We start from the raw sequence: 54,607 nt of genomic DNA, 5'->3' as shown, positions 1-54,607 counted from the left end.
CGGCAGCGACTGGATCCACACCTTGCCTGGTCCGGTCAGCGTGGCCATGAACACGCCTTCGCCGCCGAAGAGCATCGACTTCACCGAGCCCACCGACTTGATGTCGAAATTGACGCCGTCGGTGTAGGCGACCACGCAACCGGTGTCGACATCGAGGCGCTCGCCCGGAGCCAACTGACGCTCCATGATGGTGCCGCCGGCGTGCACGAAGACGAGGCCGTCGCCCTCGAGCTTCTGCATGATGAAGCCTTCGCCGCCGAACAGCGCCGTCATCACCTTGCGCTGGAAGTGCAGGCCGATCGAGACGCCGCGCGCCGCGGCGAGGAAACTGTCCTTCTGGCAGATGATGCGGCCGCCGTAGTTCGACAGCGTCATCGGCACGATGGTGCCGGGGTAGGGCGCGGCGAAGGCGACTTTGGCCTTGCCGCTGCCGCCAGCGTGCGAGAACACCGTGGTGAACAGCGACTCGCCCGTGACGAGGCGCTTGCCGGCGCCCATCAGCTTGTCCATGAAGCCGCCGCTGGCCTGCTTGCCGTCACCGAAGACGGTTTCCATCTGCACGACGGCGTCCTTGTACATCATGGCGCCGGCCTCGGCGACCGCCGACTCGCCCGGGTCAAGCTCGATCTCGACGAACTGCATGTCCTCGCCATAGATCTTGTAGTCGATGACGTCGGCGCGCTGGCCGCCGGAAAAGGCCGGAGGCGGCGGCGAAGTGACGTTGCCGGCCACCGACTCGCTGCGCAGCTCGGCGCAGGCGGCGATCGGCACCCACTCGGCGAAGCCGTTGCGCCAGCAGTGGCCGTTCGGGTTCTTCGCGGCCTGCGCGACGGCGGCGGCGGTATCGAGCGGGCCCATCTGCTGGCCGTTGTAGCTGAGGTACCACTGGTGCATGGCGAATCTCCGTGCGGGGGGGAATCAGAGGCCGAGTTCGGCGTGGAGTTGTTCGCGCGCGGCGGCGTCGAGTCCGAGGCGCTGCGCGAGGTCGTCGAGGTAGCGGACTTCGAGCTCGGTGTCGCGACCGATCGCGATGACGGAAGCGACGTACACCTGCTCCCGCTGCGTCGGGCGCGTCCGCGCGACCAGCTGGGCCACCGTCAGCGGCGCGGCGAGTTCGCCTTCCAGCGCCTCGAGGTCCTCGGCGTCGAGCCCGGCATCGCGGGCGCTGCCGAGGATGCGCTGGCGCTCGTCGGCGTCGATCAGGCCGTCGGCATTGGCGGCGCAGATCATCGCGCGCAGCAGGTGCATGGCTTCGACGGCGCGCTCGGCGTCCGACGGCGCGGCGACGCCCGGCGCCGGTGGCGGGGACGAAGCGGCCGGCGGCGGAGGAGGCGGTGTGCCTCCATGCATCGGCTGCGGGGGCGGCGCGCTGCCGGTGGCAGCGGGTTGGTTGCTCGACTTGTAGTGTTCATAGGCGGCAATCGCCAGGCCGAGCGCGCCCATGCCGATCTTGGCCTTCGTGGCGGTCGACAGGCCGCCGCTGCTGCGACGGCCGCTGCCGCTGCCCAGTATGCCGCCCAGCAGGCTGCCGAGGCCGCCCGATCCGCTGGACGATCCGCCCGACGAACCGCCGAGCAGGCCACCCAGCCCGCCAAGGCCGCTGCTGCCGTAGCTCGATTTGTGGCGGCGCTGCTTGCCGCCGAGGCTGCCGCTGAGGGCTTCATTCATCACCTGCTTGAGCAGGCGTTCGGGGTCGAACATGGGTCGTCCTTCTACACGCGGGAGGCCGCCGCATCATGCCAAAGCGGGGTTAATCCCCCGTCAGTGCCGGAGGTCCTGCCCGTCCGCGGGGCGGCCAGCCCCCCCCTCCCTGTGGCACACTGCCGCGCCTTCACTTCGCCTTGAATCCGGACCGCGCGCGACATGGCCGACAGCATCGACAGCCACGCCCCGCGCACCCCCTTCCAGGTGTGGCGGGCGATGACGTGGTCGCTGCAAGGTCTCCGTGCCGCCTGGACGCTGGAAAGCTCGTTCCGCCTCGAGGTTTATCTCTTCCTGGTGCTGGCCCCGCTGGGCTTCTGGCTGGGGGCGGACGGCGTGGAGCAGGCGATCCTGATCGGCTGCCTGATGCTGGTGCTCATCGTCGAGGTGCTGAATTCGGCGCTCGAAGCGGTGGTCGACCGCTTCGGCAGCGAGTGGCACGAGCTCGCCAAGCGCGCAAAGGACATGGGCTCCGCCGCGGTGTTCCTGTGCGACCTCAACGTGCTGCTGTGTTGGGGATTGATCCTGCTGCCTCGCTGGCTGTGATGCCGCAGCGCTTCTCCTTCTCCTGAACCGGTACCGATGATCGAATTCCTGACCAGCCCCGAACTGTGGATCGCGCTGCTGACCCTCGCGACCCTCGAGATCGTCCTGGGTGTCGACAACCTCGTTTTCATCTCCATCGCGGTCAGCAAGCTGCCGCCGCACCAGCGCCCGAAGGCGCGCAAGTTTGGCCTCGCCCTGGCCTGCATCACCCGCATCCTGCTGTTGCTCACGCTGGCGTGGATCGCCGGCATGAAGCAGTCGCTGTTCACCCTGTTCGGCCATGCGTTCTCCATCCGCGACCTCGTGCTGATCGGCGGCGGCCTGTTCCTGCTGGTCAAGGGCACGATGGAGATCCACGATTCCGTGGAGGGCGACAGTGACGCCGAGCAGATCGACACCAAGCCTTCGGCGGTCTTCGGCTGGGTGATCGCCCAGATCGCGGTGATCGACATCGTGTTCTCGCTCGATTCCGTCATCACGGCGGTGGGCATGGTGCCGGCCGACCAGACCGGCATCATGGTGGCGGCGATCATCATCGCCGTCGCCGTGATGATCCTCGCCTCGAACCCGATCGGCGACTTCATCGACCGGCATCCGACGGTGAAGATGCTGGCTCTGACCTTCCTGATCCTCGTCGGTGCCGCCCTCGTGGCCGACGGTTTCGGGTATCACATCCCGCGTGGTTTCCTTTACTTCGCCATGGCCTTCTCGGGCCTCGTCGAAGCCCTGAACATGGTTTCCCGCCACCGCCAGGCGAAGAAGGCCGAACGCAAGCGTCTGGCCGGCTGAGGAGTTGTCGATGAGCGATGTCGCACCGCTGGTGCTGAAGAAGGGCGAAGAGCGCCGCCTGCGTGCCGGGCACCTGTGGGTCTTCAGCAATGAAGTGGATGTCGCGCGCACCCCGCTGACGGCGCTGCAGCCCGGCCAGCCGGTGATGCTGATCGACGGTGCAGGCAAGACGCTGGGCAGCGGCTACGCCCATCCGAATACGCTGATCGCCGCGCGGCTCGTCGACCGCGGCGGCCACGCGCTCGACCGCTCGCTGTTCGTGCACCGGCTCAACGTGGCGCTGGCCCTGCGCGAGCGCCGCTACGCCGACCCGTTCTATCGCCTGGTGTTCGGCGAAAGCGACGGCCTGCCGGGCCTCACCGTCGACCGCTTCGGCGACGTGCTGGTGGCCCAGGCCACCACGGCCGGCATGGATCGCCTGCAGGACGAGATCACCGATGCGCTCGACAAAGTCTTGAAGCCGCGCAGCATCGTCTGGAAGAACGACAGCAGTGCCCGCGCCATCGAAGGCCTCGGCAATGAGGTGCGCGTGGTCGGCATGCCCGTCGAGGGGCCGGTGGAAGTGCGCGAGGGCGCCTTGCGTTTCGCCGCCGACGTCATCGAAGGCCAGAAGACCGGCTGGTTCTACGACCAGCGCAGCAACCGCGATCGCCTTGCGCCCTGGCTGAAAGGGGCGAGCGTGCTCGACCTCTTCAGCTTCGCCGGCGGCTGGGGCCTGCGCGCCGTCGCCGACGGTGCGGCCAGCGCGGATTGCGTCGACGTGTCGGGCCGTGCGGTGCAAGCCGTGCAGGCCAACGCCGAGCGCAACGGCTTGGGTGATCGCGTCACGGCCCAGGCCATGGACGCCTTCGATTTCCTCAAGGCTGCGCGCGCCGAGCGCCGCCGCTGGGACGTGGTGATCGTCGATCCGCCGGCCTTCGTGAAGCGCAAGAAGGATTTCAAGGAAGGGGCGCTGGCCTACCGGCGCATCTTCGAGGCCGCCATGCAGGTGCTCTCGAAGGATGGCCTGCTCGTGGCCTGCTCCTGCAGCCACCACTTCCCGCGCAGCGCGCTCGTCGAGGCGGTGCAGGCCGGGGCGAGGCATCTCGACCGGCAGGCGCAACTGCTGGAATTCCTCGCGCAGGGGCCGGACCACCCCGTCCATCCGGCCATCCCGGAAACCGAGTACCTGAAAGGCGCACTGTTCCGCATCCTCCCGGCCTGATGAACGCCCCCGACATGCTGACGCTCGACCAGCCACCGCCGGCCTTCGAAGCCGCTCTGAAGGCGCTGCACCGTCTGGCGCAGCGCGATGAGGAGGACGTGCCGGGCCGGCTGCTGGCCATCACGGCGGAGACGCTCGGTGTGGCGCGGGCCAGCCTGTGGGCGTTGACGCCCGGGCGCCGGTCGATCCGCTGCGGCGCGATGTTCGTGCAAGGGCAGGGCGTGCTCGCCCCCGAGACCGAACTGGCCTGCGATGCGGCACCGGCCTACTTCCAGGCCATCGAAGGCCTGCTGGTGCTGGCCGCCGAGGACGCGCAGCACGATCCGCGCACCATCGAGCTCGCCGAGGGCTACCTGAAGCCGCTCGGCATCGGGGCCATCCTCGACGTTCCGATTTGCGAATTCGGCGAGATCGTCGGCGTGCTCTGCTTGGAGCATCTGGGGCCGGCACGGCGTTGGAGCGGCGCCGAGCGCCTGTTCGTTACCTCGCTCTCCGGCATCCTGTCGCAGCGGCACGACCGCCTGCGCATGGCTGCGGCGGAAGACGAGCGCAAGCGGCAACTGCTGTTCGATGCCGCCACCGGCCTGGCCGGCCGAAGCCTCTTCATCGACCGCCTCGCTCATGCCGTCGCCGAGTTGCCCGCGGGCCACGACCTCGCCGTGCTCGCCCTCGACCTTGAGCGCTTGCGCAGTCTGGCGCACCGCTATGGCGGCAATTTCGCCGACAGCGTGATGGCCGAGGGCGCGGCGCGCATCGGCCAGATGGTGCCGGCCGCCCGCTGTGGCCGCATCGCCGATGACACCTTCGCGCTGTGGGTGTCCGGGGATCGCGCGCAGGGCCTGGCCACGCGCCTCGCGGGGCGCCTGCAGCGCGCGCTCGCGCTGCCGATGGCGGCGCCCGACGGCGACACGTTGGAATTCAGCACCGCGGTGGGCATCGTCCCCGGCGCGCGCGCCGAGCCCGACGCCGATCGCCTGCTGCGCGATGCGCTCACCGCGGCGTTCAGCGCAGCGCGCAAGGGCCGCGGGCGCGTCGAAGTGGTCTGGCCCGACGTGCGCAACGAACTGCAGAGCTCGCTCGAGCTCGAGCGGGATGTCCGGCGCGCTGCGGACGCCCGCGAGTTCACCTTCCGTCTGCAACCCATTGTCGACCTCGTGTCGGGACGCGCCGTCGGCGCCGAGGCGCTGATGCGCTGGCCGCGCGAGGGTCGCGACGTGCCGCCGTCCGACTTCGTGCCCCTGCTTGAGGACAGCGGATTGATCGCGCAGGTGCACATGGGCCTGCTGCGCGAGCTGTTCGCCTGGGCGCGTGAGACGTCGCTGCTCGAACGCCGCCCTGGCTTCCAGCTGCACGTGAATTTCTCGCCGGTGCAGCTGCAGTCGCCGGGCTTCGTGGAAGAGCTGCGCGACACCGCGCGGGCCTACGGCGTGGAGGGCCTGCTGGTCTGCGAGATCACCGAGAACACCCTGTTCTCCAGCGGCGAAGATGCGGCATCGACCTTGCGCTACCTCGCCGAGATGGGCATCCCGGTGTCGCTCGATGATTTCGGCACCGGCTTCGCTTCGCTCACCCACCTGATCGACCTTCCGCTCCATGGCCTGAAGATCGATCGCAGCTTCTGCCTGCGCTGCGCCGACGATGCGAGGGCGCAGGCCGTCGTGGGCGGCCTGCTCGGCCTCGCCACCCACCTAGGCCTCGACGTGGTGGCGGAAGGCGTGGAGACCGAAGCGCAGCGCGCCTTGCTGGTGTCGCTGGGCGCGACTGTGGCCCAGGGCTACCTGTTCGACCGGGCGCTGGACCTTGAACCCTTCGCCCAGCGTTGGCTGGGCGATTGATGGAACCTTGAATGAGCTCTCTGCACGACATCGATCCGATCGCGGTTTCCCTGCCGTTCTGGCCGCACGGCATCCACTGGTACGGCTTGATGTACGTGCTGGCCTTCGCCGCTGCTTGGTGGCTGGGCCAACGGCGCCTCCGCGCCGGACGCCTGCCCGGCATCGACGAGAACGCCTACGGCGACCTGCTGTTCTACGGGATGCTCGGCGTGCTGCTGGGCGGGCGCATTGGCTACGTGCTGTTCTACGACCTGCCGGCTTTCCTCGCCGACCCGTTGGTCTTGTTCAACGTGCGAGGTGGCGGCATGAGCTTCCATGGCGGGCTGCTGGGGGTAATGGCTGCCGGATGGTGGTGGTGCCGCAAGCATGCGATGCACTGGTTCGACGTGATGGATTTCGTCGCGCCACTGGTGCCACTGGGGCTCGGCTTCGGGCGTATCGGCAACTGGATCGGCGGCGAGCTGTGGGGGCGCGTCACCGACTCGCCGCTCGGTGTCGTCTTCCCGCGGGCGCTGCCGGCGGAATACGCGAACCTGCCGATCGAGCAGCTGCGCGTGCTGCATGCGCAAGGCGTGCTGGAGCCGTTCGCGCGCTATCCGTCGCAGCTGCTGCAGGCGCTGCTCGAGGGCCTGGCGATGTTCGCGGTGCTGTGGTGGTTCAGTGCGAAGCCGCGGCCGCGCTTCGCGGTGTCCGGCATGTTCGCCCTGCTCTATGGCGTGTTCCGCATCGTCGCCGAGTTCTTCCGGCAGCCCGACGCGCAATACGGCTACCTGGCCTTCGGCTGGCTGACGATGGGCATGGTCCTGAGCTTGCCGCTGGTGGCGATCGGATTGGTGTTCCTGTGGCGCTCGCATACGGCGCCGACGCTGGCGAAGGAGGGCGCGTGATGCAGGCCTACCACGATCTTCTCACCCACGTGATGGCGAACGGTGCCATCAAGACCGATCGCACCGGCACCGGCACGCGCAGCGTGTTCGGCGCCCAGATGCGTTTCGACCTCGCCGCCGGCTTTCCGCTGGTCACCACGAAGAAGGTGCATTGGAAGTCGGTGGTGCACGAGCTGCTGTGGTTCCTGAAAGGCGAAACCAACATCGCCTACCTGAAGGAACACAAGGTTGGCATCTGGGACGAATGGGCCGATGCAGACGGCGAACTCGGCCCGGTGTACGGCAAGCAGTGGCGCAGCTGGGCCGCGCCCGACGGCACGGTGATCGACCAGATCAGCGACGTGATCGCGCAGATCCGCAAGAACCCCGATTCGCGCCGCCTGATCGTCAGCGCGTGGAACGTGGCCGACCTGCCGCAAATGGCCCTGATGCCTTGCCACGCCTTGTTCCAGTTCTACGTGGCGGACGGAAAGCTGAGCTGCCAGCTCTACCAGCGCTCGGCCGACCTTTTCCTCGGCGTGCCTTTCAACATCGCCAGCTACGCGCTGCTGACGCAGATGATCGCCCACGCTTGCGACCTCGGCCTCGGCGATTTCGTCTGGACCGGCGGCGATTGCCACATCTACTCGAACCACGTCGACCAGGTGAACGAGCAGCTCTCGCGCGACCATCGCGCGCTGCCCACCGTGCGCCTCAACCCCGAGGTGCGCGACGTTCTCGCCTTCACGTACGACGACATCGAGCTGGTCGGCTACGACCCGCATCCGGCCATCAAGGCGCCGGTGGCGGTGTGAGCGGCGTCGATATCGCGCTCGTCGCGGCACTCGACCGCGACTTCGCCATCGGCCGCGGCAATGCCTTGCCGTGGTCGCTGCCGGACGACCTGAAGCGCTTCAAGGCCCTGACCTTGGGCCATCCGATCCTGATGGGGCGCAAGACGGCGGTGTCATTGGGGCGTGCGCTGCCCGGACGCCGGAACCTCGTGCTCACGCGGAGTGGCCGCGTGCCTTTCGAGGGCATGGACGCGGTCGGGTCGATCGACGCGGCGGTCGCGGCGGCGGCCGATGCCTCGGCGACGACCCTGATGGTCATCGGCGGCGGTGAGGTGTATGCGCAGGCCCTGCCGCTCGCCTCGCGGCTGCATCTCACCTGGGTCGAGACGCGCGTCGAGGGTGCCGATGCCTGGTTTCCGCGCTTCGATCCCGCCGAGTGGACGATGACCGACAGCGAGTCGCATGCCGCGGACGCGCGGCATGCCGTCGCGTTCCGTTTCGCGGATTACGTCCGGCGCTGATTGCGCCTCAGTCCTCGCCCCTCTGGCCACCCACGACAACGCGCCCCGGTACTTGGTGCACGCGCGGCTCCGGCCCGAGTTCGAGGGCGGTGAGCTTGCCGCCCCACACGGCGCCGGTGTCGAGGCCGTGCACGCCGAGGCCCTGGAACAGGCCGAGGGTGCTCCAGTGGCCGAACACCACCGGCATCTCCCGCTCGACGGTGCCTGGCACGGAGAACCACGGGTAGAGCCCGGGCTTCTGCGTGCCGGGGCGGCCCTTTTCCTCGAAGGCGATGCGGCCGGCAGTGGTGCAGTAACGCATGCGCGTAAAGATATTGATGATCGCCCGCCAGCGGTCGACGCCTTCGAGTTTCGGCGACCAGTTCGGCTTGTCGCCGTACATGTTCTTGAGCAGGCGGGCGCCGCCTTCACCCTGCAACCGTTCCTCGACTTCCTGCGCGCGTGCCTCGGCGATCCGGATCGTCCACTTCGGGCCGAGGCCGGCGTGGACCATCGCGAAGCCGAGCTCGCGGTCGACGTGCATCAGCTTCTGCGCGCGCAGCCACTCGATCAGCGTCGTCGCATCGTCGTCGAACAGCACGCGCTGCAGGTCGGGGTTCACCCGGCGCTGCTCGTCGGGCCGGCGTCCGGCGATGGCCAGCAGCGAGAGGTCGTGGTTGCCGAGCGTCACCACGATGTGTTCGCGCAGCGAATGCAGTAGCTTCAGCGTTTCCAGTGACTGCCCGCCACGATTGACGAGGTCGCCGCAGAACCACAGGCGGTCCTTCGCCGGGTCGAAGCGGATCGCCTCGAGCAGGCGCAGCAGGATGTCGTGGCAGCCCTGGAGGTCGCCGATGGCGTAAGTCGCCATCAGTGCAGCGTCCGCGGGATGCTGAGCGCGAAAGGCGCGATCTCGGCGTCGAACTCGGTGCCGTCGTCGGCGAGCATCTGGTAGCTGCCGCGCATCTGGCCGCAGAAGGTCTCGAGCACGGCGCCCGAGGTGTACTCGAATTCGCCACCGGGCTTGAGCCAGGGCTGCTGCCCCACCACGCCTTCGCCCGCCACCTCCTGCACCTTGCCGTTCGCGTCGGTGATCAGCCAGCGGCGCGACAGCAGGCGTGCCGGCACGTCGCCGGTGTTGGCGATGCGGATCGTGTACGCGAACACGTAGCGGCCTTCGTCGGGCGCGCTCTGTTCGTCGAGGAAGCGGGTGGCGACGGCCACCGCGATGGCATAACGGGGGTTGGGCATGCCGGGATTTTACTTAAAGCGCGTCGGCTTCCGGGGGCTGGATGCCGGCGTCGATCAGCTGGTTCGACAACGTCACGTAGGCCTCCACCGCGACCGCCTCGGCGCGCGCGCCCGGATCGATGCCGGCGGCACGGATGGCGTCGGCGTCGCAAACGGTCGACAGTGAGTTCCGCAGCGTCTTGCGCCGCTGCGAGAACGCGGCGGCGACCGTGCGCGCGAAATGCGCCGCGTCCTTCACGCCGGCCTCGCCCAGCGGACGCGGCACGAGGCGCACCACGGCCGAATCGACTTTCGGCGGCGGCGTGAAGGCGCCCGGCGGCACGTCGAACAGCGGCGTCACGCGGCACACCGCCTGCAGCATCACCGAGAGGCGGCCGTAGGTCTTGCTGCCAGGTTCGGCGGCCATCCGGTCGACGACCTCCTTCTGCAGCATGAAGTGCATGTCCTTCACGGCCTCCGCGTGTTCCATCACGTGGAACAGGATCGGCGTGGAGATGTTGTAGGGCAGGTTGCCGACGAGGCGCAGCGGGCCCTCGACGTCGTGGCCGTGGCCGAGCTTGCCGAAATCCACCTTCAGCACGTCGCGGTGGACGATGGTGAGCTTGCCGTGTTTCGCGCCTTCCTCCGCGAGGGGCACGATGAGGTCGCGGTCGAATTCGATGACGGTCAGTTCGCCGTGGGCGCGCAGCAGCGGGAAAGTGAGGGCGCCGCCACCGGGGCCGATCTCGACGATGAATTCGCCGGGCTTCGGGTTTACCGCGCGGATGATCTTCTCGACGATGCCGGGGCTCGACAGGAAATGCTGGCCGAGTTGCTTCTTGTGGCGGTGGGCGTCGAGGCTCATGGGTCGTATCGGCTCAGTGCGTGTTGCGCGCAGCGGCGCGATGGCGGGCGAGGTCGGTGCACAGCGCCACGGCGTGCTGCAGGCTGGAGGGGTCGGCGATGCCGCGGCCAGCGAGATCGAGTGCCGTGCCGTGGTCGACGGCGACGCGCGGGAAAGGCAAGCCGAGCGTGATGTTCACCGCGTCCTCGAAGCCGCTCGCCTTGAGCACCGGCAGGCCCTGGTCGTGGTACATCGCGACGACGGCGTCGAAGTGGCCGAGGTGCTGCGGCAGGAAGGCCGTGTCGGCCGGCAGTGGGCCTTCCAGCAAGCATCCCTCCGCGCGCAGCCGTTCGAGCACGGGGATGATCACGTCGATCTCCTCGCGGCCCATCTCGCCCGACTCGCCGGCATGCGGGTTCAAGCCGAGCACGCGCAGGCGCGGGTTGGCGATGCCGAACGAATCTCGAAGTGCACCGGCAGTGATGCGCAGCACGCGTTCGAGGCCGTCCGCGGTGATCGCGTCGGGCACCGCGCGCAGCGGCAGGTGCGTGGTGGCCAGAGCCACCCTCAGTCGCGGATTGGCCAGCATCATCACCACGTCGGTACCGGCGACTTCGGCGAGCAGTTCCGTCGTGCCGGTATAGGCGATGCCGCCGCGGTTGATGGTGGCCTTGTGCACGGGGCCGGTCACGAGGCCATCGACCGTGCCGGCCAGCGCGTCGCGAGCGGCGGCTTTCAGTGCGCCGATGACGGCGCCGGCATTCGCGGGATCGGCGTGGCCGAAGCGCACCAGTGCGGCATTGCGATGTTCGACCAGCGCGAGCTCGCCCGGTCCGGCCTCCGCTGAAGCGTCATGCAGACGCAGCGGCAATCCGAGCGAATGCGCGGCGGCGAGCAGGGTCTCGCCGTCGCCATAGGCGACCAGCGTGGCGTCACGTGGGGCTTGGGCGATCCGGACGCAGAGTTCCGGACCGATGCCGGCCGGCTCGCCGGGGATCAGCGCGAGCCGGGGCGCGGCGGGCATCGGCTCAGGCGCCGAGGCGCGACTCGACGTAGGCGTCGGCGCGGAGCTGGCGCAGGAAGCGCTCGAACTCGTCTTGCGCCTTGCGCTCGCCGATCTGCTGGCGGGCGCGCTGGCGGCGGTTCTCGTCGGTGACGTCCTGCTGGCGCTCGGCGATGCGACGGACCACGTGCCAGCCGGCTTCGGTGCGGAACACGGCCGAGAGCTGGCCGTCCTGCAGCGACTGCACCTGCTGGGTCACGGCGGGGCCGAAGGTTTCGCCGCTGAACCAGTCGAGGCGGCCGCCGCGGTTGCGGCTGAACGTGTCGTCGGAGTTCTCGCGGGCAATCTTGGCGAAATCGTCGCCGGACTCGATGCGCGCGCGCAGCTCGTCGATCTTGCGGCGTGCGGCCTCATCGCCGACGACGTCGTTCACGGCCACCAGCAAGTGGTCGGCCTGGTATTCGGTGATGGTCTGCGGGCCCGACTCGCGGACGCCGACCAGTTGCACCATCTGGAAGCCGCTCGGGCCGCGGATCGGCGCGGTGTACTGACCGGGCTGCAGGCCCTGGATCAGCTCGGCGAAGCGCGGCGGGATGCTGTTCGCCTCGCGCCAGCCCAGGTCGCCGCCCTCGAGGGCGTTGCGGTCGTCGGAGTAGCGGATGGCGGCGGCGCGGAAGTCGATCTCGCCGCGGTCCATCAGCGCCTTGATGCCGTTGATCTTCTGCTCGGCCGTGGCCACCTGTTCCGGCGTGGCGCCGTCCGGCAGGGCGACCAGCAGGTTGGCGAGCTGGAATTCGGTGCTGTCGACGTTGCGCAACGCCAGGAACTGGTCGATTTCCGATTCGCTGATCACCACGCGGCTCTGCACCACGCGCTGCTGCAAGCGGCGCATCTGCAGTTCCTCGCGCACGCTGCGGCGGTAGTCGTCGAAGCTGAGTCCGCCGCCCTCGATCTGCGCGCGCATCTGCTCGATGCTGACGCCCGATTGGCCGGCGATGCTCTGCAGGGTCTGGTTGAGCTCGGTATCGCCGATGCGGATGCCGGTGTTCTCGGCGCGCGCGACCTGCAGGCGCATGAGCACCAGGCGGTCCAGCACCTGCCGCTGCAGCACATTCTCCGGCGGGAGTTGCGCTTCACGGCCTTGGTACTGGTTACGCACGTTGGCGACGGCGCGGTCGAGCTCGGACTTCAGGATCACGTCCTCGTCGACGACGGCCACGATGCTGTCCACGCTGCCACTGCTGGCACCCGGGCCGGCGAGCAGCTGGGCGCGGGTGGGTGCGGCGAACGCGAGGGCGGCGGCCAGGAGGCCGGTGAACGCGGGCTGGAGGAGCGAGGTCTTCGACATGGGGCTGGAACGGGCTCTGGCGCGCGGAAAGCGCTGGGTCAAGGCGAATAGCCGAGGATAGCATCGGACAACAACCGCTCTGAATCGCGGCCGAAGCTGCCGATGCCGTTCAGCTCGATTTCGAGGTAGACGCCGAGGTTGCGGTCGCCATTCAGGTCGCGGACGTAATCGCGGGCCAGCACGCGCACCGCCACGCAGCAGCTCTGCCATTCGAGGCCGCCCAAGGCTTCCTGCGTGCGGCGGTCGCGCAGGGACCAGGCCCAGCGGGCGACCGCCCGCCAGTTCGCGTTGATGGGCGCGGCGAAACTCATGTCCGTCTGCTCGATCAGGTCCTTGCGGTAGCGGTAGCTTGCGTTCACCACGCCGCGCTCCGAGAAGCGCCACTGCGTGCGCACCGCCGACAGGTCGGTGCCGAATTCCCCCGGATTCCACTGCTGGGCGAGCGATACGCTCCACGCGTCGCTCACGCGCCAGTCGAGCTCGCCGACGTAGGCCGAACCGTCGCTCGCCGGCGGGCGCTCCCCGGGGATGGTCACCCGCGGCGGGTCGAAGTAGTGGATGCGCCCCAGGCTGGCGGAGAGGCGCTCGCGGCCGTCGTCGGCGTCGAGCAGCCGGGTGGTGACGGCCAGCGTGGCCTGGTTGGCGTCGGTCTGGCGATCGGCGCCGGTATAGCGGTTCTGGCGGAACAGGCCGGGCCAGCTGAAGGACAGGGGCTGGGTATCGAACAGCGGCAGGTCGTCCTGCACCCGGTAGGGCACGCGCAGGTAGTAGAGGCGCGGCTCCAGCGTCTGCACGTAGTCGTCGCCGAACAGCGTGGTTTCGCGCTCGAACAGCAAGCCGGCGTCGATGCTGCTGATGGTGGTGCTGCGGTCCGGGCTGAGGTCGGTGCGCTGCGCCAGCACCCGCGGATCGCGCTCGAGCGTGTAGCTGGTCTGGCGGACGGCGAATTCCGGGTTCACGAACCAGCTCGCGCCACCGAAGTTGAGGCGTACCGAAGGCTTCACGTCGAGGCGCTGGCCGCCGGGCAGTTCGTCGTGCTGGAAGCGTACGGCTTCGGCGCTCACGCCGAGATCCATCCACGGCAGCACCGGCTGCAGCCACTGGCCGCGAATTCGCGGCAGGCGCGCGTAGGGCTCGCTGCCGGGCAGCACGGCCGGATTGGCGGCCTCCCAGCGCTCGAACGACACGCCGGTGGACCAGTAGCGGCCGCGGCCGTTCAGCGCGAGGCTGCTGTCGAGCAGGCTGAGCGTGTTCTGGCCGAAGTTGTCGCCGAGGTCGCGGAAGTACTCGCGGTCGCTGACGTCCTGCAGGTTCGCGGTGGCGTACCAGTTCGGCGACAGCGCGCTGAAGTGCTGCCAGCGGAAGAAGCCGCGATCGTCGCCGGTGCGGTCGTCGTCGGCGAGGTAGGTGCCCTCGACCCGGCCGGCGCTGGCCGCACCGAGATAGCGGAACTCGCCGCCGAGCATCAGGCCGCGGCGCGACATCCAACGCGGCGTCAGCGTGGCATCCATGTTCGGCGCGAGGTTGAGGTAGATCGGCTGCTCGTAGTCGAAGCCGTTCTCGTCCTGCACGCCGATCTTCGGGGCCAGCAAGCCGGTGCGGCGTTCACTGGTGGTCGGGAAGCTGATCCACGGCAGCCAGAGCACCGGCACGTCGCCAAGGCGCAGGACCGCGCTCTGTGCGACGCCGCGCTGGGCCGCGTCGTCGATCTCGATGGTCGAGGCCTCGAAGGCCCATTGGCGCTGCCCGGGCGGGCAGGTGGAAAACAGCGCGTCAGCCAGCGTGCTGCGTTCGCCCTCGCGCACCACGCTCGCGGCGCTGCCGTTGCCCATCGTGCCGTCGAGCAGCTGGAACTGGACGTCGCGCAGGCGGACGCGCTCGGCGGCGTTGTCGCCGTCCGCCGAGGTCGCCGCGACGCGCAGGCGCTCGTCCTCGAAGCGAAGCGGGCCCGGGCTCTCCCAGGTCTCGTTCTCATGTCGGTAGACCAGCGCGTCGGTGCCCACCCACTGGTCGGCGCGTGTCAATTCGACGCGGCCGCGGAAGGTCGTCACCTTCTCGCCGGAGACGTCCAGCGCGTCGGACTGCACCTGCGTGGCGCTGGTGCCGCGTTCGGCCGCGCCGGCCGTCGGGGCGCTGGTGCGCGCGCCTTCCAGCGTCATCGGGGCGCGGCATAGCACCCAGTCCGGGCTGGCCAGCGGCTCGGCGGCGCGTGCGGGCAGGGCCAGGGCGAGGCCCAGGGCGAGGGCCAGCGGGTGCAGGTTCGGTCGCGACACGGACAAGCCTCTCACTTCGTGACCCGTAAGCTTGACTCAAAACCGCTCCCAGCCGGGAGCCCCGCGCCGCGATCCGCGGCCCCGACGATGCCGGAGGACCCCCGATGACCGCGCCCGTCCGCAAAACCGAGGCCGAATGGCAGGCCGAGCTGAGCCCCGAGCAGTACGCCATCTGCCGATGCTCTGCGACCGAGCCGCCCTTCACCGGCGCGTTCTGGGACCACCATGCCGACGGCGTCTACGGCTGCGTCGCCTGCGGGGCGGCCCTGTTCGATTCAACGGCGAAGTACGACTCCGGCAGCGGCTGGCCGAGTTACTGGCAGCCGATGGCTCGCGAAGCGGTGGCGCTAAAAGAGGATGGCTCCCACGGCATGCGTCGCACGGAGGTCTGCTGCGCTGCTTGCGATTCGCATCTGGGGCACGTGTTCCCGGATGGGCCGAAGCCGACGGGCTTGCGCTACTGCATCAACTCGGCGGCGCTGCGCTTCACGCCGCGGTGAGGCCGCGGAGGTGGGCCACGCTGCACTCACGCAGCGCGGTGAGGCTGTAGCCGCCCTCCAGCACGGACACAAGTCGTCCGCGGCATTGGCGGGCCGCCAGGTCGGCCAACTCCGCCGACAGCCAGCGGTAGTCCTCGGCCGTCAGTTCGAGATCGGCGAGCGGGTCGAGGTGGTGGCCGTCGAAGCCGGCTGAAACGAGCAGCAGTTGCGGTCGGAAGGCTTCGAGCGCCGGCAGCAGCTTGGCGCGCCATGCATCGCGGAACACCGCGCTGCCCGCGCGCAGCGGCAGCGGCGCGTTGACCACGTTGCCCACGCCGGTATCGCTTTCCATGCCGGTGCCCGGGTACAGCGGATGCTGGTGCGAGCTCAGGTAGGCGACGCGCGGCTCGGCGGCGAATATCGCCTCGGTGCCATTGCCGTGGTGCACATCGAAATCCACCACCGCGACACGCGAGAGGCCGTGCGCGTGCACGGCGTGCGCCGCGCCGATGGCGATGCCGTTCAGCAGGCAGAAGCCCATGGCCGTCTCGCGCGTGGCGTGGTGGCCCGGAGGGCGCACGGCGCAGAACGCCTGGGTGATCTCTCCGGCCATCACCGCGTCGACCGCCGCCACGACGGCGCCGGCGGCGCGCCGGGCGGCCTCGGGTGAATCCGGCGACATCGCGGTGTCGGCATCGAGGCGCACGAGCGCCTCGCCGTCGAAGCGGGCGTCGAAGATCGCGTCGACGAGGGCCTTGGTATGCACGCGCTCGGCTGCTTCGCGGCTGGCCAGTGGCGCCTCGATCCACTCCAGCGGCTGGATGGCGGCGCGCAGGGCTTCCGTCACGGCCTGCAGGCGTGCCGGGCACTCCGGATGCCCCGGGCCGGGCTGGTGGGCGAGGCAGGACGGGTGCGTATAGACGCGCATCAACGCCGGCGGTCGTGGCGCCAGAGCACTTCACCGTGGCCGCTCTCGCGCGCCAGCACGCGGCACAGCACGAAGAGCAGGTCGGAGAGGCGGTTGAGGTAGCGGATCGCTTCCGGGCGCACGGCGTCATGGTGCGAGAGCGTCACGACCTCGCGCTCGGCGCGACGGCAGATCGTGCGCGCGAGGTGCGCCTGCGCCGCCGCCATGCCGCCACCGGGCAGGATGAAATCCTTCAGCGGCGGCAGATCGGCGTTGAAGCGGTCGAGCGTGTCCTCGAGCGCCTGGATGTCGGCGTCGAAAATGGCCGCGTGGCCGGGAATGCAGAGTTCGCCGCCCAAATCGAACATCTGGTGCTGCACGGCGACCAGCACGTTGCGGATCGAATCGGGGATCTCGCAAGCCAGCACGATGCCAATGGCGCTGTTCGCTTCGTCGACGGTGCCGTAAGCGGTGACGCGGGCCGAATCCTTGGACACGCGGGCGCCGTCACCGAGGCCGGTGCTGCCGTCGTCGCCGGTGCGGGTGTAGATCTTGGAGAGGCGATTGCCCACGCGGAGTTCCTGTCGTCGGAGGGGTCGACAGTGTCGACCCCTGCGCGTGGCGATGGCGTCAGTCGGCCTTCACCGCCGCGCCCGGCAGGCGGGCGAAAAGCGGCTGAAGGGCGAGGTGCAAGGCGCCGATGACCGCCACCCACGCGAACGCGACCTGCGCGTAGGGGAGCAGCCAGTCGCTAAAGTTCTTTGCCCAGCCGGCGAGGGTGGGCTCGGCCACGCTGCCGCTGAACCAGTAAAAGCCGCCCTGGGCCAGCAGGTGGCAGGCGGCGGTGCCCACCGCGAGCGCGAGCACCAGACGTCCCAACAGCGCCCAGCGCGGGGCGAGGCCGTTCGCGGCGGCCCACTGCCCGGCGGCCATCATCGCGGCGTGCGCCGGCAGCAGGAACCAGTAGCCCGGCGAGACGCAGTAGTGCGACCAGAAACTCACGCCGGTCGCCGAGATGACGAGGTAGTCGACGAGCACGGCCAGCGCCATCAGGGCCGGGAAGGCCCAGCGCTGGTGGCCCGCGAGATAGAGGCCGGAGGCGAAGAACACCGCCCACGAGGCGTCCGGGATGGCGCCGAAGTGATGGGCGCGCGTGGCGGCCATGAGCAGGGCGAGGGCAGCGAACACCGCGAGAGCGGGGCGGACGGCAAGGCGCATGGAGGGTGATCGGCAGCGGAATCGAAGGTCGGGAGTCTAGCCGATGCCTCGGCCGCCGTGACCGGCCGACGACCTCCGGATCGAGGGAGACGCGTATCCTTGCGCGGCATGGAGATCCGAGATTTCGACGTGGTGGTGGTCGGCGGTGGCCTCGTCGGTTGCAGCTTCGCGTGTGCGCTGGCGCCACTCGGCCTGGCCGTGGGCCTCGTGGATGCCGGCACCGGCTCGACGCCGCTGGCGGCGGACCCGCGCAAGCTGGCCTTGGCGGCCGCCAGCCTCAATGCCTTGGGCCGGCTGGGCGTGCTCGCTCGCCTTGCCACGCCCCCGACGCCCATCGAGCGCCTCCATGTCAGCCGCGAGGGCGATTTCGGCGTGCTCTCGGTGGCGGCGCGCGATGTCGGGCGCGAGGCCTTCGGCGGTGTCGTGCTCGCCGGAGATCTCGGGTCGGCACTGCAGCAGGCGGTGGCCGCGCTGCCGGGCCTGGTGTCGGTGCGCGGCACGGCTACTGCGGCCGGTGTGGCCGACGACGGTTATCGCGCCCTCGACGTCCACGTGAGCCCGGGCGACCCCGGGACCGCGGCGTCCGTGCAGCGCTGGCGGGCCCGGCTTGTGGTCGCGGCCGATGGCACGCACTCGCCGCTGCGCGCTTCCGCGGGCATCGGTGTCGAGACCCACGACTACGGGCAGACCCTGATCGTCACCTCGGTGCGCATGGGTGCCGCGACCCCGGGCACGGCCTACGAACGCCTGACGGCGACAGGCCCTTGCGCCCTGCTGCCGATGGCCGGCGGGCGCCATGGCGCCTTGATGGGCGTGGCCACCGACGAGGCGGACGCCGTGATGGCCCTGGATGATCGCGCCTTCGCCGAGGCGTTCCAGCGCCGCGCCGGCTGGCGTGCCGGTGCCGTGCGCGAGGTCGGTGCGCGCAGCGCCTGGCCGCTGCGCCGGCTGGTGGCGACATCGCTGGTGGCCGAACGCCTGGTGCTGGTCGGCAATGCGGCGCAGACGATCCATCCGATCGGTGCGCAGGGCTTCAACCTTGGATTGCGCGATGCGCTGAGCCTCGTCGATGTGCTGGCCGAGACACGGACGAGCGGCGCTTCGGACCCCGGGGCCGCGCCCGTGCTTGCGGCCTACGAGGATCGCCGCGGCATCGACCGCGCCGAGACCCTTGCCTTCAGCGACGGCCTCGCGCGGGTGACCGCGAGCGAATCCCCATGGCATCGCCTCGGACGCAGCCTCGGTTTCGCCGCGATGAACCTCGATGCCGGGCTGCGCGCGGGCTTCGTCGCCGGCGCGATGGGCTTCCGCGGCCGCGTGCCGACGCTGGCGAGGGACGCCGCATGAGCGCCTCGATCGAACGTCGCCGCCTCGATGCCGTCGTGGTCGGCGCGGGCATCGTCGGCAGCGCACTGGCGCTCGGGCTGAAGCGCCGCGGCCTCGATGTCGCAGTGGTCGAATCCACGCCGCCGGCCGCGTGGCGCGCCGACGCGCCGGACCTGCGCGTTTACGCGATCGCGCCCGACAGCGAGGCCCTGCTTGGCGCGCTCGAGGTCTGGCCGGCCGTGCGTGCTGCGCGCGCCCAGCCCTACGCGGCGATGCAGGTCTGGGACGCCGGCGGTGGCGCGCCCTTGCGCTTCGACGCCGCCGCGCTTGGCGTGCCACGCCTGGGCCACATCGTCGAACACGGGCTGCTGGTTGATCGCCTGCAGGCGGCGCTCGGCGCCGCGGGCGTGCCGATCCTTGATGCCGCCGTCGAAGGCCTTGAGCCCGGCGACGACGACGTGGCGCTGCGATTGGCCGGCGAGCGTCGCATCCGCGCCTCGTGGGTGTTCGGCGCGGACGGCGCGGCCTCCGCGGTGCGCGGGCTGGCCGGCATCGACCTCGACGCCCGCGACTACGCGGCGAAGGGGCTGGTCGCCTACCTGCGCACCGAGCGTCCGCACGACGCCACCTGCTGGCAGCGCTTCCTGCCGTCCGGGCCGCTGGCCCTGCTGCCCTGCGCGGACGGCCGCGTGTCGATCGTCTGGTCGCTGCCGCAGGGCGAAGCCGATCGCCTCGCCACCGTGCCCGAAGCGCAATTCAACGCCGAGATCACCCGCGCGTCCGATCGCGTGCTCGGCGATCTCGCGCTTGATTCGCCGCGCATCGCCTTTCCGCTGAAGCGCCAGCTCGCCACCCGTACGCGCGAGGGGCGCATCGCCTTGCTCGGGGACGCCGCGCACGCCGTGCATCCGCTGGCCGGGCAGGGCGTGAACCTCGGTCTGCGCGACGTCGGCGAGTTGCTGACGGGCGTGGACGACGCCCTGTCGCGGCGGCGTGCGCCGATCTCGGAAACGATGCTGTCGCGCTGGGCGCGGCGCCGGCACAGCGACAACGTGGTGTCGGCGCGGGCCTTCGAAGCCATCCATGACGTCTACTCGAATGCGGCACCGCCGGCTGTCGCCTTGCGCGGCTGGGCGCTGGCAGCCGGCAACCTCCCGCCGCTCAACCGCCTGCTCTGGGGCCATGCCGCGGGAGGCGCGCGATGAGTGCCGAAGCCCATGAGCGCACCGGTGCGGGCTACCGGCGCGAAGCTTTGCTGCACGCGCAGGCCAAGACCTGGGAAGCCGTCAATGCGATTGGTCGCGGCGTTCGTCCCGGCATGCGCGAGAGCGAGGCCAAGGCCTTGGCCGGCGAGGTGCTGGCTTCACTGGGCTACCAGCGGCGCTGGCACCCGGACATCGTCCGCGTCGGCCCGAACACGCGGCTGATGTGGAAGGAGCGCTCGCCCGTTGACGCGGTACTCGGCGAGAACGACCTGTTCTTCGTCGACCTCGGCGCGGTGTGGGATGGCCACGAGGGTGATGCCGGCACCACCTTCGTGGTGGGCGAGGACGAGACGATGCAGGCCTGCGCCGCGGCCTGTCGTGAACTTTGGGACCGCGTCGCCGCCGCATGGCGTGAGCTGCGCCCGACCGGCCGTGAGCTCTACGCCTTCGCCAAGCGCGAGGCGACCGCGATGGGCTGGGAATTCAACCACGACGTGAAGGGCCATCGCGTTGGCGATTTCCCGCACGCGATCCACAAGGCGCCGGACTTGGGCGCGGTCAGCCATGAGCCGGGCGATGCGCTGTGGATCCTCGAGATCCAGATCCGCCATCCGGAGCGGCCGATCGGCGCCTTCCACGAGGACCTGCTGGCGCGCTGAAGGCCGGACGATGGTCTCCCTGGTCTGGAGAACGCGCTCCTGCCCGGGCATCCACAGACAGAAGCCTCCGCTGGAATATGTCGTCTGCCCGCACCGGATGGCGAGGCGCCGGGCTTGCCTTCACGTTCGCGGCGTCGGCCGCTCGCAGCGAGGGGTGCCGTCCTTCAGCCCCCGCGCCGCCTGGCTCAGGTAGCGCTCGCGCAGTTGGGCAAGGCTCAGTGGCCACGCCATTTCCTCCCCGGCGGCCTCCAGGCGTGCAATGACGTCGGGGCCGACGCTGGGGTCGACGTAAATGAAGGCGTGGGCGGTGGAAAGCACTTCCAGGCGAGGGGTCACATCGCTTGGCTTCACGCCCTGAAGGAACAGCGCATACAGCACCGGCTCCTTGGGGCCGATCACGGCGTCAATCTGGCCCAGAACCCAGAGCCGAGCCATCTCGTTGAAGTCCCGGACCACCACCGCTCGATCCGTGCTCCTGATCAGGGGGCGGATGGAATCGGAATAGATCGCTGTCGTCGTCGGCGCGACACGCGAGGTTTCGGAAAGCCTCTCGAGTCTGACCATATCCACACTTACGGAGAGGTTGAGTCTCTGCATGTGCTCATCGCGCCAAGTGCCTGGAAAATCCAGATCCATGGTGATGTTGCGCTGCTGCAAGGCGTCGCGGGAATGCGACCCCGGGACATCGACGAACGTGATCCGCAAGTCGGCATTTCTGGCGAGTCGCCGAACCTGGCTGGGCACGATGCCCCGGACTTCGCCGCATGCATCGCGCATCACCAAAGGCGCGATGCTGGTGAAGGGAAAACGGAGCTCAACCTTCGGCTCAGCGGCAGAGGCGCCGAGACCAAGAACCGATAAGGAGGAAACGACAATCCATCTCAGCCATGTCATGGCTGCAGGTCCTTGTGCTCCGATTTGCCTAAAACCCTAGCAGGCAAATCGTTATCCCGCTGCCGACGACCCCAAAAAGAAAAACCCGCCTTGCGGCGGGCTTTTGCATTGGTGCCCAGGAGAGGACTCGAACCTCCACGGTTTTACCCGCTAGTACCTGAAACTAGTGCGTCTACCAATTCCGCCACCTGGGCAGGTGCCTCGCAACGCCGGAGGCGCTGGAAGGCCGCGAAGATTACGGGCCGCGCGTCGGACTGTCAACGCCCGGTGTTCACGTCGCGGTATGCTCCCGCCCATGACCAAATCGAAAGGCAGCCGGGGCAAAGGCCCCGGCAACGGTCCGGGCGGTTCGTCCGGCGGCAGTGGCCGGGGCAAGCCGCCGGCAAAGGCACCCTGGATGCCGGAGGCGACGCGCGGCAGTGGTCGCGCAGGCCCCCGTCCCCGCAGCTACGACCCCTACGGCGTCGACGCCCCCGCCGGCACGCCAACGGCGACCCGAGGCGCGGCCGACCCCCATGCGGGCCGCGAGGCGCAGCGCTACGACAACCCGATCACCAGCCGCGAGGCCATCCTTGCGCACCTCGTCGCCGCGCCCGGCCCGGTGACCGCCGACGAGCTGGCCAAGGCCTTCGCCCTCGAGGCGCCCGACCGCTTCGAGGCGCTGTCGAAGCGGCTCGCTGCGATGGTGCGCGACGGCCAGCTGCTGCTGAACCGCCGCGGCGGCTTCGCGCCGGCCGAGCGACTCGACCTGATTCCCGGCCGCGTCATCGCCAACCCGGACGGCTTCGGCTTCCTGAAGCCCGAGGACGGCAGCGACGACTTGTTCCTGCCGCCGAACGAGATGCGCAAGGTGATGCACGGCGATCGCGTGCTCGGCTGCGTCACCGGCGTCGACCGTCGCGGCCGCCGCGAAGGCGCCGTCGTCGAAGTTCTCGAACGCCGGCTCACCCGCGTGATGGGTCGCTTCGAGGAGCGTGCCGGCATCGGGTACGTCGTGCCCGACGACCGCCGCATCCTCGCCGAGGTGCTGATCCCGCCGCTGGCCCGAAATGGCGCGAAGGAAGGCCAGCGCGTGGTCGCCGAGATTACCGCGCCGCCCGAGTCGGGCCGCCCGCCCTTCGGCCGGATCCTCGTCGTGCTGGGTGATCGACTCACCGCCTCGCGCGTGGTCGAAGCCGCCATCCACACCCACAACCTGCCGCACGATTTCCCGCAGGAGACGCTGCACGAGGCCGAAGCGGTGCCGCTCGAGGTGCCGGCCGACGTCGCTGCCAAGCGCGTGGACCTGCGCAGCGTGCCGCTGGTCACCATCGACGGCGAGGACGCGAAGGACTTCGACGACGCCGTGTGGTGCGAAGCGGACGGCAAGGGTTTCCGCCTGATCGTCGCCATCGCCGACGTCTCGGCCTACGTGCGGCCGGGCACGGCGCTCGACGCCGAAGCGGTGCAGCGTGGCACCTCGGTGTACTTCCCCGGCTTCGTCGTGCCGATGCTGCCGGAGACGCTCAGCAACGGCATCTGCTCGTTGAACCCGAAGGTCGACCGCCTGTGCTTCGTCTGCGACATGCGCGTCGACTTCGACGGCAACGTCAGCCGCTCGAAGTTCTACGAGGCGGTGATGCGTTCACACGCCCGCCTGACGTACACGACCGTCGGCAAGGCCATCGACGGCGACGAGGAGGCCCTGGTCCAGTTGGGCTCGCTGCGCCCGCAGATCGAGGCCCTGCACCAGTTGTACCGGGTGCTGTCGAAGGCGCGCGGCGAGCGCGGCGCGATCGAGTTCGAATCGGGCGAAGTGCGCTTCGTGCTCGATGCCAAGGGCGAGGTGATCCAGGCCGGCATGCTGGAGCGCAACGACGCCCACAAGCTGATCGAGGAATGCATGATCGCGGCGAACGTCGAGGCCGCGCGCTTCGTCATCCGCAAGAAGATCCCGGCACCCTTCCGCATCCACGATCGTCCGCCGGAGCGCAAGTACACCGAGCTGTTGGAATTCCTGATGGAGTTCGGCCTGCGCCTGCCGCCGTGGCAGAAGGTCGAGCCCAAGGACTTCACCACGCTGCTGCGCAAGGTGCGCAAGCGCCCGGACGCCGCCCTGCTGGAAACCGTGCTGCTGCGCTCGCAGAGCCTCGCGCAGTACTCCATCGAGAACATCGGCCACTTCGGCCTCGCGCTGGAAAGCTACGGCCACTTCACCTCGCCGATCCGCCGTTACCCGGACCTGCTGCTGCACCGTTCGATCAAGCACATCCTCAACGGCGGCAGCGCCAGCGACTTCAGCTACACCGAGAAGGAGATGGGCACGCTCTGCCTCGCCTGCTCGGAGAAGGAGCGCCGCGCCGACGAGGCCGAGCGCGAGGTCGACGAGCGCTACCGCAGCGCGTGGATGGAGCAGCACGTTGGCAGCGATTTCGACGGCGTCGTCAGCGGCGTCACCAGCTTCGGCCTGTTCGTGGAGCTGATCGAGTCGAAGGTCAACGGCCTCGTCCACGTGACCATGCTGCCGCACGACTACTACCACTTCGACGCCACGCGGAAGACGCTGGCTGGCGAGCGCCGGGGCCTCGCATGGTCGCTCGGCGACACCGTGCGGGTGAAGGTGCTGCGCGCTTCCGTCGAGGACCGCCGCATCGACTTCAAGCTGGTGCTGCCGGACGAGATCGACACGCCGCGCAAGGGCGGCACGCCGACCGCGCGCCCGCATCCCAACGCCAAGGCGCCGCGCGGTGCGGCAAAGGCTGGCCTCGGCAAGCCTGCCGGCAAAGGCGGCGCGCCCAAATCGAAGGCCGGCAAGTCCCGCCGCTGACGAAAACGATACGGAACCCCTCATGAGCAAGACCAGCTGGATTGTCGGCATCAATGCCGTCGCCTCCGCCCTCGAGCACGACGTCGCCAATGTTCGCGAAGTGCTGATGGAGAACAGTGGCAAGAACCCGCGCCTTTCCGAGATCGAGAAGGAAGCCGTCGATTGCGGCATCCCGGTGCGGAAGGTGAACACGCAGGCGCTGGAAGGCATCGCCGGCGGCACGCGCCACCAGGGTGTGGCCGCGCGCTACGAAGCCGCCAAGCTGCTCGACGAGAAGGACCTGAAGGGGCTGGTCGAAGGCGCGGAGGGCAAGGCCCTGGTGCTCGTGCTCGATGGCGTGCAGGACCCGCACAATCTCGGCGCCTGCCTGCGCAGCGCGGCCGCCGCGGGCGTCACCTGCGTGATCATCCCGAAGGACAAGGCCGTGGGCGTCACCGCCACCGTGCGCAAGACCGCGGCCGGTGCGGCCGACCGCATCGCGTTGGTGCAGGTGACCAACCTCGCCCGCGCGCTTCGCGAGCTGAAGGACCTTGGCGTGTGGCTCTACGGCTTCGCCGGCGAAGCCAAGGCCTCGTTCTACTCGCTCGACCTCAAGGGCAATGTGGGTCTCGTGCTCGGGGGCGAGGGCGACGGCCTGCGCCGCCTCACCGGCGAGACCTGCGACCAGCTTGTCCGCATCCCGATGCCCGGCGACATGGAGAGCCTCAACGTCTCCGTCGCGACCGGCGTCGCGCTGTTCGAGGCGGTGCGCCAGCGGGGCGCCGCGTGAGCCTGCAGTGGTTCGACTTCATCGGCATGGCCGGCATCGCCTTCGTGCTGCTGGCGTATGCGCTGCTTCAGGCGGGCAAGCTGCAGGGCAGTTCGATCGGCTACCAGGTCGCGAACCTGTTTGGTTCGATCTTCATCCTCGTCTCGATCTTCGGTTCGCCGGCCCCGATCACCGAGGTGCTCACGCCCTTCCTGATGCAGATCGCTTGGATCGCGATCAGCCTCTACGGGCTGTGGCGCGGCTTGGCAGCGCGTGCAGCGGCGTTCCGCGCGCCGAAATCCCCGGCAACCTGAGCCGCGTCGCCGCCGCCCTCCGGGCCGCGCTCAGTCCTGCGCGGCGCGCTGCAGATCGAGGTCGTTGAACTGCTTCCAGCGGTTCATCACCGCGCAGAACAGCTGCGCCGTGCGCTCGGTGTCGTAGACGGCCGAATGCGCCTCGTTGCCGTCCCAGGGCAGTCCTGCGGCCTGAACCGCCTTGGCGAGCACCGTCTGGCCGTAGGCCATGCCGGCCAGCGTCACCGTGTCCATCGTGCTGAAGGGATGGAAGGGGCTGCGCTTGTGGCCCACGCGCGCGATCGCCGCGTTGAGGAAGCCGAGGTCGAAGTGCGCGTTGTGGCCGACGAGGATGGCGCGCTGGCAGCCGTTGCGTTTCGCGGCCGCGCGCACCGGGGTGAAGATGCGGTCCAGCGCGAGCTTCTCCGGTTGCGCGTCGCGGAACGGATGGTCGAGCTGGATGCCGGTGATCTCCAGCGACTTCGGGTCGATCTCGAGGCCCGGCGCGGGCTCCACGTGCACGCTCACCGTCTCGCCAGGAAACAGGAAGCCTTCGTCGTCCATCTCGATCGGCACCGCGGCGATTTCCAGCAGGGCGTGCCGCGCGGATTCGAAGCCGCCGGTCTCGACATCGACGACGACGGGAAGGAAGCCGCGGAAGCGCGAGGCCATCGGCGGCGCGCCGGTGGCGGCGGGCGTGCCCTGCGGGCCCTGTTCGTCGAAATCACTCATGCGCGCAGGATACCAGCCGCCGCGCGCCGGCCCTCAGGTCCAGAAGTAGCGCACGAGGTGGAAGAAGATCGGCGCCGAGAAACACAGCGAATCCAGGCGATCGAGCATGCCGCCGTGGCCTTCGATCAGGTGCCCCCAGTCCTTGATGCCGCGGTCGCGCTTGATCGCCGACAGCACCAAGCCGCCGAAGAAGCCCATCACGCAACTCGCGAAGGCCAAGCCCGCGGCCTGCAGCGGCGTGAACGGCGTGATCCATGACATTGCCGCGCCGAGCGCCGTCGCGCTGAGGATGCCGCCGATGAGTCCTTCCCAGGTCTTCGACGGCGACAGCGTGGGCGAGAGCTTGTGGCGGCCGAGCAGCTTGCCCCAGACGTACTGCAGCACGTCGCTGCCCTGCACGACGAGGATCAGGAAGGCGATCAGCAGCATGCCTTCGCCTTCGTGGCCGGGGATGCGCAGGTCGAGCAGGGCGGGCAGGTGCGACAGGCTGTACACCGCCACCATCACGCCCCACTGGATCGTGGCCGCGCGCGTGAGGAAGCGCTTCGGGTCACCGCTCAGCGCGGCGAGGATAGGCAGCAGCAGGAAGCCGTACACCGGCACCAGGATCGACCACAGGCTGTACCAGTCGACCCAGATCAGCGCGTAGTGCACCGGCAGGCACAGGAAAAAGCTGGCCAGCAGGGCGTGGTGGTCGCCGCGCCGCGTGTCGGTGATGGTGAGGAACTCGCGTAGCGCGAGGAAGCTCAGCAGCGCGAAGAAGCCGATGACCGCACTGCGCCCCATCCAGAACACCAGGCCGAGCAAGCCCACCATCCACCACCACGCGTTGACGCGGGCGACGAGGTTGTCGATGACGGCGTTCGGCTGCCCCTTGGCCACGGCGTGTCGCAGCACTAGGCCAACGAGGCTGGCGAAAAGCAGCGTCCCGCCGAGGCCGGTGAACAGACGGACGAACGGATTGGTGAAGTCGGGCATCAGCGGTCGTCCTGTTCGGGGGCCAAGGCGAGCAGGGCCTCGCGGGCGCGGTGCAGGAAGACGTCCTTGGGCTCGCCTTCGTCGACGTGCAGCGGTTCACCGAAGCGCACCGTGCACAGAAGGGGCACCGGCAGTAGTTCGCCCTTCGGCATCACGCGATTGAGGTTGTCGATCCACACCGGCACGAGGTTCAGCGCCGGGCGGCGACGGCCGACGTGCCACAGGCCGGCCTTGAAGGGCAGCAGGCGCTCCTCCGTGAGGTTGCGCGTGCCCTCGGGGAAGAGGATCAGCGAGTCGTCGGCGTCGATCGCTTCGAGCATCTGTTCGATCGGATCGGCGGTCCGCGTCGCCGGGTTGCGGTCGACGAGCACCGCGCGGAACACGCGCTGGCCGATGAAGCGCCGCAGCGGGTCGCCGTTCCAGTAGTCGGCGCCGGCGACGGGGCGCGTGCGGACGCGTTCGTGCGGTTCGAGCGAGGACCACAGCAGCACGAAATCACCGTGGCTGCTGTGGTTGGCGAAGTAGACGCGCTGCAGACCGGGCGGCGGAGGAGCCATCCAGATCGTGCGGGCGCCGGTGAGCAGGCGCGTGGCCGTGGTGATCGCGGCGGCAGCGAGGCGGGCCAGCATCAGCGCAGCCCCGCGCGCACGCGGTTGACGATCGTCCAAGCCAGCAGCAGGCAGAGCACCGGCATCAGCCACGCGATCCATGCTGGCAGCGATCCGGCGAGGCCGAGCCAAAGGCCGAGCGCGCCGAACACGAAGGCGCGGTCGCTCTTGCCCAGCGGGCCGTCGTAGCGACGCGCGCCACCCATCATCGGGCCGAGCGCGCCCGCATACTCGCTGAGTACGGCCAGCAGTACGACGCCGAAGACCCAGCCTGGTGCGAACGGCGCGATCAGCGCGAAAGGCAGGAACAGCGCGCTGTCGGCGATGACGTCGGTGAGTTCGTTGAGGTAGCCGCCGAGGCGCGACTGCTGGCCGAACTCGCGGGCCAGCATGCCGTCGACGGCGTTCAAGGCCATGCGCAGCAGCATCCACGCGGGTAGCAGCAGGAACAGGCCGGGGCGCGGATCGAGGGCCAGCATCACGCCGAGGGCGACCGACACGAGGCACGTCGTGAGGGTGACCTGGTTGGCGGTGATGCCGGCCCGCGCCAGAGAGGCAACGCCCGGGCGAAGCAGGGCCTGGAAGCGGGGTTTGAGGGCGTAGAGCGTCAAGGGGGCGTGGGGGAGGGAGGGGCCAGCCACGCTAACGATCGGCCTCGCCGGCGGCAAGGTCCGCGTGGCGCGTGGTTCGTCCGCTGATCGCGAGTCGCGCATCCAGCGACGCACCGCCGTTCGAATCCGCTACTGCATCCCCCGCGCCTTCGGGAGACCCGCCGCGCTCAGCAGGCCGCAGCCAACTGCTGGCGAGCCCAGGCCTCGGCCGCGTCGAACCGGTCGAATTCGCGGAAGGGACTGAATCCGCTGAACACGTTGGCGAAGATCGGCATCATCAGGCTGCGGCCCTCGATATCGGCCGCCGCGACGTAGGCGTTCGCGATCGGTGCGAGCCCTGAGCGCCGCCACTCGCCGAGCAATTGGTCGAAGGCCTCCAGAGCATCGGGCGTGGCCAGCATGCTCCGGTGGAACGTGCTGACGTGGGCGAAGGGCCCGCCATCGGCCAGGCGCTGGAGCAGCGGACGATAGGCGCGGATCACCGCCTCCACGATCTCTCCATCGAAGGGCCCCGTCGACTCGAAGAACAGCACCCGATCCGCGATGTGGGCGGTGATGTGGCCGCGCGGCGCGTGGGGGATCACGACCTAAGGCCCCGCGGATTGCTCGGACAGGGCCGTCCGGTTCACGACGCTTCGGCCAGCATTCGGGCGATCCACGCCTCGGCCTCGTCCCGGCGTTCGAAGATCTCGAAACAGGCCCCTTCCCAGGCGCGCCGGTAGTGGGTTTCCACGATCGTCTTTCCTTCCACCTCGGGCCCGACCACGTAGGCGCTGGCCGTTGGAATGATGCCCATCGACATCCACTCGGCGAGCAGAGCGGCGAACGCGGTGAAGGCGTCCGGCGTCGCCAGCATGCTCGCGTGGAAGGTGGTGATGTGGCCGAACGGCCCTTGGGCCGCGGCGTCGCGGAAGGTCGTCGTGTGGATCTCGCGGATCTGGTCGACCATTTCGCGATTGAAGGGGCCGGTGGCGTCGATGTAGACGACCCGGCTGCCGGCCACTGGTGGCGATGCCTGGTCGACGGCGCCGTGCGGCGCGAACGCCGACGGGCCGATCGGAGGTCGCTGCCCGGTCGCCATCGCCCTTACTCGCTGGTCTTGTCGGCCTTTTCCCGGCTTCCCGCCATCGACTCGCCGTGCACCAGGAACCAGGTGTTCTCGGCGATGTTGGTGGCGTGGTCGCCGATGCGCTCGATGTTCTTGGCCATGAACAGCAGGTGCGTGCACGGCGTGATCTGCTTCGGATCCTCCGCCATGTAGGTCAGCAGCTCGCGGAACAGGCTGGTGTAGGCGGCATCGAGTTCGGCATCGCGGTCGCGCATCGCGGCGGCACGGTCGGCGTCGCGCAGGCGGTAGGCCTCGAGGGCTTCGGCCAGCAGCTCGCTGGCCAATCCGGCCAGCGCGGGCAGGCCGCGGGCCGGGGCGACGGGGGCGCTCTGGTTCAGCACCATCGAGCGCTTCGCCACGTTGGAAGCGTAGTCGCCGATGCGTTCGATGTCGGCGGCGATGCGCAGCGCGGCGTACACCTCGCGCAGGTCGCGGGCCATCGGCTGGCGCAGGGCCAGCACGCGCAGCACGTCGTTGGAGATGACCTGCTCCAGCTCGTCGATGGCGTCGTCGTTGATGGTGACGCGCTCCGCGGCCTTGCTGTCGCGGCGCTGCAGCACGTCGATGGCCGCCTCGATCTGGCCGAGGGCCATCTCGCCCATGCGGGTGATCTCGCCGTTGATCCGCTGGAGCTCGGCGTCGAAGCTCTTGACGATGTGTTCGGTGCCCATGATTCGCTCCTGGCTCAGCCGAACCGGCCGGTGATGTAGTCCTCGGTCTGCTGCTTCGAGGGCTTGGTGAAGATCTGCTGGGTGACGCCGTGCTCGACCAGCTCGCCCAGGTACATGAAGGCGGTGAAGTCGGAGCAGCGGGCGGCCTGCTGCATGTTGTGGGTGACGATCAGGATCGTGAACTGCTGCTTGAGCTCGGCGATCAACTGCTCGATCTTGCCAGTGGCGATCGGGTCGAGGGCCGAGGTCGGCTCGTCGAACAGGATCACCTCGGGCTTCAGCGCGACGGCGCGGGCGATGCACAGGCGCTGCTGCTGGCCGCCGGAGAGGCCGAGGGCGCTCTGCTTGAGCTTGTCCTTCACCTCGTCCCACAGGGCGCCCTGGCGCAGGGCTTGTTCGACGCGGTCGTCCATGTCGGACTTGTTGAGCTTCTCGTAGTGGCCGATGCCGTAGGCCACGTTGTCGTAGATCGACATCGGGAACGGCACCGGCTTCTGGAACACCATGCCGATCTTGCTGCGCAGGCGGTTGATCGGATACTTCGGGTCCAGCAGGTTCTGGCCGTCGAGCAGGATCTCGCCCTCGGCGCGCTGGCCCGGGTAGATCGAATAGATCTTGTTGTAGATGCGCAGCAGGGTGGACTTGCCGCAGCCCGACGGGCCGATCAGCGCGGTGACGCGCTTCTCGGGGACGGTGAGGTTGATGTCCTTCAGCGCGCGGTAGTCGCCGTAGAAGAAGTTGAGGTTCTTCGCGACCAGCTTGGCCGGCGAAGCCGTGGCGGGCTCGCCGCCGGCGACGGCGGTCTGCAGGGCGATCGGGGCGTTAGTCATTGGCGATCTTCTTGCGCAGCAGGAGGGTGCGGGCGGTGATGCTGACCAGCAGGACGAAGCAGGTGATGAGGAAGGCGCCGGCCCAGGCCAGCAGCTGCCAGTTCTCGAACGGGCTCATGGCGAACTGGTAGACCGTGACCGGCAGGTTGGCCATCGGCTCGCCCAAGTCGAGGTTCCAGAAACTGTTGTTGAAGGCCGTGAACAGCAGCGGTGCCGTCTCGCCGGAGATGCGGGCGAGGCCGAGCATGACGCCGGTGAGGATGCCGGACAGCGCCGCGCGGTAGAGCACGTGCACCGTGACCTTCCACTGCGGGATGCCGAGCGACAGCGCGGCTTCGCGCATCTGGGCGGGGACGAGGCGCAGCATCTCGTCGGTGGTGCGGACGACCACCGGCAACACGATGAAGCCCAGTGCGACGGCGCCGGCGATGGCCGAGAAGCCCGAAACGCCGATCAGCCAGTCGGCCACGCCCGCCAGCCAGCCCTGCTGCCCGGCCTCGGTGGACTGGATGGCCGTCGCCACCTGGCGCGGCGTGCCGATCAGCACCATGTAGACGAACAGGCCAAGCACGATCGACGGCGCCGACAGCAGGATGTCGTTGACGAAGCGGATGACGCTGCCGATCTTGCGGAAGTTGGCGTACTCCGCGAGGTAGGTGCCCGCCGCGATGCCGACCGGTGCGGCCATCAGCACCGCCAGCGTGCACATGACGATGCTGCCGACGATGGCGTTGAGCAGGCCGCCCACGCCGATCTCGGCGCCCGGGGGCGGGGTCATCTCGGTGAACATCGCGAGGCTGAGGCCGTCGATGCCCTTCGAGAGCGTGGTGAAGAGGATCCAGACGAGGAAGAACAGCCCGACCATCGCTGCCGTGCCCGAGAGCACGAGGGCGAGCACGTTGACGAGGCGGCGGCGCTGGAACAGGCGCTCGGAGACGGCGGCGTCCATCACTTGCCCTCCCGGCGCTTGAGGCTCATCAGCATCAGCTTGGCGATGCTGAGGACGATGAAGGTGACGATGAAGAGCACGAAGCCCAGGGCCAACAGCGAGCTGCGATGCAGGTCGGCGAAGGCTTCACCGAACTCGTTGGCGATGGTCGCGGCGATCGAGCTGGAGGGCTCGAGCAGATTGGCGAGGCGGTTGGCGTTGCCGAGCACGAAAGTGACGGCCATCGTCTCGCCCAGCGCGCGGCCGAGGCCGAGGAAGATGCCGCCGATCACCGCCGAGCGGGTGTAGGGCAGGACGATGTCCCAGACCACTTCGAAGGTCGTCGAGCCCAGCGCGTAGGCCGATTCCTTCAGACGCGTCGGGACGGTGAGGAACACCTCGCGCATCACCGAGGCGATGAACGGGATGATCATGATCGAGAGCACGAGGCCGGCGGTGAGCATGCCGATGCCGATCGGCGGGCCATCGAACCAGGAACCGATGAGCGGCAGCTGGCTGCCGTACTCGCTCAACGACGGGTAGACGTACTCGGCGAGGAAGGGCACCAGGATGAACAGGCCCCACATGCCGTAGATGATCGACGGGATGCCGGCCAGAAGCTCGATGGCCGTCGCCACGGGGCCGCGCAGCCACGGCGGCGCGACCTCGGTGAGGAACAGGGCGATGCCGAAACTGATCGGCACGGCGATCAGCAGCGCGATGCCCGCGGTGATGACGGTGCCGACGATCGGGGCGAGGCCGCCGAAGACGAGGTTGCCCGGGTCCCAGTTGTCGGAGCTCAGGAAGCTCCAGCCGAAGGTGCCGAAGGCTTCGCGGCCGCCCCAGGCCATCGTGAGGGCGGCGCCGATCAGGCTGATCAGGACGAAGAAGCCGGCGGCCGCCACGGTCCATCGGAACAGGCGGTCGGCACGCGCGTCGCCGCGGGCCAGGTGGTCGAGTTGGGACGTGGCGGACGCCATCAGGTTTCGTACCGGAGAGTTCAGATCAGGACGCCCGCGTCAGGCGACGCGGGCGTTGGATCACGCCCGAGGCAGGGCGGACGGTGGAGCGGGGATTGTACCCGGCCTTCAGAACGTGAAGTTCTGCGCCCAGTAGCCCTCGACCTGGGTGACCAGGGCGTCCGGCAGCGGCACGTAGCCCAGCTCTTCGGCGCGGGCATCGCCGTTGGCGTAGCCCCACTTGAAGAACTCGAGCGCGGCGCGCGCCTTGGCCGGGTTCGACGGCGCCTTGCTGACCAGGATGAAGTTGGTGGCGGCGATCGGCCACGCGTCCGCGCCCGGCGCATTGGTGATGACCAGATGGAAGTCCTGCGCGTTGGCCCAGTCGGCGCTGGCGGCGGCGGCCTGGAAGCTGGCGATGCTCGGGGCGACCCAGGTGCCGGCGGCGTTCTGCAGGCTGACCGTGGTCAGGTTGTTCTGCAGCGCGTAGCTGAGCTCGACATAGCCGATCGCGCCGCTGAGCTGCTTGGTGTAGGCGGCCACGCCCTCGTTGCCCTTGCCGCCCACGCCCGTCGGCCACTTCACCGCCGTCGCGGCCTGGCCCACGCCCTCCGCCCACGCCGGGCTGACCTGGCCGAGGTAGTTGACGAAGTTGAACGTGGTGCCCGAACCGTCCGAACGGTAGACGACCTTGATGTCGGCCTCCGGCAGGGTGACGCCCGGGTTGATCTCGACGATGGCGGGATCGTTCCACTGGGCGATCTTGCCCAGGTAGATGTCGGCCAGCAGCGGGCCGGTCAGCCGCAGCTGGTTGGCCGGCAGGCCTTCGATATTGACGACCGGCACCACGCCGCCAACGACCGACGGGAACTGGCCGAGGTTGGCCGCCGCGAGTTCTTCCGGCTTCAGCGGGGCGTCGGTCGAGCCGAAGTCGACCGTGCCGGCCTTGGCCTGGGCGATGCCGCCGCCCGAGCCGATCGACTGGTAGTTCACCCGGTTGCCCGTGCCGGTGGCGTACTCGCTCGACCACTTCGAGAGCAGCGGAAAGACGAACGAGGCGCCGGCGCCGGTGACATCGATCGCCGCCGGCTGCGCCGGGGCCGTCCCGGCCTCGCCGTTCGCCGCGGGGGCGTCGGACGATCCGCCGCAGGCGGCGAGCAGGCTTGCGGCGCCGAGGGCGAGAGTGGTGCGCAGCAGGGTCGAGGTCATGGCGGTGCTCCGTCGTTCGTTTTCGCGGTGGTCATGATGCCGCAGGCGCCGGGGACGCCGGCGCCTGGGGATGGATCGGGTTGGTGGGCGATCAGCGCTTCAGCTTGGCCGCCCAGTAGGCCTTGACGCGCTCGACCAGCGGGTCGGGCAGCGGCACGTAGCCGAGGGCCTCCGCCGAAGCGTCGCCGTTGGCGTAAGCCCACTCGAAGTACTTCAGGGTGGCGGCGGCCTTGGCTGGATCACGCGGCGCCGTCGACACCAGGATGAAATTGGTCGCGGCGATCGGCCAGCTGTTCTCGCCCGGGGCGTTGGTGATCACCAGGTTGAAGTCCTGGGCCGATGCCCAGTCGGCGCTGGCGGCGGCGGCACGGAAGCTGGCGATGCTCGGCTGCACCCAGGTGCCGGCGGCGTTCTGCATCGCGGCATAGGTGAGGTTGTTGGTGGTGGCGTAGCTCAGCTCGACGTAGCCGATGGAGCCCTGCAGCTGCTTCACGTAGGCCGAGACGCCCTCGTTGCCGCGGCCGCCGAAGCCGGTCGGCCAGCGAACGGCAGTACCGACACCGACCTTCTGCTTCCACTCGGCGCTGATCTGCGACAGGTAATTGACGAAGTTGAAGGTGGTGCCCGAGCCGTCCGAACGATAGACCACGCGGATGGTCTGGTCGGGCAGCGTCACGCCTGGGTTCAGGGCGGTGATCTTGGCGTCGTTCCACTTGGTGATCTTGCCGAGGTAGATCTCGGCGATGACCGGGCCGGTGAGGCGCAGCTGGCCGGCGGCGACGCCGCGCAGGTTCACCACCGGCACCACGCCGCCGATGACCGACGGGAACTGGGCGAGCTTGTTCTGGGCGAGGTCCGCCGGCGCCAACGGAGCGTCCGTCGAGCCGAAGTCGACCGTGCCGGCCTTGGCCTGGGCAATGCCGCCGCCCGAGCCGATCGACTGGTAGTTGACGCGGCCCTGGCCAGCGGCGGCGTACTCGCTCGACCACTTCGACATGACGGGGAACACGAACGAGGCGCCGGCGCCGGTGATGTTCTGGGCTTGGGCGGCGAACGCCGAGGCGGCGATCAGGCCGGCCGCGGCGATCCGGGAAAACGTCTTCAGGTTCACGGGAATCTCCATGAGGCCGGCGCCTCGGGGCGGCCGGCAGTATGTGTCAGCTCTGTGGCATTCGGTTGACATGCCGCCGGGGGAGTCCCGGCGGCCCGGGATGGCGGGGTCAGATGGTGATCTGGCCGCGGAGCTCGACGATGTTCGGGTCGTTGTTGATCAGCACGCCCGACTGCACGCGCTCGCTCTCGACCATCACGTAGTTCAGCGACAGGCGGAAGTTCGAACGGATGTACCAGTTGGCGCCGACCGTGAAGGCCGACTGGGCGCCGCCGAGCACCGCACCGTCGTTGGCATCGAGGCGGTCGTAGCGGGCGGCCAGCTGCCACAAGCCCTTGACCGGGTCGGTCGGGGTGGCCGTCGTGTAGAGGCCGCCGCGGTAGCCGAACAGGTCGTCGCTCAGGGTGTACAGGGTCGAAACGTACCAACCGTCGGTGCTGTAGTCCGGGGCTGCGCCACGGCGGTCGGTGTCGGCGCGGAAGTATTCGCCCATCACCTTGAACGGGCCGCGGTAGTACATGCCTTCGAGGCCGACGATGCGGGTCTTTTCCGCGTCGGTCAGGGTGGCCGTGACCGTGTTGACGTTGGTGATGTCGGCCTGCGGGCGGGAGCTGAGGCTGTAGCGATTGTTCTCGGCGTCGAACTGGACGGCCGAAATGCCGAAGTGCAGGGCCTCACCGGCCTGGGTGTCTTGGATCGGCGCCCAGGTGAGGCGCGTGCCCCAGCCATCGCCGACGCGCTGGGCGACGTTGATCTCGCGCGTGAACCAGGTGCCGGTGGCCGTGATGGACGGGGTGGCGTACTGGATCTCGGCGCCGACGCGGCGCGAGAGGCCATAGGCGTTGGTGACCATCGCCTTCGAAATGAACTCGTTGTTCTTGGTGCTCGTCAGCTCTTCGAGGCTGTTCGGCTGCTTGAACTGGCCGAGGCGGTACGACCAGTCAGCGTTGATGCGGCCCTTCCAGCTGACGTCCAGCCAGCGGCCGTTGCGGCCGGTACCGCGGCTGCCGACGGTGTCGTAGCCGATCTGCCACTCGGCCGTCGGCGTCTTGCCGCGCAGGATCATCTCGCCGCGGCGGAACTGACCGTTGTTGGTCAGCGTGTTGGCCGTCAGCTGGCCGGCCGTGAGGGCGAGGCCGTCGGCGCGGCTGATGTTCTGGTCGTACTGGTAGGCGTCGAAGTGCAGCAGGGCGTCGAAATAGATTTCGGTGTCGCCGATCACGTCGATGGGCACCTCGGCCAGGGCCGGGGTGGCGAGGGCGGCGGCGAGGGAAGCGGCGAGCAGGGAGCGGGCGAGGCGCATGGCGGCGGACACCGTTGGGAAGGTGGGCGCAGCCTATGGACGGGAGATGACACCAATATTTCAATTGACACGAAATCGCTACCTGCCGGTCATCCGGGGGACATCCCACCGTCACTGGCGCATGACGCCGGACCTCCGGCTAGACTCGGGCGACGCGTCGATGGGATCGACTCGGGAGGGTGCCGATGGCTGGGCAGGCAAGCACGACCACGATCCTTGTCGCGGAAGACGACGGCAGCATCCGCGCGGTGCTGAACGCCACCCTGCGTTCGGCCGGGTACCGGGTTCTGGAGGCTGACAACGGCCCGGACGCCTTCGTCCTCGCCCACGAGCACCTGCCGGACCTGATCCTGTCGGATGTCCTGATGCCCGGCGGCAACGGGCAGGACCTGCTGGCGGCCCTGCGCGCCGACCCGCGCACCGCCGACCTGCCCTTCGTGTTCCTGACCGGCCTCGACGAGCGCGAATCGATCCGTGCCGGCATGAACCTCGGCGCCGACGACTACCTCACCAAACCCTTCCGCCCGACCGAACTGCTGTCGCTCGTGCAGGCCCAGCTGCGGCGTTCTGCCAAGCGCACCGAGGCGCGCCGGCAACTCGAGGCCGAGGCGCAGAAGCTCCGCGAGTTCGATTCGATCACCGGCCTGCCGAATCGGAGCCACTTCCTCGGCCGCCTCGCCCGGACGAACGACGGCCAGCCCAGCGCCATCCTCGCCAGCATCGCACTGGGGCAACTGCCGGTGCTCCGGCAGTCGTTGGGGCAGGGGCCTGCGGACGAGGTGATGCGCGAGGGGGCCAACCGGCTGCTCGAAAGCGTCCGCGCCAGGCTGGGCAACCACGCCGTGCTGGCACGAGCCGGCGAGCACCGATTCGCCATCGCCCTGTCCGGCGTGGAGGACGAGACCCGCATCGAAGCCCTGCTGCGCGACGTGCTGGCGCCCTTGGCGCAGCCGATGGAGATTGGCGGCCGCCGTCTGTTCTTCGATGCCTCGGTGGGCGTGGCGGTGTATCCGCGCGACGGCGACACCCCCGAGCGCCTGCTCGACCACGCCGAGACCGCCGAACCCGCCACCGCGCCCGGCGGCACGGTGGCCTTCTATTCCGCCGAGAACAGCGCCGCCCGCGGCCGCAGCGTGCGACTGCTGCAGGACCTGCGCCTCGCCATGGAGCGCGGCGAACTCAGCCTCGCCTTCCAGCCGCAGATCGCGCTGGCCGGCGAGCGGCTGGTGGGTTTCGAGGCCCTGTTGCGCTGGTACCACGCCGAACTGGGCCAGGTCGCGCCTTCCGAGTTCATTCCCCTGGCCGAGGAGTCCGGCCTGATCCTCCCCATTGGCAGCTGGGCGCTGCGCGAGGCGGTGCGCCAGCTCAAGGGCTGGCGCGAGGAAGGATTGGAGGTCGAGCGCGTGGCCGTGAACCTCTCGCCGCGGCAGTTCGAGGATCCGGGACTGGTCGACGGCGTGCGCGCCGTGCTGGCGCAGGCCGGCCTGCCCCACGGTTCGCTCGAACTCGAGATCACCGAGAGCGCCGCGCTGCACGACCCGGAGCGCGCCATCGCGCTGATGTCGACCCTGAGCGAACTCGGCGTGGCCCTCGCGCTCGACGACTTCGGTACCGGCTATTCCAACCTGTCGCAGCTCAAGCGCCTGCCGATCGACGTCTTGAAGATCGACCAGATGTTCGTCCGACAGATCGTGCGCGATGCCGGCGACGCCGCCATCGTCCGCGCCGTGATCGCCTTGGCGCACGGTTTCGGCCTGAAAGTGGTGGCCGAGGGCGTCGAGGCCCAGTCGCAGGTGATCAAGCTGGCGCAGCTCGACTGCGACATCTGCCAGGGCTACCACTACGGCGCGCCGATGGCGGCCAATGCCGTCGCCGGCTGGATGATGGAGCGCGGTTACGCCTAGGTCGTGGCGTCGGTCTTGTCTTTGAATCGGCAGAGGTCGCGCACGGGGCAGGCGCCGCACAGCGGCTTGCGCGCCTTGCACACGTAGCGGCCGTGCAGGATCAGCCAGTGGTGGGCGTCCATCTTGAACTCCGCGGGCACGACCTTCAGCAGCTTATGTTCGACGTTATCGACGCTTTTTCCCGGCGCGAGGCCGGTGCGGTTCGAGACCCGGAAGATGTGGGTGTCCACGGCGATCGTCGGCTCGCCGAAGGCCGTGTTCAGCACGACGTTGGCCGTCTTGCGCCCGACGCCCGGCAGGGCTTCGAGCGACTCGCGGTCGCGCGGCACCTCGCCGTCGTGCCGTTCGACGAGGATGCGGCATGTCGCGATCAGGTTCGCGGCCTTCGCGTTGTAGAGGCCGATGGTGTTGATGTAGCCCTTCAGCCCCGCCTCGCCCAGTGCGAGCAGGCCCGCCGGTGTATTCGCCACCGGGAACAGCCGGCGCGTGGCCTTGTTGACGCCGACGTCGGTGGCCTGCGCCGAGAGCAATACGGCGGCCAGAAGCTCGAAGGGCGTGGTGTATTCGAGCTCGGTGGTCGGATGCGGATTCAATTCGCGCAGGCGGCGGAAGAACTCGATGCGGTCGGCGGGCTTCATCGGGCGCTCCAGCGCTGCCGCGCAGCGATCAGCAGGGCGAGCAGGAAAAAGGCGCCGACGGGCAGCGTGGCGAGAAGAAAGCCGCGGTAGCCGGGCAGCAGCGTCCACTCCAACTGCGGCAGGCCCAGCAGGGCACCGGCACCGGCGAACAAGGTGCCGCGGCCGAGCGCCTCGCGCAGTCCGCCGAGGAGCAGCAGCACCAGCAGGAAACCCACGCCCACCGCGAAGCCGTCCAGCGCCGCGCGCAGAGGATCGTGGCGTGATGCGAAGGCTTCGGCGCGGCCGAGCAGGGCGCAGTTGGTGACGATCAGTGGGATGAACAGGCCGAGCACGCCGTGGAGGGCGGGCAGCCACGCGCGCATCGCCAGTTCGATGGCGGTGACGACGCAGGCGATGACGGTGACGAACACCGGGATGCGCACGTCGCGGCCGGTTACGCGGCGCAGCGCGGCGATGCAGGCGTTGGTGGCTGTCAGCGCGAGGACGGTCGCCAGCCCGAGGCCGAGGGCCGAGACCAGCGAGCTGCTCACGGCGAGCAACGGGCACAGGCCGAGCAGCTGCACGAGCGCGACGTTGCCGCTCGACAGGCCGTACTCGAGGATGGTGCGCGGTGCAGTAGGGGCAGTCATCGCCCGGAATCCTCCGGTGGCGGCAGGTCGCGGAAGGCGAGTGTTTCGCCCACCGGCGCCATCGCCAGCGCTTCGCCGTGGGTTTCGACGAACTGAAGCGTGCGCCGCACCGCACCCACCACCGCGCGCGGTGTGATCGTGGCGCCGGCGAGCTGGTCGAAGGCGCCGCCGTCGCGTCGCACCCGCCAGGCGTCTGCGGCGGGGTCGCTCAAGGATCGACCGTCGAAGCCGGTGATCCACGGGCCGCGCGCGATCTCGATGGGATCGCCAAGGCCCGGCGTCTCGCGGTGTTCGACCACGCGCACCCCGATCACCCGGCCCCGCGCATCCACGCCGACGAGAAGGCGGATGTCGCCGTTGTAGCCGTCGGGCGCGACGGCTTCGAGCAGCAGGGCTTGGAGCACGCCGTCTCGGCGGGCGCGACGCACGGCGAGCGCATCGTCGCTGCCGAGCCACGCGGGGGCGACCACGTCGATACGATCGGCTTGCGGGTCGTTGTCGTACTCCTTCGGCAACAACAAGGCCAAGGCACGGAGGGTCGACGCGCGCTGCTGTTCGGCGATGCGCTCCGCGGTGAGCGCGCGCAGGGCCAGCAGGCCGCCGAGGCCCAGCGCTCCGACGACGGCCAGCGTGAGGGCCCCACGTCCTAGATTGCCGAGGCGCAGGCTCATGGTGCGCCCTTCGTCCGTTCGCCGAGCCAGCGCGGCCTCGCGAGCCGATCGATTAGCGGCGCGGCGGCATTCATCAGCAGCACGGCGAAGGCCACGCCATCGGGGAAGCCGCCCCAGCGCCGGATCGCCAGCGTCAGCAGGGCCACGCCGGTGCCGAAGATCAGACGACCGCGCGGCGTCGTGCAGCCCGATACCGGGTCGGTGGCGATGAAGACGGCGGCGAACACCAGCGCGCCCGAGAAGACGTGGCTCAGCGGACTCGGGTGCGTGTCGGCGTCCCATAGCCAGAACGGCAAGGTCACCAGCACCGTGGTGCCCAGCACCGCGACGGGCGTCTGCCAGGGGATCACCCGCTTCCAGAGCAGGAACAGCCCGCCCAGCGCCCAGCAGCCCGCCACCCACTCCCAGCCGCGGCCGCCGAACGCGCCGAACACCGGGTTCGCGCGGATCTCGGACAGCGCGTAGCCCTGCGTGGCCTGCTGGCGCAGTAGATCGAGCGGCGTGGCCTGCGCCAAGGTGTCCCACTGACCGGGCGCGATCCAGCGCGAGTACTCGAGCGGGAAGGCGAGCACCACCACCGCCACGCCGACCATCGCCGGGTTGAACGGGTTGTGGCCGAGGCCGCCATACAGATGCTTCGCCACCACGATCGCTGCGGAGACGCCGACGAGGTTCATCCACCACGGCGCGGTCGGCGGCAGGCACAGCGCGAACAGCACCGCCGTCAGCGGTGCGGAGAGATCCGTGAGCGCCGGCTTCAGCGCCGCGCCGCGCAGGGCCAGCATCGCCGCCTCCAACCCCATGGCGAACAGCACGGCGAGCGTGATCTGCCCCAGCACGCCCGGGCCGAAGAACAGCGTCATCGCCGCGATGCCGGGCAGCAGCGCCAGCAGCACGAGGCCCATGGTCATCGGCACGCTGCGGGCGAGGCGCAGCGAAGGCGTACCCGGATCGCGGAAGCGGCGCGGGCTCACGGCGGGCCACCGTCGGATGGCGCGTCCGCCGTGCTCGGGGCCGAACCACTCCCGGCGCGTTTGGATCGGGCCTTCGCCAAGGCCGCCGCCGCGGCGCCGGACACCCGCTTCACCCGCTGGGCCTGGTGCTGGGCGGCGTCTTCGGCCTCGCGCTGCAGGCGTTCGATGCGGCGTTCGAAGCGCTCCTTCGCCGCCTCCGCTTGCACGCGCTGGTGCTGGCCGAGCCGTGCCGACTGCCGGGCCGCGACGAAGCCGGCGGTGAGCGGGATCGCGCTCGGGCAGACGGCGTCGCAGGCCCCGCATTCGATGCAGGCACCGAGGCCGAGGGCCAGGGCGCCGCCCAGGTCGCCGCCGTCGGAGGCCTTGAGGCGCCCATGCAGCAACTGTGGTTGGAGCCGTGAAGGGCAGGCGTCCGCGCAGTCGCCGCAGCGGATGCAGGGCAGCGGCGACCTTGGCGCGGATGAACGCGCTCCTGCATCGGGTGACACAGGCCCGCACCAGGCGGTGAGGGCGATGGTGGTCTTGATCACCGCCACGTCGTCATGCGGCAGCGCCACGCCCATCATCGGGCCACCGGCGCGCAGCACCGTTGCGTCGTCGCGCCAGCCGCCCACGGCTTCCGCCACGCGCGACGCCGGGGTGCCGAGCAACACTTCGAAGGTGGCGGCATGGGAAACCCCATCGCCACCCACGGTCACCAGGCGCGAGACCTGCGGTTCGCCATGCACGACGGCCCGCCAAGCCGCCGCGGCGGTGCCGACGTTCTGCACGAGCACGCCGAGGTCGCGCGGCAGGCCGCCGTCGGGGACTTCCTCGCCGGTCAGCGCCTGGATGAGCTGGCGTTCACCACCGGCGGGGTAACGGTCCGGTAGCAGCGCCAGTTCAACCCTCAGCCGCTCGACGTCACCGTCCACGTTTGCGGCGATCGCTGCCTGCACCGCCGGCAGGGCCGAGCCCATGCGTTGTTCCATCGCCAGCACAAGGCGTGCGGCGCCGCACAGACGCGCCAGCAGCCGTCCGCCGGCCACCACCTCGTCGGCGCGCTCGCGCAGCAGAGCTTCGTCACAGGCCACCACGGGCTCGCACTCGGCCCCGTTGAGGATCAGGAGGTGGTGCGTGAGGGAGAGCTTCTCGGCGGTCGGAAAGCCCGCGCCCCCGAGGCCCACCAGACCGGCGTCGGCCAGCCGCTGGCGCAGGGCGTCGTGGGGCGTCGTGCGTGGATCGAGCGCCGGCATCCGGGCGTCGTCCTGCGATTCGCCGTCGCCCGAAACCCACGCTTGCGCAGCGTCGGCATCGACCGCGATCACCACATGCGTCGCCTCCGGCGTGCCCGGCATCGCGACCGGCCCGCGCTCGATCGCGACCACAACGCCGGCCGCCGGTGCATGCACGTCCGCGCCAAACGTGTCTGCCGCGCGGCGACCGATCCGCTGGAACCGCCGAACGCGATCGCCGACCGCCACGCAGGCCTCGGCCTCCGCACCGGCGTGTTGGAGCAGAGGCACGCGCAGTCGGCCCGGCAGCGGCAATCGCCGCACCGGTGCCGGCACGGGCTTCATCGCCGGCAGTACGAGGCCGCCGAAGAACCGATGCAGGCTCATCGTCGCCCGCCCATGACCGCCGGCCCGCGCGCGCTCAGCGGCCGGTGAAGCTGGGTTTGCGCTTGGCGAGGAAGGCGCCGGTGCCTTCCTTCATGTCCTCGGTCGAGAACGCGATGGCGAAGCCCTGCGTCTCGTAATCGAGGCCGACATCGATCGGCGATTCGCCGCCGATCAGCACGGCGTCGAGGATGCCGCGAAGGGCCTGCGGCGCCGCGCTCGCGAGCTGCTCGGCGATGGCGAAGGTGGCGGCTTCAAGCTCCGCCGCCGGAACCACGCGATTGACGATGCCGAGCTGCATCGCGCGCTCCGCGCCGATCGGCGCACCGAGCAGGCAGAGTTCGAGGGTGGCGGCGCGGCCGGCGAGGCGCAGCAGGCGCTGCGTGCCGCCGAAGCCGGGGATCAGGCCGAGGTTGATTTCCGGCTGGCCGATCTTCGCGGTGTCGGCGGCGATGCGCAGGTGGCAGGCCATCGCCAGCTCGAGGCCACCGCCGAGCGCGAAGCCGTTGAGCATGCCGACCACCGGCTTGCCGAGGCGTTCGATGCGGGTCATGAGCGCCTGGCCGTGGCGCGAGAAATCGCGAGACTGCACCGGGCTCAGGCCATTCATCTCGGCGATGTCCGCGCCCGCCACGAAAGCCTTTGGGCCGGCGCCGGTGAGCACGATGGCGCGGACGCTGTCGTCGGCCGCGGCGGCAGCGAAGGCCGCGTGCAGATCGGTCAGCGTCGCGTGGTTCAGCGCGTTGAGCTTGTCGGGGCGGTTGACCGTGATGACGCGAACCGCGCCCCGATCTTCGGTTAGGAGGGTGTTAAAGGTCATGCGCGCTCCGCGCGGGCTGTGGATAAGTGTGCTTCCGGGCCCGGAATGTCAGTGGCGATTCAGGCCCCCGGCCGCTATTCTACGTCGCCCTCGAGGCCGCCCCACGGCCTCGATTCTTTTTACGCTGGAGACTTGAATGATCGTGCGCGTCCTCGCTGTTGCCCTTGCTGCCGCCGTCGCCACCGCCGCGACCGCGCAGGCCCCGGCCCCCGCTCCGCAGGCCCGTCCGCAGGGCGCTCCGGCCCAGCAGGCGCCGCTGCCCCAGCCCGACAAGAACACCCTGAGCTACGCGCTCGGCTATGACGCCGGCCTGTCGATCGTCAACGCCAAGGCGGACGTCGACATGAACCAGGTCATCCGCGGCCTGCAGGACGCCTACAACAAGCGCCAGGCGGCCTACACCGAAGAGCAGATGGGCCGCGCCGTGGGCTGGCTGCAGCAGAAGCTGCAGACCGAAGCCCGCACCCAGTTCGAGACCGCCGCTCGCGAGAACAAGGCGAAGTCGGACGCCTTCCTGGCGGCCAATCGCGCCAAGCAGGGCGTCACCACGCTGCCCTCGGGCATCCAGTACCGCATCATCGACGCCGGCACCGGTGCGCGCCCGACCGCGACGAGCGAAGTGCAGATGCACTTCCGCTACTCGCTGCACACCGGCCAGGAGCTGGCCAACACCTACGCGTCGCCGAACGCGCAGCCGGCCACGTTCAAGATCGAACAGTTCCCGCTCGTCGGCATCCGCGAAGTGCTGCCGCTGATGCCGGTCGGCTCGCGTTGGGAAATCTACCTGCCGGCCGACAAGGCCTTCGGCAACGACCCGCGTTCGCCGGTCGGCCCGGGCCAGGCCCTCGTGTTCGACCTGAAGCTCGTCAGCGTCAAGTAATCCCGACGCTCGCGGCATCGACAGGGCGTCGCTCCGGCGGCGCCCTGTTTGTTTCCGGAACCTTGAATGTCCACGCCAATCCTCACCCCTTGCATCGGCATCTGCAGCCTCGACGCCACCGGCTTCTGTGAAGGCTGCTTCCGCACCGGCGACGAGATCGCGCGCTGGTCGCTGATGGGCGATGCCGAACGCCAGCGCCTGACGGACGAGGTGCTGCCGGAACGCGAGTCGCGGCTCGCCGGCTGAAGCGTTCGATGCTGTCCCGCCACCTGTTCGAACGCGCGCTGCTTGGGCTGCACCCGGCGCCCGTCGCGTCGCCGTGGAACCTCGAACAGTTGGCGGATCTGTTGCCCGCCGAACCCTTGCGCCCGGCCGCGGTGCTCGTCGGCCTGCGCGAACACGGCAGCGGCACCACGGTGCTCCTGACGCGGCGGCAGGACGCGCTGCGGCACCATGCCGGCCAGATCAGCTTCCCCGGTGGGCGCGTCGATCTCGCCGACGCGGGTCCGCTCGCGGCAGCGATCCGCGAAACCGAGGAGGAAGTCGGTCTGCCGGCGCGCAGCATCGAGCCGCTCGGCTGGCTCGACCCGTACGCGACGATCACCGGCTTTCATGTCTATCCGCTGGTGGCGCGCATTGACCACGAGCATCCCTTGCATCCGAACGCCGACGAAGTGGCCGAAGCCTTCGAAGTGCCGCTCGATTTCCTGCTCGACCCGGCCAGCGCCCGCGATGTGGCGATGGAGTGGCGCGGCCGCACGCGCCTGCTAGTGGAGTTCCAGTGGCGCGAACACCGCATCTGGGGCGCCACCGCGGCCATGCTGGTGAACTTGCGCGAGCGTTTGCAGGCCGCTTCACCGCGCTGAATACTCGGGCTCCCGAACACGGAGCGCCGCGATGACCGCATTGAACGAACCGTCGCCGCTGGTCGATGTCGAGGCCCTGTGCGCACGTCTCGGCGACCCGTCATTGCGCATCATCGATGCGCGCTTCGACCTCGCCGATGCCGATGCCGGCCGCCGTGCGTTCGCGGCATCGCGGATTCCTGGCGCGGTGTATGCGCATCTTGATGACGATCTCTCCGACCACGCGAAGCCCGCTTCGGAAGGCCGCCATCCGCTGCCCGAGGCGGACCGGTTCGCCACGACGCTCGCCCGCTGGCGCATCACGCCGGCGACGCCGGTGGTCGTCTATGACGGTGGGAGCGGCGCCATGGCGGCGGCGCGTGCGTGGTGGCTGCTGCGCTGGATGGGGCATGTCGACGTGCGCGTGCTCGATGGCGGGTTTGCCGCCTGGATCGCGGCGGAGGTCCCCGTCGATGACGCGCCCATCGAGGCCGCGGCTTTCGGTGGGCACGAAGCTGTCAGTCGGGAGGCGCAGGGCGACGGCTGGTGTCCCGGCAGCGCTCCGACCATCGACGCCGACGCGGTGGCGGCGCGCGATGCCTCCATCGCGCTGGTCGATGCCCGCGCCCGCGAACGCTTCCGCGGCGATGTCGAACCCCTCGACCCGAAAGCGGGGCACATCCCCGGGGCCATCAACCGCCCCTTCGCCGAGAACCTTGCCGCGGGGCGGTTCAAGCCACGGCCGCAGTTGCAGGCGGAGTGGCGAGCGCTGCTGCCGGAGGGCACCGCGTCATGGTTGTTCTGCGGCTCCGGCGTCACGGCTTGTCACAACGCGCTGGCGCTCGTGCACGCCGGTTGGCCAATGCCCACCCTGTTCGCGCCCTCCTGGTCGGGCTGGGTGAGCGATCCCTCGCGGCCCGTCGCCACCGGCGACTGAAACGGTCATCCGCGCGCAACGAACGCGTCACCGCGGATCGCCAACCTGTCGGGCTTTCGGCCAGCGGGGCAAGCGATGCGCGGATCGGCAGTGTGGCGCGGTGTGGCGGTGGGCCTGGTGCTCGCCATGGCGTGGGCCGTGCAGGCGCAGGCGCCGGCGGGCGCGGCGCGGGTCTGTCTTTCCGGTTCGAACACGGTCGGCCAGCGCTTGGCCCCGGAGCTGGCGAAGGCCTGGGCGGCCCAGCAGGGCTGGCGCTTCGACGGCCAGGACACCCCCGCCCTCGATGAGTCGCGGCTGCGCTTCACCACTCCGAAGGGCCCGCTCGTCGTCGACGTGCTGGCGCATGGCACCAGCACCGGCTTCGCTGCGCTTCGCGACGGCGACTGCGATCTGTGGATGGCGTCCCGCGCGGTGCGCGAGGAGGAGGTGCAGGGCGCACGGCTGATCGGCCCGCTTTACGAGAAGGGGCTGGAACACGTCATCGCCCTCGATGGCCTGTCGGTGATCGTGCATCCGGGCAACCGCGTGTCGACCCTGACGGTCGACCAGGTCCGCGCGCTCTTCTCCGGGCGCGTGCGCGACTGGTCGCAGGTCGGCGGTGCGCCCGGCCCCGTGGTGCTGCATGCCCGCGACGACCGCTCCGGCACGTTCGACACCTTCAAATCGCTGGTGATGGGCGAGGCGCCGCTCAGCGCGGCCGCTGCGCGCTACGAATCGACGGAGCAGCTCGCCGCGGCGGTCGCGGCGGACCCGCAGGCCATCGGTTTCGTCGGCCTCGCTGGCGTGGGGCGCGCGAAGCCTTTGGCTTTGTCGGAGCGCGGCACCGTGCCAATGGCGCCGACGGCGCTGAGCGTCGCCACCGAGGACTACGTGCTCGCGCGCCGTCTGTTCCTCTACAGCGCGGCGCGACCGCGCGCGGAAGTGCAGGCCCTGATCGATTTCGCGCTGGGCCCTTCGGGCCAGCAGGTCGTCGCCGACGTCGGCTTCGTGCCGCAGGACATCCGCGCCCTCGACCAGCGGGCGCCGGAGCACCAGGACTACCGCGCGCTCGTCGCCGGAGCGCGTCGCTTGAGCCTGAATTTCCGCTTCGGCGAGGGTGCGGCCGTGCTCGACAACAAGGCGGTCGAAGACATCGAGCGCCTGGCCCGCTTCATGGCCGCGCCGCGTCAGGGCGGCCACGAATTGCTGCTGATCGGGTTCGCCGATCGTTCCGAAGCGACGCCCTACCTCGCGCTCTCGCTGAGCAACGACCGCGTCGACCTCGTGGCCGCAGAGCTGAGGACGAAGGGGCTTCGCGTGGCGCGCCAGCGCGGGCTCGGGCAGATCGCGACGGTGGCCAGCAACGACACGCTGGCCGGGCGTTTGCGCAACCGTCGCGTGGAGGTGTGGATCCGCCCGGTCGGCGCCGCCACTGCGGTCGGCGGGCAGCGCTGAGGGAGCGAAGCTTACTTCTTGAGCTTCGCCACCAGGGCGTGGAGCGCGTCCTGGGTCGCCTTGGCGAACCAGCGGTCGACGAAGCCGTCCAGCTCGTCGTCGGTGAAGCCGTCGAGGGCCGCATGCAGGTCGGTGCGGGCGATCTTCCGCGTGGTCAGCATCGGTTCGCGGGGCAGGGCGGCCAGTTCGCCCAGCCAATGCAGGCCGCGCGTGGCGACGTGGTCGGCGTCGGTGAGTTCGTCGACGAGGCCGATGGCCAGCGCCTGCTCCGAGTCGATCATCGCGCCGGCCACCATCAGTCGCTCGGCGCGATGCGTGCCGACGACGCGGCGCATCAGCACCTGGATCGCATCCGGCACCACAAGCCCGACCTGCGTTTCGTTGAGGCCGATGCGGTAGGCGCCGCGTGCCATCACCCGGTAGTCGCAGCACAGCGCCAGCACGCAGCCGCCGGCCGGGCTGTGGCCGCCGATGGCGGCGACGACGGGCACCGGGCAGTGCGCGATGGCCCGTGCGGTGGCGAAGAAGCCCGACCACGCGGCGGTGAGGCCGGCACGGTCGAGGCCGAGCAGGTGCGGCACGTCGAGCCCGCCGGAGAACACCTTCGGCCCACCCGAGAGCACGACGCCTTCGACGCCGTGGAGCTGCGCGGGCGCGAAGGCCGTGGCGAGCGCCGCGAGCAGTTCCGGGTTCAGCGCGTTGACGGGCGGCCGCGCGAGGCGGATTTCGAGCACGTTGCCGTGGGCGATGCGTTCCAGCATGGGGGGAGTCTCAGTCGAGGGTGATGTCAGCGGCCCAACGATAGCGCACGGTGTAGCGCAGCACCGTCTCGCCGCCGGCCGGGACGCGCACGTCCGCTTCGATGCGCTGCGCGTCGGTCTTGCTGAAGCGCTCGCCGCCTTCGAGCAACTGCCACTCCGTCCAGCGCGGCAGGCGGTCGCCAAGGCGCACCGTGGCCTCGGCGGCCTTGGCGTTGCGCAGCGTCCACTCCACGGTCTCGGTCATCGTGCGGCCGCTTCGGTCCAGCTGGAAATCGACGGTCTTGCGTTGGGCCGTCACGTCGAAGGCGCCGCCGAGGTCGAGGTCGAGTTCGCGGCCCGCGGCGGTGTGGCCGATGTCGGCTTCGCCCATCAGCTCGCTGCCGTCGAAGGCGCGCAGGCGTCCCGCGGGCAGCGGTACGCCCAGCCCGGCCGCGCGATCGTTCTTGAACACGAGGCGCGAACGCACCGGGATCTCGCCGTCGCCGCCGAGTTCGCGATGGATCATCGGGCGATCCGGCATCCAGTCGCCGTCGTTGCGCACCGCCACCAGGCGGCGCTCGCAGGGCACGTTGGCCGCGGGCTTGAGCAGCGGCAGGCGCTGCAGCGAGCCGTCGGGCAGGTCGCCGGTGCCGGGCAGGGTGTAGCGATGGTTCTCGCCCGAGGCCGACACCGAGGGCGCGCCTTCGTCGGCCATCATCTTGGCCTCCGGCGGCGCAGCGGCGGCGCGCATCATCGTCCCGCTCACCTGGATCACGTCGACGCGGCGGTTGGGCTCGCCGGCCACCAGGTCCAGCGCGACGTCGTTGAAATCGACACCGGAGCGGTTCGCCACCATCGCATGGCCTTCGAGGGCCATCCGGCAGGAACTGCCGCTGCCGGCCAGCACGGCGCGGTACTCCGCACGCCACGCGAGGCCCGCGGTGGCGTAGTCGAGCCGGGCGTCGCGCGCGGCCGGCGCGTCGATCAGGAAACGCAGGGTCGGGCGCGCCACCAGCCCGCTCGGCGGCTCGGCCAGCGTGAAACCGCTGTAGCCGGAGAGCACGCGCAGCTGGCCGCTGGCCTCGCGCAAGGTCAGGCCGTTGCCTGCCGCAATGAGGACGCCGGTGTATTCGCGCACGCCGCTGGCGACGCTCTGTTCGACGGTGATCGTGCGCCCCACCGCGCGCTGCAGCAGCTGCGCATGGTCGGCGGTGGCGAAGTCGTAGCGCTGGCTGCGCACCGCCACGCCATCGCCGCTGAGCTGCACGGTGGACGGATCGAGCGCGAGCGGAAGGTCGTCGATGGACCATTCGCCAGGCATCACGCGCACAGGGCGCTGCACCAGGGCATAGCCGGCCTGCGCGTTGCCGCCGCGGGTCTGGCTGACGGATTCGAAACCACCGCTGTAGATGGCAAGGCGCTGGGGAACGGAGGCGGAGGCGGTCATCGAGGCAACTCCCAGCGAAAGAGCGACGGCGAGGGCGGCGGGTGCGGGGTGGACGCGCGGGAGGGGCATGGGGGACTCCGTCGTGGGTGGTGGGATCGTGAGCCCATCAACGGACGAGGCCAAGTCCCGGGGTTGGGACTTGGCCTCGTGTTCAGCCCGGGTTGTCGCCGGCCGGCGCGTGTCTACTCGCAGGCCGCTCGGATGCCCGCCGGGAGCGGAATCGACGTGCCGCTGTTGTCGACCCAGACCATCACCGTGGTGCCGTCGGCGTAGAGCACGCCGTCCTGCGTGGCGCTCTCGATGCGGTGGCCGAGCGTGAGGCTCTTGGTGCCCAGCTTTTCGGCATGCAATGTCACGCGTAGGCGCTCCGGCCAGCCGATCGGGCGGCGATAGTTCATCGTCGCCGCGGCAAGGATCGGCGCGCAGTCGACGGCGGCCCAGTCCGCGGTGAGGCTCTTGAACCAGGCCACGCGCGCCTCCTCGATGAAGCGGAGGTAGCTCGCATTGTTCACGTGGTTGAAGGCGTCCATGTCGCCCCAGCGCACGTCCATGGCGATTTCGAACACGGTCTTCATGCGTTTTCCTTCGTCTTGGTGGCGGCCTTCGCGGCCTTCTTCGCGGCTTTCTTGGCCGCGGCCTTTTCTTCTTCGGTCAATCGAACGGGCGGCGGCGGGGCGGCCTTCATGCGCCGGGGTGCCGGCGCCACCGGCGCTGTCGCCGGGGCGGCCGCCAGCAGCTTGGCGAGGAAGTGCCCGGTGTGCGATTCCGGATGCGCGGCGATCTGCTCCGGCGTGCCGGTCGCGACGATGGTGCCGCCGCGGTGGCCGCCCTCCGGGCCGAGGTCGATCACCCAGTCCGCGGTCTTCACCACGTCGAGGTTGTGTTCGATGACCACCACCGTGTTGCCGTCGTCGCGCAGCTTGTGCAGCACCGCCAGCAGGTGTTCGATGTCGGCGAAGTGCAGGCCCGTGGTGGGCTCGTCGAGGATGTAGAGCGTGCGGCCGGTATCGCGGCGGCTCAGTTCCTTCGAAAGCTTCACGCGCTGCGCCTCGCCGCCCGAGAGCGTCGTCGCGCTCTGGCCGAGCTTGATATAGCTCAGGCCCACGTCCATCAGGGTTTCGAGCTTGCGAGCGATGGACGGCACCGGCTCGAACAGCTTGAGCGCGTCCTCGACGGTCATTTCCAGCACGTCGTGGATGCTGTAGCCCTTGTAGAGGATCTCCAGCGTCTCGCGGTTGTAGCGCTTGCCGTGGCAGACGTCGCAGGGAACGTAGACGTCCGGCAGGAAATGCATCTCCACCTTGATCAGGCCGTCGCCCTGGCAAGCCTCGCAGCGGCCGCCGCGAACGTTGAAGCTGAAGCGGCCCGGCGCGTAGCCGCGGGCACGGGCTTCCGGCACCTGCGCGTACAGCTCGCGCAGCGGCGTGAACAGGCCGGTATAGGTCGCCGGGTTCGAGCGCGGCGTCCGGCCGATCGGCGTCTGGTCGATGTCGACCACCTTGTCGAACAGGTCCATGCCGTCCACTTCGCGGTGCGGTGCCGGCGTGGCGCCCGAGCCGTTGAGCTCGCGCGAGGCCAGTGCGAAGAGCGTGTCGTTGATCAGCGTCGACTTGCCCGAACCGGACACGCCCGTCACCGCCACGAACAGGCCGGCCGGGATCTCGAGGTCGACGTCCTTCAGGTTGTTGCCGGTCGCGCCGAGCAGCTTCAGCCACTCGTTCTTCCGCGGCGCGTGGCGCTTCTTCGGTACCTCGATGCGGCGCTCGCCGCTGAGGTACTGGCCGGTGATCGAGCGCGGCGAGGCCATGATGTCGGCCACCGAGCCCTGGCCGACGACTTCGCCGCCGTGCACGCCGGCGCCCGGGCCGATGTCGACCACGTGGTCCGCGAGGCGGATCGCGTCTTCGTCATGTTCGACGACGATCACCGTGTTGCCGAGGTCGCGCAGGCGCGTCAGCGTGCCGAGCAGGCGTTCGTTGTCGCGCTGGTGCAGGCCGATCGAAGGTTCGTCGAGCACGTACATCACGCCGACGAGGCCCGCGCCGATCTGCGAGGCCAAGCGGATGCGCTGCGCCTCGCCGCCCGACAGCGAATCGGCTTGGCGGTCGAGCGTGAGGTAGTCGAGGCCCACGTCCACGAGGAAACGCAGTCGTTCGCGGATCTCCTTGACGATCTTCACCGCGATCTCGCCGCGCCAGCCGGGCAGGGTGAGGTCGCTGAAGAAGGCCATGCAGGCGTCGACCGGCAGGTGCGCCACGGCCGGGAGATTGCGCCCGTCGATGAACACATGCCGCGCCATCCGGTTCAGGCGCGCGCCGCCGCAGTCGGGGCAGGGCTGGTCGCTGATGTACTTCGCCAGCTCCTCGCGCACCGTCTGCGACTCGGTTTCGCGGTAGCGGCGCTGCAGGTTCGGCAGGATGCCTTCGAACGGATGCTTGCGTTGGCTGCGCCCGCCGTTCTCGGTGATGTACGTGAAGGCGATCGCTTCGCCGCCCGAGCCGTTCAGTACGGCCTCGCGCGCCTTGGTGGGCAGGTCCTGCCAGGGCGTATCGACGCTGAAACCATAGTGCTTGGCCAACGCCGCGACGAGCTGGAAGTAGTAGATGTTGCGGCGGTCCCAGCCGCGCACCGCGCCGTTGGCGAGGCTCAGCTCGGGGTGGCCGACAACCTTCGCCGCGTCGAACACCTGGGTGATCCCAAGGCCGTCGCAGGTGGCGCAGGCGCCCATCGGCGAGTTGAAGGAGAACAGCCTCGGTTCGAGTTCCGGCAGCGAGTAGTCGCAGTGCGGGCAGCCGTACTTGCTGCTGAACATCTGTGCCGGTGCCTTGTCGTCGTCCATGTCGGCGATGAGCGCGACGCCATCGGACAGCTTCAGCGTCGTTTCGAAGCTTTCGGCCAGGCGCTGCTTCAGGTCGGGCCGCGGCTTGAAGCGGTCGACGACGGCTTCGATCGTGTGCTTCACGCGCAGCTCGAGCTTCGGCACGGCGTCGATCTCGTGCACCACGCCGTCCACGCGCACGCGCACGTAGCCCTGCGCGCGCAGCGCATCGAACACCTGCGCGTGCTCGCCCTTGCGGTCGCGGATGACCGGCGCCAACAGCATCAGGCGCTTGTCCTCCGGCATGGCCAGCACGGTGTCGACCATCTGGCCGATGGTCTGCGCCTCGAGCGGTGCATAGTGGTCGGGGCAGCGCGGCGTGCCCACGCGGGCGTAGAGCAGGCGCAGGTAGTCGTGGATCTCGGTGATCGTGCCGACCGTCGAGCGCGGGTTGTGCGAGGTCGACTTCTGTTCGATCGAGATGGCCGGGGAGAGGCCCTCGATATGGTCGAGGTCCGGCTTCTCCATCACCGACAGGAACTGCCGCGCGTAGGCCGAGAGCGACTCCACGTAGCGGCGCTGGCCTTCCGCGTAGATCGTGTCGAAGGCCAGCGAGCTCTTCCCAGAGCCGGACAGCCCGGTGATCACGATCAGCTGGTCTCGCGGCAGGTCGAGATCGACGTTCTTGAGGTTGTGCGTGCGGGCGCCGCGGATGCGGATCTGGTCCATGGAGGGTCTGGGCGCAGGGGCAATCGGCTAGTCTAGCCCTCCCGCGTCGCCGGGCCGTGACCCTGCCAGCGATGGCGCCCAAAGGCTGTGGGCGAGGGCCCGCGCGCCTTGGCGATCGTGGCGACCCGTGCCTGAACGAACCCCATCCGCGGCTTGCGCCGGGCGGGGGCGCTCCCCCATACTTCCCAACTCCCTGCGTCCAGCCCGGCCCGACCGGCGCAGCGCAGGGGTGGCCGACGGCTTTGCCGGCAGCCGAATCCCTAAGAAGAACTACATAGGAATCGCAACATGTACGCAGTCGTCGTCACCGGCGGTAAGCAGTACCGCGTGATGAAGGGCGAAACCCTCCGCGTCGAGCTGATCGACGCCGAGCCGGGCGCCAACATCGAAATCAATGACGTCCTCCTGGTCGGCGATGGTGAGAAGATCACCGTCGGCGCGCCGAAGGTGGCGGGCGCCAAGGTCACCGCGACCGTCAAGGGTCACGGCCGCCTGGAGAAGGTCCGCATCGTCAAGTTCCGCCGCCGCAAGCACCATCGCAAGCAGATGGGCCATCGGCAGCACTTCACCGAACTCGAGATCACCGGCATTTCGGCCTGATCCGTCCGTCCTAAGGAGAACACGTCATGGCAAGTAAAAAGGGCGTTGGCTCGACCCGTAACGGCCGCGATTCCAACCCGAAGTACCTCGGTGTGAAGATCTTCGGTGGCCAGGCCGTCGAAGCCGGCAACATCATCGTCCGCCAGCGCGGCACCGAGTTCCATCCGGGTGCCGGCGTCGGCATCGGTCGCGACCACACGCTGTACGCGCTGGTCGACGGCAAGGTCGATTTCTCGGTGAAGGGCGCCAACAAGCGCCGCACCGTGAGCGTGGTCGGCGCCGAGTAATCGGCCCGCGACGCGGTCCCGGCCTGCCGGAGTCGCCGCTCGCCACGCAAAGCAATACACGACGCTCCGCCACGGCGGGGCGTCGTCGTTTCTGGCGGCGCCGCCTCCCCGGGGCCGGCCGCCGTCCACTTGGAGTTCCC

The 54,607-nt window shown here is 69.6% G+C and carries 55 protein-coding genes, 1 tRNA gene and 1 pseudogene (1 of these 57 only partly in view); 21 read left to right on the top strand and 36 right to left on the bottom strand.

The annotated features are described in order from the left end of the window. Both O9255_RS01015 and O9255_RS01010 read right to left on the bottom strand, forming a co-directional pair. Positions 1–894, bottom strand: the 5' portion of a protein-coding gene (locus O9255_RS01015; protein ID WP_297864960.1) for a TIGR00266 family protein. It extends 111 nt beyond the left edge of the window; the window shows 894 of its 1,005 coding nt (coding positions 1–894); the start codon lies at positions 892–894; its stop codon lies beyond the left edge, outside the window. A 24-nt stretch (positions 895–918) separates the two neighbouring features. Beyond that, the gene (locus O9255_RS01010) at positions 919–1,701 is read right to left on the bottom strand and encodes a DUF533 domain-containing protein (protein WP_297864959.1); all 783 of its coding nucleotides are present in this window, start codon (positions 1,699–1,701) and stop codon (positions 919–921) included. A 162-nt stretch (positions 1,702–1,863) separates the two neighbouring features. Between O9255_RS01010 and O9255_RS01005 the strand changes: the two genes are divergently transcribed. From O9255_RS01005 to O9255_RS00975, 7 genes are read left to right on the top strand one after another with little or no spacing between them, the layout of a single operon-like run. Further along, entirely contained in the window at positions 1,864–2,247 is a 384-nt protein-coding gene (locus O9255_RS01005; RefSeq protein WP_297864958.1) for a diacylglycerol kinase, read from the top strand. Between the two features lie 36 nt (positions 2,248–2,283). Then, the gene (locus tag O9255_RS01000; RefSeq protein WP_297864957.1) at positions 2,284–3,036 is read left to right on the top strand and encodes a TerC family protein; all 753 of its coding nucleotides are present in this window, start codon (positions 2,284–2,286) and stop codon (positions 3,034–3,036) included. Between the two features lie 10 nt (positions 3,037–3,046). After that, positions 3,047–4,240, top strand: a complete 1,194-nt coding sequence (locus tag O9255_RS00995; protein WP_297864956.1) for a class I SAM-dependent rRNA methyltransferase — start codon at positions 3,047–3,049, stop codon at positions 4,238–4,240. Further along, complete coding sequence (locus tag O9255_RS00990; RefSeq protein ID WP_297864955.1) at positions 4,240–6,075, top strand: GGDEF and EAL domain-containing protein; 1,836 nt, start codon at positions 4,240–4,242, stop codon at positions 6,073–6,075. The genes O9255_RS00995 and O9255_RS00990 overlap by 1 nt, the downstream gene beginning before the upstream one ends. Before the next feature lie 11 nt (positions 6,076–6,086). Then, complete coding sequence (lgt, locus tag O9255_RS00985) at positions 6,087–6,962, top strand: prolipoprotein diacylglyceryl transferase (RefSeq protein WP_297864954.1); 876 nt, start codon at positions 6,087–6,089, stop codon at positions 6,960–6,962. Then, on the top strand, positions 6,962–7,756 hold the full coding sequence (locus O9255_RS00980; protein WP_297864953.1) for a thymidylate synthase: 795 nt from the start codon (positions 6,962–6,964) through the stop codon (positions 7,754–7,756). The genes lgt and O9255_RS00980 overlap by 1 nt, the downstream gene beginning before the upstream one ends. Continuing rightward, positions 7,753–8,256 carry a dihydrofolate reductase gene (locus O9255_RS00975; protein WP_297864952.1) on the top strand — a complete coding sequence of 168 codons (504 nt, stop codon included), beginning with the start codon at positions 7,753–7,755 and terminating at the stop codon, positions 8,254–8,256. Before O9255_RS00980 ends, O9255_RS00975 begins: the two co-directional genes overlap by 4 nt. Before the next feature lie 7 nt (positions 8,257–8,263). On the opposite strand, the gene O9255_RS00970 is transcribed toward O9255_RS00975, so the two are convergent. The 6 genes from O9255_RS00970 to lptD are packed head-to-tail and all read right to left on the bottom strand — an operon-like array spanning position 8,264 to position 14,933. Beyond that, positions 8,264–9,106, bottom strand: a complete 843-nt coding sequence (locus O9255_RS00970) for a symmetrical bis(5'-nucleosyl)-tetraphosphatase (protein WP_297864951.1) — start codon at positions 9,104–9,106, stop codon at positions 8,264–8,266. Then, positions 9,106–9,486 (bottom strand): Co2+/Mg2+ efflux protein ApaG, encoded by a 381-nt coding sequence (gene apaG / locus O9255_RS00965; RefSeq protein ID WP_297864950.1) that lies wholly within the window; start codon positions 9,484–9,486, stop codon positions 9,106–9,108. The genes O9255_RS00970 and apaG overlap by 1 nt, the downstream gene beginning before the upstream one ends. Before the next feature lie 13 nt (positions 9,487–9,499). Next, positions 9,500–10,330 (bottom strand): 16S rRNA (adenine(1518)-N(6)/adenine(1519)-N(6))-dimethyltransferase RsmA, encoded by an 831-nt coding sequence (gene rsmA / locus O9255_RS00960; protein WP_297864949.1) that lies wholly within the window; start codon positions 10,328–10,330, stop codon positions 9,500–9,502. A 13-nt stretch (positions 10,331–10,343) separates the two neighbouring features. Then, the gene (pdxA, locus tag O9255_RS00955) at positions 10,344–11,333 is read right to left on the bottom strand and encodes a 4-hydroxythreonine-4-phosphate dehydrogenase PdxA (RefSeq protein ID WP_297864948.1); all 990 of its coding nucleotides are present in this window, start codon (positions 11,331–11,333) and stop codon (positions 10,344–10,346) included. Between the two features lie 4 nt (positions 11,334–11,337). Further along, positions 11,338–12,660 carry a peptidylprolyl isomerase gene (locus tag O9255_RS00950; protein ID WP_297864947.1) on the bottom strand — a complete coding sequence of 441 codons (1,323 nt, stop codon included), beginning with the start codon at positions 12,658–12,660 and terminating at the stop codon, positions 11,338–11,340. Positions 12,661–12,698: 38 nt separating this feature from the next. Continuing rightward, on the bottom strand, positions 12,699–14,933 hold the full coding sequence (lptD, locus tag O9255_RS00945; protein WP_297864946.1) for an LPS assembly protein LptD: 2,235 nt from the start codon (positions 14,931–14,933) through the stop codon (positions 12,699–12,701). 104 nt (positions 14,934–15,037) lie between these two features. Here lptD and msrB point away from each other — a divergent pair, with 104 nt between their 5' ends. Then, a complete protein-coding gene (msrB, locus tag O9255_RS00940; RefSeq protein WP_297864945.1) occupies positions 15,038–15,433 on the top strand; it encodes a peptide-methionine (R)-S-oxide reductase MsrB in 396 nt (131 codons plus the stop codon). Here msrB and O9255_RS00935 read toward each other — a convergent pair. From O9255_RS00935 to O9255_RS00925, 3 genes are read right to left on the bottom strand one after another with little or no spacing between them, the layout of a single operon-like run. After that, positions 15,420–16,340: a histone deacetylase family protein gene (locus tag O9255_RS00935; RefSeq protein ID WP_297864944.1), complete on the bottom strand. Its 921-nt coding sequence runs from the start codon at positions 16,338–16,340 to the stop codon at positions 15,420–15,422. The genes msrB and O9255_RS00935 overlap by 14 nt on opposite strands. Next, a complete protein-coding gene (locus tag O9255_RS00930; RefSeq protein ID WP_297864943.1) occupies positions 16,340–16,891 on the bottom strand; it encodes a cob(I)yrinic acid a,c-diamide adenosyltransferase in 552 nt (183 codons plus the stop codon). The genes O9255_RS00935 and O9255_RS00930 overlap by 1 nt, the downstream gene beginning before the upstream one ends. Positions 16,892–16,949: 58 nt before the next feature. Further along, positions 16,950–17,537 carry a hypothetical protein gene (locus O9255_RS00925; protein WP_297864942.1) on the bottom strand — a complete coding sequence of 196 codons (588 nt, stop codon included), beginning with the start codon at positions 17,535–17,537 and terminating at the stop codon, positions 16,950–16,952. 108 nt (positions 17,538–17,645) lie between these two features. On the opposite strand from O9255_RS00925, the gene O9255_RS00920 reads away from it, so the two are divergent. Genes O9255_RS00920 through O9255_RS00910 form a run of 3 tightly spaced genes read left to right on the top strand, consistent with a single transcriptional unit; the run spans position 17,646 to position 20,727 of the window. Further along, complete coding sequence (locus O9255_RS00920) at positions 17,646–18,884, top strand: FAD-dependent monooxygenase (RefSeq protein WP_297864941.1); 1,239 nt, start codon at positions 17,646–17,648, stop codon at positions 18,882–18,884. Continuing rightward, the gene (locus tag O9255_RS00915) at positions 18,881–20,068 is read left to right on the top strand and encodes an FAD-dependent oxidoreductase (RefSeq protein ID WP_297864940.1); all 1,188 of its coding nucleotides are present in this window, start codon (positions 18,881–18,883) and stop codon (positions 20,066–20,068) included. The genes O9255_RS00920 and O9255_RS00915 overlap by 4 nt, the downstream gene beginning before the upstream one ends. Continuing rightward, a complete protein-coding gene (locus tag O9255_RS00910; RefSeq protein WP_297864939.1) occupies positions 20,065–20,727 on the top strand; it encodes a M24 family metallopeptidase in 663 nt (220 codons plus the stop codon). The genes O9255_RS00915 and O9255_RS00910 overlap by 4 nt, the downstream gene beginning before the upstream one ends. A gap of 120 nt (positions 20,728–20,847) precedes the next feature. On the opposite strand, the gene O9255_RS00905 is transcribed toward O9255_RS00910, so the two are convergent. Continuing rightward, a complete protein-coding gene (locus O9255_RS00905; protein WP_297864938.1) occupies positions 20,848–21,621 on the bottom strand; it encodes a hypothetical protein in 774 nt (257 codons plus the stop codon). Positions 21,622–21,730: 109 nt separating this feature from the next. Beyond that, positions 21,731–21,815: transfer RNA gene (locus tag O9255_RS00900), tRNA-Leu, on the bottom strand. Between the two features lie 101 nt (positions 21,816–21,916). On the opposite strand from O9255_RS00900, the gene rnr reads away from it, so the two are divergent. From rnr to O9255_RS00885, 3 genes are read left to right on the top strand one after another with little or no spacing between them, the layout of a single operon-like run. Continuing rightward, positions 21,917–24,427: a ribonuclease R gene (rnr, locus tag O9255_RS00895; protein ID WP_297864937.1), complete on the top strand. Its 2,511-nt coding sequence runs from the start codon at positions 21,917–21,919 to the stop codon at positions 24,425–24,427. Between the two features lie 22 nt (positions 24,428–24,449). Continuing rightward, on the top strand, positions 24,450–25,196 hold the full coding sequence (gene rlmB / locus O9255_RS00890; RefSeq protein WP_297864936.1) for a 23S rRNA (guanosine(2251)-2'-O)-methyltransferase RlmB: 747 nt from the start codon (positions 24,450–24,452) through the stop codon (positions 25,194–25,196). Continuing rightward, entirely contained in the window at positions 25,193–25,489 is a 297-nt protein-coding gene (locus tag O9255_RS00885; protein WP_297864935.1) for a hypothetical protein, read from the top strand. The genes rlmB and O9255_RS00885 overlap by 4 nt, the downstream gene beginning before the upstream one ends. Positions 25,490–25,519: 30 nt before the next feature. On the opposite strand, the gene rnt is transcribed toward O9255_RS00885, so the two are convergent. From rnt to O9255_RS00820, 13 genes are all read right to left on the bottom strand, one after another. Continuing rightward, positions 25,520–26,200: a ribonuclease T gene (rnt, locus tag O9255_RS00880; protein ID WP_297864934.1), complete on the bottom strand. Its 681-nt coding sequence runs from the start codon at positions 26,198–26,200 to the stop codon at positions 25,520–25,522. A 33-nt stretch (positions 26,201–26,233) separates the two neighbouring features. Then, positions 26,234–27,178: a phosphatidate cytidylyltransferase gene (locus tag O9255_RS00875; protein ID WP_297864933.1), complete on the bottom strand. Its 945-nt coding sequence runs from the start codon at positions 27,176–27,178 to the stop codon at positions 26,234–26,236. Then, positions 27,178–27,807: a lysophospholipid acyltransferase family protein gene (locus O9255_RS00870; protein ID WP_297864932.1), complete on the bottom strand. Its 630-nt coding sequence runs from the start codon at positions 27,805–27,807 to the stop codon at positions 27,178–27,180. Before O9255_RS00870 ends, O9255_RS00875 begins: the two co-directional genes overlap by 1 nt. Further along, positions 27,807–28,397, bottom strand: a complete 591-nt coding sequence (locus tag O9255_RS00865; protein WP_297864931.1) for a CDP-alcohol phosphatidyltransferase family protein — start codon at positions 28,395–28,397, stop codon at positions 27,807–27,809. The genes O9255_RS00870 and O9255_RS00865 overlap by 1 nt, the downstream gene beginning before the upstream one ends. 167 nt (positions 28,398–28,564) lie before the next feature. After that, complete coding sequence (locus O9255_RS00860) at positions 28,565–28,981, bottom strand: hypothetical protein (protein WP_297864930.1); 417 nt, start codon at positions 28,979–28,981, stop codon at positions 28,565–28,567. Positions 28,982–29,022: 41 nt separating this feature from the next. After that, positions 29,023–29,478 (bottom strand): hypothetical protein, encoded by a 456-nt coding sequence (locus O9255_RS00855; RefSeq protein ID WP_297864929.1) that lies wholly within the window; start codon positions 29,476–29,478, stop codon positions 29,023–29,025. Positions 29,479–29,483: 5 nt separating this feature from the next. Further along, the gene (phoU, locus tag O9255_RS00850; RefSeq protein ID WP_297864928.1) at positions 29,484–30,176 is read right to left on the bottom strand and encodes a phosphate signaling complex protein PhoU; all 693 of its coding nucleotides are present in this window, start codon (positions 30,174–30,176) and stop codon (positions 29,484–29,486) included. Positions 30,177–30,190: 14 nt separating this feature from the next. After that, the gene (gene pstB / locus O9255_RS00845) at positions 30,191–31,006 is read right to left on the bottom strand and encodes a phosphate ABC transporter ATP-binding protein PstB (RefSeq protein WP_297864927.1); all 816 of its coding nucleotides are present in this window, start codon (positions 31,004–31,006) and stop codon (positions 30,191–30,193) included. Further along, complete coding sequence (gene pstA / locus O9255_RS00840; RefSeq protein WP_297864926.1) at positions 30,999–31,958, bottom strand: phosphate ABC transporter permease PstA; 960 nt, start codon at positions 31,956–31,958, stop codon at positions 30,999–31,001. The genes pstB and pstA overlap by 8 nt, the downstream gene beginning before the upstream one ends. Continuing rightward, the gene (pstC, locus tag O9255_RS00835; RefSeq protein WP_297864925.1) at positions 31,955–32,914 is read right to left on the bottom strand and encodes a phosphate ABC transporter permease subunit PstC; all 960 of its coding nucleotides are present in this window, start codon (positions 32,912–32,914) and stop codon (positions 31,955–31,957) included. The genes pstA and pstC overlap by 4 nt, the downstream gene beginning before the upstream one ends. 108 nt (positions 32,915–33,022) lie before the next feature. Then, on the bottom strand, positions 33,023–34,102 hold the full coding sequence (pstS, locus tag O9255_RS00830; RefSeq protein ID WP_297864924.1) for a phosphate ABC transporter substrate-binding protein PstS: 1,080 nt from the start codon (positions 34,100–34,102) through the stop codon (positions 33,023–33,025). Between the two features lie 91 nt (positions 34,103–34,193). Next, positions 34,194–35,225 carry a phosphate ABC transporter substrate-binding protein PstS gene (gene pstS / locus O9255_RS00825; protein WP_297864923.1) on the bottom strand — a complete coding sequence of 344 codons (1,032 nt, stop codon included), beginning with the start codon at positions 35,223–35,225 and terminating at the stop codon, positions 34,194–34,196. A 97-nt stretch (positions 35,226–35,322) separates the two neighbouring features. Next, positions 35,323–36,516, bottom strand: a complete 1,194-nt coding sequence (locus O9255_RS00820; protein ID WP_297864922.1) for a porin — start codon at positions 36,514–36,516, stop codon at positions 35,323–35,325. A 185-nt stretch (positions 36,517–36,701) separates the two neighbouring features. On the opposite strand from O9255_RS00820, the gene O9255_RS00815 reads away from it, so the two are divergent. Continuing rightward, positions 36,702–38,420, top strand: coding sequence for an EAL domain-containing response regulator (locus tag O9255_RS00815; protein ID WP_297864921.1), 1,719 nt, complete (start codon positions 36,702–36,704; stop codon positions 38,418–38,420). Here the strand turns inward: O9255_RS00815 and nth are convergent. Genes nth through O9255_RS00785 form a run of 6 tightly spaced genes read right to left on the bottom strand, consistent with a single transcriptional unit; the run spans position 38,417 to position 43,750 of the window. Then, positions 38,417–39,058: an endonuclease III gene (nth, locus tag O9255_RS00810; protein WP_297864920.1), complete on the bottom strand. Its 642-nt coding sequence runs from the start codon at positions 39,056–39,058 to the stop codon at positions 38,417–38,419. The two genes, O9255_RS00815 and nth, sit on opposite strands and share 4 nt — an antisense overlap. Then, positions 39,055–39,687 carry an electron transport complex subunit RsxE gene (gene rsxE / locus O9255_RS00805; protein ID WP_297864919.1) on the bottom strand — a complete coding sequence of 211 codons (633 nt, stop codon included), beginning with the start codon at positions 39,685–39,687 and terminating at the stop codon, positions 39,055–39,057. The genes nth and rsxE overlap by 4 nt, the downstream gene beginning before the upstream one ends. Then, a complete protein-coding gene (gene rsxG, locus O9255_RS00800; RefSeq protein WP_297864918.1) occupies positions 39,684–40,358 on the bottom strand; it encodes an electron transport complex subunit RsxG in 675 nt (224 codons plus the stop codon). Before rsxG ends, rsxE begins: the two co-directional genes overlap by 4 nt. Beyond that, positions 40,355–41,332, bottom strand: a complete 978-nt coding sequence (locus O9255_RS00795; protein ID WP_297864917.1) for an RnfABCDGE type electron transport complex subunit D — start codon at positions 41,330–41,332, stop codon at positions 40,355–40,357. Before O9255_RS00795 ends, rsxG begins: the two co-directional genes overlap by 4 nt. Further along, positions 41,329–42,933 carry an electron transport complex subunit RsxC gene (gene rsxC / locus O9255_RS00790; protein ID WP_297864916.1) on the bottom strand — a complete coding sequence of 535 codons (1,605 nt, stop codon included), beginning with the start codon at positions 42,931–42,933 and terminating at the stop codon, positions 41,329–41,331. The genes O9255_RS00795 and rsxC overlap by 4 nt, the downstream gene beginning before the upstream one ends. A 34-nt stretch (positions 42,934–42,967) precedes the next feature. After that, positions 42,968–43,750 carry an enoyl-CoA hydratase-related protein gene (locus O9255_RS00785; RefSeq protein WP_297864915.1) on the bottom strand — a complete coding sequence of 261 codons (783 nt, stop codon included), beginning with the start codon at positions 43,748–43,750 and terminating at the stop codon, positions 42,968–42,970. Between the two features lie 136 nt (positions 43,751–43,886). On the opposite strand from O9255_RS00785, the gene O9255_RS00780 reads away from it, so the two are divergent. The 4 genes and pseudogenes from O9255_RS00780 (at position 43,887) to O9255_RS00765 (ending at position 47,846) form a co-directional block, all read left to right on the top strand. Beyond that, complete coding sequence (locus O9255_RS00780; RefSeq protein WP_297864914.1) at positions 43,887–44,630, top strand: FKBP-type peptidyl-prolyl cis-trans isomerase N-terminal domain-containing protein; 744 nt, start codon at positions 43,887–43,889, stop codon at positions 44,628–44,630. Between the two features lie 66 nt (positions 44,631–44,696). Continuing rightward, a pseudogene (locus O9255_RS00775) lies at positions 44,697–45,496 on the top strand (DUF1289 domain-containing protein). Between the two features lie 31 nt (positions 45,497–45,527). Next, the gene (locus O9255_RS00770) at positions 45,528–46,412 is read left to right on the top strand and encodes a sulfurtransferase (RefSeq protein ID WP_297864913.1); all 885 of its coding nucleotides are present in this window, start codon (positions 45,528–45,530) and stop codon (positions 46,410–46,412) included. Positions 46,413–46,487: 75 nt separating this feature from the next. Further along, positions 46,488–47,846 carry a phosphate ABC transporter substrate-binding/OmpA family protein gene (locus O9255_RS00765; protein ID WP_297864912.1) on the top strand — a complete coding sequence of 453 codons (1,359 nt, stop codon included), beginning with the start codon at positions 46,488–46,490 and terminating at the stop codon, positions 47,844–47,846. 11 nt (positions 47,847–47,857) lie between these two features. On the opposite strand, the gene O9255_RS00760 is transcribed toward O9255_RS00765, so the two are convergent. The 4 genes from O9255_RS00760 to uvrA all read right to left on the bottom strand — a co-directional run bounded on the left by O9255_RS00760 (position 47,858) and on the right by uvrA (position 53,580). Further along, positions 47,858–48,607 (bottom strand): enoyl-CoA hydratase/isomerase family protein, encoded by a 750-nt coding sequence (locus tag O9255_RS00760; protein WP_297864911.1) that lies wholly within the window; start codon positions 48,605–48,607, stop codon positions 47,858–47,860. A gap of 10 nt (positions 48,608–48,617) precedes the next feature. Next, entirely contained in the window at positions 48,618–50,102 is a 1,485-nt protein-coding gene (locus O9255_RS00755) for a DUF4139 domain-containing protein (protein ID WP_297864910.1), read from the bottom strand. 113 nt (positions 50,103–50,215) lie between these two features. After that, positions 50,216–50,608: a thioesterase family protein gene (locus tag O9255_RS00750; protein ID WP_297864909.1), complete on the bottom strand. Its 393-nt coding sequence runs from the start codon at positions 50,606–50,608 to the stop codon at positions 50,216–50,218. Continuing rightward, a complete protein-coding gene (gene uvrA, locus O9255_RS00745) occupies positions 50,605–53,580 on the bottom strand; it encodes an excinuclease ABC subunit UvrA (RefSeq protein WP_297864908.1) in 2,976 nt (991 codons plus the stop codon). Before uvrA ends, O9255_RS00750 begins: the two co-directional genes overlap by 4 nt. Positions 53,581–53,868: 288 nt before the next feature. Here uvrA and rplU point away from each other — a divergent pair, with 288 nt between their 5' ends. Together rplU and rpmA are read left to right on the top strand one after the other, a co-directional pair. Next, positions 53,869–54,180 (top strand): 50S ribosomal protein L21, encoded by a 312-nt coding sequence (gene rplU / locus O9255_RS00740; RefSeq protein ID WP_297864907.1) that lies wholly within the window; start codon positions 53,869–53,871, stop codon positions 54,178–54,180. Positions 54,181–54,206: 26 nt separating this feature from the next. Beyond that, the gene (gene rpmA, locus O9255_RS00735; RefSeq protein WP_297864906.1) at positions 54,207–54,467 is read left to right on the top strand and encodes a 50S ribosomal protein L27; all 261 of its coding nucleotides are present in this window, start codon (positions 54,207–54,209) and stop codon (positions 54,465–54,467) included. Positions 54,468–54,607 lie beyond the last annotated feature (140 nt).

It is taken from the genome of Silanimonas sp., assembly GCF_027530345.1.
In the GTDB taxonomy this organism is placed as follows: domain Bacteria; phylum Pseudomonadota; class Gammaproteobacteria; order Xanthomonadales; family Xanthomonadaceae; genus Silanimonas.
This window is presented reverse-complemented; position numbering and strand designations above follow the sequence as displayed.

Coding starts and splice junctions, on each gene's coding strand:
- O9255_RS00750 (WP_297864909.1), bottom strand. CDS start 50,608: ATGAAGACCGTGTTCGAAATCGCCATGGACGTGCGCTGGGGCGACATG.
- O9255_RS00755 (WP_297864910.1), bottom strand. CDS start 50,102: ATGCCCCTCCCGCGCGTCCACCCCGCACCCGCCGCCCTCGCCGTCGCT.
- pstC (WP_297864925.1), bottom strand. CDS start 32,914: ATGGCGTCCGCCACGTCCCAACTCGACCACCTGGCCCGCGGCGACGCG.
- O9255_RS00905 (WP_297864938.1), bottom strand. CDS start 21,621: ATGACATGGCTGAGATGGATTGTCGTTTCCTCCTTATCGGTTCTTGGT.
- rsxG (WP_297864918.1), bottom strand. CDS start 40,358: ATGAGCCTGCGCCTCGGCAATCTAGGACGTGGGGCCCTCACGCTGGCC.
- O9255_RS00980 (WP_297864953.1), top strand. CDS start 6,962: ATGCAGGCCTACCACGATCTTCTCACCCACGTGATGGCGAACGGTGCC.
- O9255_RS00870 (WP_297864932.1), bottom strand. CDS start 27,807: ATGCTGGCCCGCCTCGCTGCCGCCGCGATCACCACGGCCACGCGCCTG.
- apaG (WP_297864950.1), bottom strand. CDS start 9,486: ATGCCCAACCCCCGTTATGCCATCGCGGTGGCCGTCGCCACCCGCTTC.
- nth (WP_297864920.1), bottom strand. CDS start 39,058: ATGAAGCCCGCCGACCGCATCGAGTTCTTCCGCCGCCTGCGCGAATTG.
- O9255_RS00815 (WP_297864921.1), top strand. CDS start 36,702: ATGGCTGGGCAGGCAAGCACGACCACGATCCTTGTCGCGGAAGACGAC.
- O9255_RS00995 (WP_297864956.1), top strand. CDS start 3,047: ATGAGCGATGTCGCACCGCTGGTGCTGAAGAAGGGCGAAGAGCGCCGC.
- O9255_RS00760 (WP_297864911.1), bottom strand. CDS start 48,607: ATGCTGGAACGCATCGCCCACGGCAACGTGCTCGAAATCCGCCTCGCG.
- O9255_RS00820 (WP_297864922.1), bottom strand. CDS start 36,516: ATGCGCCTCGCCCGCTCCCTGCTCGCCGCTTCCCTCGCCGCCGCCCTC.
- O9255_RS00935 (WP_297864944.1), bottom strand. CDS start 16,340: ATGCGCGTCTATACGCACCCGTCCTGCCTCGCCCACCAGCCCGGCCCG.
- msrB (WP_297864945.1), top strand. CDS start 15,038: ATGACCGCGCCCGTCCGCAAAACCGAGGCCGAATGGCAGGCCGAGCTG.
- pdxA (WP_297864948.1), bottom strand. CDS start 11,333: ATGCCCGCCGCGCCCCGGCTCGCGCTGATCCCCGGCGAGCCGGCCGGC.
- O9255_RS00915 (WP_297864940.1), top strand. CDS start 18,881: ATGAGCGCCTCGATCGAACGTCGCCGCCTCGATGCCGTCGTGGTCGGC.
- O9255_RS00855 (WP_297864929.1), bottom strand. CDS start 29,478: ATGGCGACCGGGCAGCGACCTCCGATCGGCCCGTCGGCGTTCGCGCCG.
- rplU (WP_297864907.1), top strand. CDS start 53,869: ATGTACGCAGTCGTCGTCACCGGCGGTAAGCAGTACCGCGTGATGAAG.
- rnr (WP_297864937.1), top strand. CDS start 21,917: ATGACCAAATCGAAAGGCAGCCGGGGCAAAGGCCCCGGCAACGGTCCG.
- rlmB (WP_297864936.1), top strand. CDS start 24,450: ATGAGCAAGACCAGCTGGATTGTCGGCATCAATGCCGTCGCCTCCGCC.
- O9255_RS00910 (WP_297864939.1), top strand. CDS start 20,065: ATGAGTGCCGAAGCCCATGAGCGCACCGGTGCGGGCTACCGGCGCGAA.
- O9255_RS00770 (WP_297864913.1), top strand. CDS start 45,528: ATGACCGCATTGAACGAACCGTCGCCGCTGGTCGATGTCGAGGCCCTG.
- O9255_RS00765 (WP_297864912.1), top strand. CDS start 46,488: ATGCGCGGATCGGCAGTGTGGCGCGGTGTGGCGGTGGGCCTGGTGCTC.
- pstS (WP_297864924.1), bottom strand. CDS start 34,102: ATGACCTCGACCCTGCTGCGCACCACTCTCGCCCTCGGCGCCGCAAGC.
- O9255_RS00785 (WP_297864915.1), bottom strand. CDS start 43,750: ATGACCTTTAACACCCTCCTAACCGAAGATCGGGGCGCGGTTCGCGTC.
- pstB (WP_297864927.1), bottom strand. CDS start 31,006: ATGACTAACGCCCCGATCGCCCTGCAGACCGCCGTCGCCGGCGGCGAG.
- rsmA (WP_297864949.1), bottom strand. CDS start 10,330: ATGAGCCTCGACGCCCACCGCCACAAGAAGCAACTCGGCCAGCATTTC.
- O9255_RS00875 (WP_297864933.1), bottom strand. CDS start 27,178: ATGCCCGACTTCACCAATCCGTTCGTCCGTCTGTTCACCGGCCTCGGC.
- rsxE (WP_297864919.1), bottom strand. CDS start 39,687: ATGACTGCCCCTACTGCACCGCGCACCATCCTCGAGTACGGCCTGTCG.
- O9255_RS00950 (WP_297864947.1), bottom strand. CDS start 12,660: ATGTCGAAGACCTCGCTCCTCCAGCCCGCGTTCACCGGCCTCCTGGCC.
- O9255_RS01005 (WP_297864958.1), top strand. CDS start 1,864: ATGGCCGACAGCATCGACAGCCACGCCCCGCGCACCCCCTTCCAGGTG.
- O9255_RS00990 (WP_297864955.1), top strand. CDS start 4,240: ATGAACGCCCCCGACATGCTGACGCTCGACCAGCCACCGCCGGCCTTC.
- phoU (WP_297864928.1), bottom strand. CDS start 30,176: ATGGGCACCGAACACATCGTCAAGAGCTTCGACGCCGAGCTCCAGCGG.
- pstS (WP_297864923.1), bottom strand. CDS start 35,225: ATGGAGATTCCCGTGAACCTGAAGACGTTTTCCCGGATCGCCGCGGCC.
- O9255_RS00920 (WP_297864941.1), top strand. CDS start 17,646: ATGGAGATCCGAGATTTCGACGTGGTGGTGGTCGGCGGTGGCCTCGTC.
- lgt (WP_297864954.1), top strand. CDS start 6,087: ATGAGCTCTCTGCACGACATCGATCCGATCGCGGTTTCCCTGCCGTTC.
- O9255_RS01010 (WP_297864959.1), bottom strand. CDS start 1,701: ATGTTCGACCCCGAACGCCTGCTCAAGCAGGTGATGAATGAAGCCCTC.
- rsxC (WP_297864916.1), bottom strand. CDS start 42,933: ATGAGCCTGCATCGGTTCTTCGGCGGCCTCGTACTGCCGGCGATGAAG.
- rpmA (WP_297864906.1), top strand. CDS start 54,207: ATGGCAAGTAAAAAGGGCGTTGGCTCGACCCGTAACGGCCGCGATTCC.
- O9255_RS00780 (WP_297864914.1), top strand. CDS start 43,887: ATGATCGTGCGCGTCCTCGCTGTTGCCCTTGCTGCCGCCGTCGCCACC.
- O9255_RS00970 (WP_297864951.1), bottom strand. CDS start 9,106: ATGGCGACTTACGCCATCGGCGACCTCCAGGGCTGCCACGACATCCTG.
- rnt (WP_297864934.1), bottom strand. CDS start 26,200: ATGAGTGATTTCGACGAACAGGGCCCGCAGGGCACGCCCGCCGCCACC.
- O9255_RS00925 (WP_297864942.1), bottom strand. CDS start 17,537: ATGCGCCTTGCCGTCCGCCCCGCTCTCGCGGTGTTCGCTGCCCTCGCC.
- O9255_RS01000 (WP_297864957.1), top strand. CDS start 2,284: ATGATCGAATTCCTGACCAGCCCCGAACTGTGGATCGCGCTGCTGACC.
- uvrA (WP_297864908.1), bottom strand. CDS start 53,580: ATGGACCAGATCCGCATCCGCGGCGCCCGCACGCACAACCTCAAGAAC.